General features: G+C 72.6%; 48 protein-coding genes. 23 read left to right on the forward strand and 25 right to left on the reverse strand.

All coding sequences use genetic code 11. The annotated features are described in order from the left end of the window. From E1287_RS21880 to E1287_RS21890, 3 genes are all read left to right on the forward strand, one after another. The coding region (locus E1287_RS21880; RefSeq protein ID WP_207934381.1) for a dihydrofolate reductase family protein at positions 1-460 on the forward strand (460 nt) is incomplete at its 5' end. Beyond that, a complete protein-coding gene (locus tag E1287_RS21885; protein WP_131966912.1) occupies positions 457-804 on the forward strand; it encodes a YciI family protein in 348 nt (115 codons plus the stop codon). The genes E1287_RS21880 and E1287_RS21885, both read left to right, overlap by 4 nt. Further along, the gene (locus E1287_RS21890; RefSeq protein ID WP_347813982.1) at positions 804-1,973 is read left to right on the forward strand and encodes an RNA polymerase sigma factor; all 1,170 of its coding nucleotides are present in this window, start codon (positions 804-806) and stop codon (positions 1,971-1,973) included. Before E1287_RS21885 ends, E1287_RS21890 begins: the two co-directional genes overlap by 1 nt. Here the strand turns inward: E1287_RS21890 and E1287_RS21895 are convergent. The 7 genes from E1287_RS21895 to E1287_RS21925 all read right to left on the reverse strand — a co-directional run bounded on the left by E1287_RS21895 (position 1,957) and on the right by E1287_RS21925 (position 8,826). Further along, positions 1,957-2,865, reverse strand: coding sequence for an EamA family transporter (locus tag E1287_RS21895; protein WP_243719315.1), 909 nt, complete (start codon positions 2,863-2,865; stop codon positions 1,957-1,959). The two genes, E1287_RS21890 and E1287_RS21895, sit on opposite strands and share 17 nt — an antisense overlap. A gap of 87 nt (positions 2,866-2,952) precedes the next feature. Then, a complete protein-coding gene (gene rlmB / locus E1287_RS21900; protein ID WP_131966913.1) occupies positions 2,953-3,885 on the reverse strand; it encodes a 23S rRNA (guanosine(2251)-2'-O)-methyltransferase RlmB in 933 nt (310 codons plus the stop codon). Between the two features lie 126 nt (positions 3,886-4,011). After that, positions 4,012-5,409: a cysteine--tRNA ligase gene (gene cysS / locus E1287_RS21905; RefSeq protein WP_131966914.1), complete on the reverse strand. Its 1,398-nt coding sequence runs from the start codon at positions 5,407-5,409 to the stop codon at positions 4,012-4,014. 91 nt (positions 5,410-5,500) lie between these two features. After that, a complete protein-coding gene (locus E1287_RS21910; protein ID WP_131966915.1) occupies positions 5,501-6,364 on the reverse strand; it encodes an alpha/beta hydrolase in 864 nt (287 codons plus the stop codon). Positions 6,365-6,375: 11 nt separating this feature from the next. Next, positions 6,376-7,620 (reverse strand): DUF6596 domain-containing protein, encoded by a 1,245-nt coding sequence (locus tag E1287_RS21915; RefSeq protein WP_131966916.1) that lies wholly within the window; start codon positions 7,618-7,620, stop codon positions 6,376-6,378. Continuing rightward, positions 7,617-7,973: a YciI family protein gene (locus E1287_RS21920; RefSeq protein ID WP_243719318.1), complete on the reverse strand. Its 357-nt coding sequence runs from the start codon at positions 7,971-7,973 to the stop codon at positions 7,617-7,619. The genes E1287_RS21915 and E1287_RS21920 overlap by 4 nt, the downstream gene beginning before the upstream one ends. Positions 7,974-8,085: 112 nt before the next feature. After that, entirely contained in the window at positions 8,086-8,826 is a 741-nt protein-coding gene (locus E1287_RS21925; RefSeq protein ID WP_131966918.1) for a DUF6585 family protein, read from the reverse strand. Between the two features lie 232 nt (positions 8,827-9,058). Between E1287_RS21925 and E1287_RS21930 the strand changes: the two genes are divergently transcribed. The 3 genes from E1287_RS21930 (at position 9,059) to fahA (ending at position 12,206) form a co-directional block, all read left to right on the forward strand. Further along, positions 9,059-10,036 carry a DUF2637 domain-containing protein gene (locus tag E1287_RS21930; protein ID WP_131966919.1) on the forward strand — a complete coding sequence of 326 codons (978 nt, stop codon included), beginning with the start codon at positions 9,059-9,061 and terminating at the stop codon, positions 10,034-10,036. A 63-nt stretch (positions 10,037-10,099) separates the two neighbouring features. Next, a complete protein-coding gene (locus tag E1287_RS21935) occupies positions 10,100-10,915 on the forward strand; it encodes a hypothetical protein (RefSeq protein ID WP_131966920.1) in 816 nt (271 codons plus the stop codon). Between the two features lie 73 nt (positions 10,916-10,988). Further along, positions 10,989-12,206: a fumarylacetoacetase gene (gene fahA / locus E1287_RS21940; protein WP_131966921.1), complete on the forward strand. Its 1,218-nt coding sequence runs from the start codon at positions 10,989-10,991 to the stop codon at positions 12,204-12,206. Here the strand turns inward: fahA and E1287_RS21945 are convergent. Next, the gene (locus E1287_RS21945) at positions 12,203-14,872 is read right to left on the reverse strand and encodes a LuxR C-terminal-related transcriptional regulator (RefSeq protein ID WP_165969133.1); all 2,670 of its coding nucleotides are present in this window, start codon (positions 14,870-14,872) and stop codon (positions 12,203-12,205) included. The genes fahA and E1287_RS21945 overlap by 4 nt on opposite strands. A 126-nt stretch (positions 14,873-14,998) precedes the next feature. Between E1287_RS21945 and E1287_RS21950 the strand changes: the two genes are divergently transcribed. After that, the gene (locus E1287_RS21950; protein WP_131966923.1) at positions 14,999-15,553 is read left to right on the forward strand and encodes a cysteine dioxygenase family protein; all 555 of its coding nucleotides are present in this window, start codon (positions 14,999-15,001) and stop codon (positions 15,551-15,553) included. 48 nt (positions 15,554-15,601) lie between these two features. Here E1287_RS21950 and ispF read toward each other — a convergent pair whose 3' ends face one another. Together ispF and E1287_RS21960 are read right to left on the reverse strand one after the other, a co-directional pair. Continuing rightward, entirely contained in the window at positions 15,602-16,069 is a 468-nt protein-coding gene (gene ispF, locus E1287_RS21955; protein ID WP_207934382.1) for a 2-C-methyl-D-erythritol 2,4-cyclodiphosphate synthase, read from the reverse strand. 34 nt (positions 16,070-16,103) lie between these two features. After that, positions 16,104-16,586 (reverse strand): CarD family transcriptional regulator, encoded by a 483-nt coding sequence (locus E1287_RS21960; RefSeq protein ID WP_067459337.1) that lies wholly within the window; start codon positions 16,584-16,586, stop codon positions 16,104-16,106. A gap of 414 nt (positions 16,587-17,000) precedes the next feature. Here E1287_RS21960 and E1287_RS21965 point away from each other — a divergent pair, with 414 nt between their 5' ends. Both E1287_RS21965 and E1287_RS21970 read left to right on the forward strand, forming a co-directional pair. Then, positions 17,001-17,792: a hypothetical protein gene (locus E1287_RS21965; RefSeq protein WP_131966925.1), complete on the forward strand. Its 792-nt coding sequence runs from the start codon at positions 17,001-17,003 to the stop codon at positions 17,790-17,792. Positions 17,793-17,939: 147 nt separating this feature from the next. Continuing rightward, entirely contained in the window at positions 17,940-18,911 is a 972-nt protein-coding gene (locus E1287_RS21970; RefSeq protein WP_131966926.1) for a hypothetical protein, read from the forward strand. Positions 18,912-19,029: 118 nt separating this feature from the next. Here the strand turns inward: E1287_RS21970 and E1287_RS21975 are convergent, their stop codons facing one another. Together E1287_RS21975 and E1287_RS21980 are read right to left on the reverse strand one after the other, a co-directional pair. Continuing rightward, positions 19,030-19,710 (reverse strand): response regulator transcription factor, encoded by a 681-nt coding sequence (locus E1287_RS21975; protein WP_131966927.1) that lies wholly within the window; start codon positions 19,708-19,710, stop codon positions 19,030-19,032. Beyond that, on the reverse strand, positions 19,707-21,041 hold the full coding sequence (locus E1287_RS21980) for an ATP-binding protein (protein ID WP_131966928.1): 1,335 nt from the start codon (positions 21,039-21,041) through the stop codon (positions 19,707-19,709). The genes E1287_RS21975 and E1287_RS21980 overlap by 4 nt, the downstream gene beginning before the upstream one ends. Before the next feature lie 236 nt (positions 21,042-21,277). On the opposite strand from E1287_RS21980, the gene phoU reads away from it, so the two are divergent. Then, the gene (gene phoU, locus E1287_RS21985; protein ID WP_131966929.1) at positions 21,278-21,937 is read left to right on the forward strand and encodes a phosphate signaling complex protein PhoU; all 660 of its coding nucleotides are present in this window, start codon (positions 21,278-21,280) and stop codon (positions 21,935-21,937) included. 13 nt (positions 21,938-21,950) lie between these two features. On the opposite strand, the gene E1287_RS21990 is transcribed toward phoU, so the two are convergent. Genes E1287_RS21990 through E1287_RS22000 form a run of 3 tightly spaced genes read right to left on the reverse strand, consistent with a single transcriptional unit; the run spans position 21,951 to position 23,760 of the window. Further along, positions 21,951-22,340 carry a hypothetical protein gene (locus E1287_RS21990; RefSeq protein ID WP_131966930.1) on the reverse strand — a complete coding sequence of 130 codons (390 nt, stop codon included), beginning with the start codon at positions 22,338-22,340 and terminating at the stop codon, positions 21,951-21,953. Next, positions 22,337-22,576: a ribbon-helix-helix domain-containing protein gene (locus tag E1287_RS21995; protein ID WP_131966931.1), complete on the reverse strand. Its 240-nt coding sequence runs from the start codon at positions 22,574-22,576 to the stop codon at positions 22,337-22,339. The genes E1287_RS21990 and E1287_RS21995 overlap by 4 nt, the downstream gene beginning before the upstream one ends. 5 nt (positions 22,577-22,581) lie before the next feature. Next, positions 22,582-23,760 carry a glycosyltransferase 87 family protein gene (locus tag E1287_RS22000; protein ID WP_165969134.1) on the reverse strand — a complete coding sequence of 393 codons (1,179 nt, stop codon included), beginning with the start codon at positions 23,758-23,760 and terminating at the stop codon, positions 22,582-22,584. A gap of 108 nt (positions 23,761-23,868) precedes the next feature. Here E1287_RS22000 and E1287_RS22005 point away from each other — a divergent pair, with 108 nt between their 5' ends. The 4 genes from E1287_RS22005 to E1287_RS22020 are packed head-to-tail and all read left to right on the forward strand — an operon-like array spanning position 23,869 to position 27,003. Next, the gene (locus E1287_RS22005) at positions 23,869-25,011 is read left to right on the forward strand and encodes a sensor histidine kinase (protein ID WP_131966933.1); all 1,143 of its coding nucleotides are present in this window, start codon (positions 23,869-23,871) and stop codon (positions 25,009-25,011) included. Then, positions 25,008-25,676 carry a response regulator transcription factor gene (locus tag E1287_RS22010; RefSeq protein ID WP_131966934.1) on the forward strand — a complete coding sequence of 223 codons (669 nt, stop codon included), beginning with the start codon at positions 25,008-25,010 and terminating at the stop codon, positions 25,674-25,676. Before E1287_RS22005 ends, E1287_RS22010 begins: the two co-directional genes overlap by 4 nt. Positions 25,677-25,714: 38 nt before the next feature. Beyond that, on the forward strand, positions 25,715-26,098 hold the full coding sequence (locus E1287_RS22015; RefSeq protein WP_131966935.1) for a BlaI/MecI/CopY family transcriptional regulator: 384 nt from the start codon (positions 25,715-25,717) through the stop codon (positions 26,096-26,098). After that, positions 26,095-27,003 carry a M56 family metallopeptidase gene (locus tag E1287_RS22020; protein WP_131966936.1) on the forward strand — a complete coding sequence of 303 codons (909 nt, stop codon included), beginning with the start codon at positions 26,095-26,097 and terminating at the stop codon, positions 27,001-27,003. The genes E1287_RS22015 and E1287_RS22020 overlap by 4 nt, the downstream gene beginning before the upstream one ends. 2 nt (positions 27,004-27,005) lie before the next feature. Here E1287_RS22020 and E1287_RS22025 read toward each other — a convergent pair whose 3' ends face one another. From E1287_RS22025 to E1287_RS22035, 3 genes are read right to left on the reverse strand one after another with little or no spacing between them, the layout of a single operon-like run. Next, the gene (locus E1287_RS22025; RefSeq protein ID WP_131966937.1) at positions 27,006-27,662 is read right to left on the reverse strand and encodes a maleylpyruvate isomerase N-terminal domain-containing protein; all 657 of its coding nucleotides are present in this window, start codon (positions 27,660-27,662) and stop codon (positions 27,006-27,008) included. A 43-nt stretch (positions 27,663-27,705) separates the two neighbouring features. Beyond that, positions 27,706-29,163 carry an MFS transporter gene (locus E1287_RS22030; RefSeq protein ID WP_131966938.1) on the reverse strand — a complete coding sequence of 486 codons (1,458 nt, stop codon included), beginning with the start codon at positions 29,161-29,163 and terminating at the stop codon, positions 27,706-27,708. Positions 29,164-29,211: 48 nt separating this feature from the next. Beyond that, positions 29,212-29,700 (reverse strand): MarR family winged helix-turn-helix transcriptional regulator, encoded by a 489-nt coding sequence (locus E1287_RS22035; RefSeq protein ID WP_131966939.1) that lies wholly within the window; start codon positions 29,698-29,700, stop codon positions 29,212-29,214. A gap of 222 nt (positions 29,701-29,922) precedes the next feature. On the opposite strand from E1287_RS22035, the gene trpS reads away from it, so the two are divergent. Then, positions 29,923-30,975, forward strand: a complete 1,053-nt coding sequence (gene trpS, locus E1287_RS22040) for a tryptophan--tRNA ligase (protein ID WP_131966940.1) — start codon at positions 29,923-29,925, stop codon at positions 30,973-30,975. Here the strand turns inward: trpS and E1287_RS22045 are convergent. Beyond that, positions 30,972-31,598 carry a TetR/AcrR family transcriptional regulator gene (locus E1287_RS22045; protein ID WP_131966941.1) on the reverse strand — a complete coding sequence of 209 codons (627 nt, stop codon included), beginning with the start codon at positions 31,596-31,598 and terminating at the stop codon, positions 30,972-30,974. The genes trpS and E1287_RS22045 overlap by 4 nt on opposite strands. Positions 31,599-31,632: 34 nt before the next feature. Further along, positions 31,633-32,445, reverse strand: coding sequence for a class I SAM-dependent methyltransferase (locus E1287_RS22050; protein ID WP_131966942.1), 813 nt, complete (start codon positions 32,443-32,445; stop codon positions 31,633-31,635). Positions 32,446-32,570: 125 nt separating this feature from the next. Here E1287_RS22050 and E1287_RS22055 point away from each other — a divergent pair, with 125 nt between their 5' ends. Then, the gene (locus tag E1287_RS22055) at positions 32,571-33,209 is read left to right on the forward strand and encodes a TetR/AcrR family transcriptional regulator (RefSeq protein WP_243719316.1); all 639 of its coding nucleotides are present in this window, start codon (positions 32,571-32,573) and stop codon (positions 33,207-33,209) included. Continuing rightward, on the forward strand, positions 33,199-34,323 hold the full coding sequence (locus E1287_RS22060) for a winged helix DNA-binding domain-containing protein (RefSeq protein ID WP_131966943.1): 1,125 nt from the start codon (positions 33,199-33,201) through the stop codon (positions 34,321-34,323). The genes E1287_RS22055 and E1287_RS22060 overlap by 11 nt, the downstream gene beginning before the upstream one ends. Before the next feature lie 5 nt (positions 34,324-34,328). Here E1287_RS22060 and E1287_RS22065 read toward each other — a convergent pair whose 3' ends face one another. Further along, a complete protein-coding gene (locus E1287_RS22065) occupies positions 34,329-34,817 on the reverse strand; it encodes a MarR family transcriptional regulator (RefSeq protein ID WP_131966944.1) in 489 nt (162 codons plus the stop codon). A gap of 92 nt (positions 34,818-34,909) precedes the next feature. Between E1287_RS22065 and E1287_RS22070 the strand changes: the two genes are divergently transcribed. Further along, positions 34,910-35,683 (forward strand): class III extradiol ring-cleavage dioxygenase, encoded by a 774-nt coding sequence (locus E1287_RS22070; RefSeq protein ID WP_131966945.1) that lies wholly within the window; start codon positions 34,910-34,912, stop codon positions 35,681-35,683. A gap of 40 nt (positions 35,684-35,723) precedes the next feature. Here the strand turns inward: E1287_RS22070 and E1287_RS22075 are convergent, their stop codons facing one another. Further along, entirely contained in the window at positions 35,724-36,641 is a 918-nt protein-coding gene (locus tag E1287_RS22075; RefSeq protein WP_131966946.1) for an NAD(P)-dependent oxidoreductase, read from the reverse strand. A gap of 261 nt (positions 36,642-36,902) precedes the next feature. Between E1287_RS22075 and E1287_RS22080 the strand changes: the two genes are divergently transcribed. Then, complete coding sequence (locus E1287_RS22080) at positions 36,903-37,415, forward strand: O-acetyl-ADP-ribose deacetylase (RefSeq protein WP_131966947.1); 513 nt, start codon at positions 36,903-36,905, stop codon at positions 37,413-37,415. A 7-nt stretch (positions 37,416-37,422) separates the two neighbouring features. On the opposite strand, the gene E1287_RS22085 is transcribed toward E1287_RS22080, so the two are convergent. Both E1287_RS22085 and E1287_RS22090 read right to left on the reverse strand, forming a co-directional pair. Further along, positions 37,423-37,890 carry a universal stress protein gene (locus tag E1287_RS22085; protein WP_131966948.1) on the reverse strand — a complete coding sequence of 156 codons (468 nt, stop codon included), beginning with the start codon at positions 37,888-37,890 and terminating at the stop codon, positions 37,423-37,425. Between the two features lie 50 nt (positions 37,891-37,940). Then, on the reverse strand, positions 37,941-38,726 hold the full coding sequence (locus tag E1287_RS22090; protein ID WP_131966949.1) for a TIGR03084 family metal-binding protein: 786 nt from the start codon (positions 38,724-38,726) through the stop codon (positions 37,941-37,943). A gap of 131 nt (positions 38,727-38,857) precedes the next feature. On the opposite strand from E1287_RS22090, the gene E1287_RS22095 reads away from it, so the two are divergent. After that, the gene (locus E1287_RS22095; protein WP_131966950.1) at positions 38,858-39,670 is read left to right on the forward strand and encodes a class I SAM-dependent methyltransferase; all 813 of its coding nucleotides are present in this window, start codon (positions 38,858-38,860) and stop codon (positions 39,668-39,670) included. Here E1287_RS22095 and E1287_RS22100 read toward each other — a convergent pair whose 3' ends face one another. After that, the gene (locus E1287_RS22100) at positions 39,671-40,429 is read right to left on the reverse strand and encodes an SDR family NAD(P)-dependent oxidoreductase (protein ID WP_131966951.1); all 759 of its coding nucleotides are present in this window, start codon (positions 40,427-40,429) and stop codon (positions 39,671-39,673) included. It abuts the gene before it with no gap. Between the two features lie 148 nt (positions 40,430-40,577). Here E1287_RS22100 and mshA point away from each other — a divergent pair, with 148 nt between their 5' ends. From mshA to E1287_RS22115, 3 genes are all read left to right on the forward strand, one after another. Further along, positions 40,578-41,906, forward strand: a complete 1,329-nt coding sequence (gene mshA, locus E1287_RS22105) for a D-inositol-3-phosphate glycosyltransferase (protein ID WP_131966952.1) — start codon at positions 40,578-40,580, stop codon at positions 41,904-41,906. Next, on the forward strand, positions 41,903-42,394 hold the full coding sequence (locus E1287_RS22110) for a YbjN domain-containing protein (protein WP_131966953.1): 492 nt from the start codon (positions 41,903-41,905) through the stop codon (positions 42,392-42,394). Before mshA ends, E1287_RS22110 begins: the two co-directional genes overlap by 4 nt. A gap of 29 nt (positions 42,395-42,423) precedes the next feature. Further along, a partial coding sequence (locus E1287_RS22115; RefSeq protein ID WP_131966954.1) for a phosphoglyceromutase occupies positions 42,424-43,190 on the forward strand: 767 nt, incomplete at its 3' end.

A 43,190-nucleotide genomic window follows, 5' to 3' on the forward strand; every position in this document is an offset into this window, starting at 1 on the left:
GGCGGGGAACGACGAGGTCATGCGGTCTGTGTTGGGGAAGGGCATCGGGCGCGGTGGGGCCATGCTGTTCGGGCGGTGGACGTACGAGCAGTTCTACGGGTTCTGGCCCCATCAGACCGATAATCCGTACACGGACGCGCTCAATCGGGCGCGGAAGTATGTGGTGTCCCGGACGCGGCGGGAACTGCCCTGGGAGAACTCGGTGCTGGTGACGGACGTGGGAGAGGTCGCCAATATCAAGGAGAACGAGGGGCTCACGGTGCTCGGGAGCGGGGAGCTCGCGCGGGAGCTGATGCGGCGGGGGCTTGTCGACGAATGGCTGCTGATGGTGCATCCGCTGGTGCTGGGGACGGGGCGCAGGCTGTTCGAGGGGGTCGAGGCGGAGTTGCGGCTCGTGGATTCGGTGGTGACGACGACAGGGGTCGTGATCGCGACGTATCGGGGCAGGGAGGAAGCATGAAGCTGTACGCGCTCAACATGATCCAGCCCGTGGGAGAGGTGCCGCCGCCGGAGGTTCTGGAGTCCGTCATGGCGGAGCTCGCGGAGATCCGGCGGGACCTGGAGGCGTCGGAGGAGTGGGTCTTCGGGAGGGGGTTGCACCAGCCCGAGGCGAGCACCGTGGTGCGGCTCAGGGACGAGGAGGTGATCGCGACGGACGGGCCCTGGACGGAGGGCAAGGAGTTCGTCGGCGGGATCATCATCATCGAGGTGGAGGACCTGGACGCGGCGCTCAAGGTGGCGGCGCGGTACGCGCGGGTGACGGGGCTGCCGATGGAGGTGCGGCCGTTCCAGGGCGAAGCCTGATCGAGCGGGTCTTCCGGGAGGAGCATGGGCGGGCGGTGTCCGTCCTGGTCCGGGTCTTCGGCGATGTCGACGTGGCCGAGGAGGCGGTGCAGGACGCGTTCGCCGAGGCCGTGAAGCGGTGGCCGGACGGTGGGGCGCCGCCCAGCCCGGCCGGGTGGATCATCACGACCGCGCGGAACAAGGCGATCGACCGGCTGCGGCGGGAGGCGGCGCGGGAGGGCAAGCAGGCGCAGGCGGCGCTGGTCGGCGTCGTGGAGCCGGTCGAGGAGGGGCCTGTGCGGGACGAGCGGCTGCGGCTCATGTTCACGTGCTGCCATCCGGCGCTGGCGTTGCAGGCGCGGGTGGCTCTGACGCTGCGGTTGCTGGGCGGGCTGTCGACGGCGGAGATCGCGCGGGCGTTCCTGGTGCCGGAGAAGACGATGGCGCAGCGGCTGGTGCGGGCCAAGGGGAAGATCCGGGACGCGGGGATCCCGTACCGGGTGCCGGAGGAGGCGGATCTTCCGGAGCGGCTGTCGGGGGTGCTGGCGGTCGTCTATCTGGTGTTCAACCAGGGTTACGGCGGGCGGGATGAGCTGGCGGCGGAGGCGATCAGGCTGGGGCGGGTGCTGGCGGAGCTGATGCCGGACGAGCCCGAGGTGCTGGGCTTGCTGGCGTTGATGCTGCTGATCGAGTCGCGGAAGCGTGCCCGGATGCGGGACGGCGAGCTCGTCCTGCTGGCCGATCAGGATCGCGGGTTGTGGGATCGGGGGCTCGTGGACGAGGGGCAGGCGCTCGTCCGGAAGTGTCTGCGGCGGAACCGGCCCGGGCCGTACCAGATCCAGGCGGCGATCAACGCGGTGCACAGCGACGCGGCGCGGGCGGAGGACACCGATTGGCGCCAGATCCTGGAGCTGTACGACCAGCTGATGGCGGTCGCGCCGAGTTCTGTGGTGGCGCTCAACCGGGCCGTGGCGGTGGCCGAGGTCGAGGGGGTCGTGGACGCGCTGGCGGTGGTGGACGGGCTCGACCTCGGCGATTACTACCTGTTCCATGCGATCCGTGCCGATCTGCTGCGGAGGCTCGGACGGGGCGTCGAGGCCGCGGCGGCCTATGACGAGGCCATCGAGCGGACGGAGAACGAGGCCGAGCTGGCCTTTCTCCGGGGGCGGCGGCTCAGCGTGTCCGGTTGAAGGTCTGGCCGGCGACGAGCGCGCCCAGGGCGATGGTGAAGCCGACGATCTGCCAGGGCGTGAGCGTCTGCCCGAGGATCAGCAGCCCGGCCATGGTGGCGATCATCGGGTTGGTGAGGCCGAGCAGGGACACCGAGGTGGCGGGCAGCCGGTCGATGCCGCGGAACCACAGCGCGTACGCGATGGCCGTGCCGACGAGGCCGAGGTAGGCGAAGCCGAGGACGTTCTCGCCGGTGATCGTGGCCGGGACGCCCTCGACGGCGAGGGTGAACGGGGCGAGGGCGACGCCGCCGACGGTGAGCTGCCAGCCGGTCATGACGAGCGGCGATTCGGGGCGTCCGTCCGGCGATTCGGGGCGTCCCCACTTCTTGGCCAGCACGATCGCGGTCGCCATCAGGGACGTCGCGGTGAGCATGGCGCCGATGCCGAGCGGGTCGAGGCGGGCGTCGGAGCTCAGGGTCAGCAGCGCGACGCCGCCGGTGCCGGCGAGCGCGGCGTACAGGACGGCGCGGGCGGGGCGGACCCGCAGGACGCCGAGGGACAGCAGCGCCACGACCAGCGGCTGGACGGAGCCGATGGTGGCGGCGACCCCGCCGGGCAGCCGGTACGCGGCGAAGAAGATCAGCGGGAAGAAGGCCCCGAAGTTCAGCATGCCGAGGACGATCGACTTCCACCACCACTCGCCGCGCGGGAGGCGCCGGGTGACGGCGAGCAGGATCAGTCCGGCGGGCAGCGCGCGGAGCGTGGCGGCCAGCAGCGGGCGGTCGGCGGGGAGCAGCGTCGTGGTGACCACGTAGGTGGTGCCCCAGCTCGCGGGCGCGAGCGCCGCGAGGGCCAGGTCGGTGGTGTAGCGGGTCCGTTCGGCCTGCGGCAGGGCCAAGGCGGCGGTCAACGTGATCACCTCGACGTTCGGGGAACCTGACGGCGGTTACCTGAGCGTCAAGTCTGCGAACGTTGAGATTATTCCCATTGAGGAAAACTAGGAGGCGCGGAGCCGGCTGATCTCGTACAGGGCGATCCCGGCGGCGACGCCCGCGTTGAGCGACTCGGCCCTGCCCGGCATCGGGATCGTGACCAGCAGGTCGCAGGTGTCGGCGACCAGGCGTCCGAGACCCTTGCCCTCCGAGCCCACGACCAGCACGAAAGGCCCGGACGCGACCTCCAGGTCGGCGACGGCGGTGCCGCCGCCCGCGTCCAGCCCGGCGACGAAGCAGCCCGCCTTCTGGTACGCCTTGAGCTGGCGGCTGAGGTTCGTGACCTGCGCGACGGGCACGGCGGCGAGCGTGCCCGCGGACGACTTCCACGTCCCGGCGGTGACTCCGGCGGCCCGCCGCTCCGGCACCACGACTCCGGCGGCGCCGAACGCGGCCGCGGACCGGACGATCGCGCCGAGGTTGCGCGGGTCGGTGATCCCGTCCACCGCGACGATCAGCGGCGCCGTCCCCGTGAGCAGGTCGTCGGCGTGCGCATACCGGTACGGCCTGACCTGCAGCGCGATGCCCTGGTGGACGGCGCCGTCCGTCATCCGGTCCAGCTCGTTCTTCCCGCTCTCCAGGAGCGGGATCCGCCGGTCGGCGGCGATCTGGATCGCCTCGCGGACGCGCTCATCAGTGCTGGACATCACGTACAGCGTCGTCCCCGGGACCCCGGCGCGGAGCGCCTCGACGACCGGGTTGCGTCCGGTGACCAGCTCCGGGAGCTCGCCGCTCGCGCGCCGCGCCCCGGCGGGACGGCCGGAACGCCCGGCGGCGCCGTCGCGGGTCTCGGAGGCGGGCTTCGCGCGGCCGCCCGGGCCGAGCGTCGGGGTGCCGGTCCGCTTGGCGCTCTTGACGGCGCGGGCCTTCTGGCGCTTGCCGTGCCAGTGCCGGTCCTCGGCCTTGGGAGTCGGTCCCTTGCCCTTGCTCTTGGCCATGATCGGTACGCTCCTGGCGACGGTTGCGGTTCGCCCGCCCTCGGGGCGGCTCGGTTCTCGGCGGGACGGCGGCGAACCCCCGCGAACGTCTGATTTTATCCGCCGCCCGGCACCGGCCAGGCCGCGTCAGCCGCGCTTGAGCTCCCAGCGGGCGCCCTGCGGGGTGTCCTCTACGACAATGCCCGCCTCGGACAGGCTGTCACGGATCGCGTCGGCGGCTGCGTAGTCCTTGCGCGCGCGCGCAGCCTGCCGCTGCTCCAGCGCCACCGCGACGAGCGCGTCCACGACGGGACGCAGGTCGTCCTCCCCGGCGCGGCTCCACTGCGGGGACAGCGGGTCAAGGCCGAGGACGTCCCCCATCGCCCGGACGTCCGCGAGATGGCGGCGCACCGCGTCGCGGTCACCGGACGCGAGCGCGCTGTTCCCGTCCCGGACGGCCTCGTGCAGCACCGCCAGCCCGTGCGGGACGCCCAGGTCGTCGTCCAGCGCGGCGGCGAATTCGGCCGGGACGGCGGGCGCGGGCGCGACCGCGCCGACGATCTCCGACGCGCGCGTGACGAAGCCCTCGATGCGCTGGTAGGCGGAGACGGCCTCGGCCAGGGACGCGTCGGTGTAGTCCATCAGCGACCGGTAGTGCGCCGAGACCAGGTAGTAGCGCACCTCGGCGGGACGGGCCTTGCCCAGCAGATCGGGCAGCAGCACCACGTTGCCGACGGACTTGCTCATCTTCTCGCCGTCAACGGTGAGCAGCCCGTTGTGCAGCCAGTAGCGGGCGAAGCCGTCGCCGGCCGCCCGGGACTGGGCGATCTCGTTCTCGTGGTGCGGGAAGATCAGATCGACGCCGCCGCCGTGGATGTCGAACACGGGCCCGAGGTACTTGGTCGCCATCGCCGAGCATTCCAGGTGCCAGCCGGGACGCCCGTCCCCCCACGGCGTCTCCCAGAACGGCTCGCCCGGCTTGGCGCCCTTCCACAGCGCGAAGTCGCGCGGGTCGCGTTTGAGCTGCTCGTTGGGGGTGTCGCCGGCGGACCGCATGTTCTCCAGCCGCTGGTTCGACAGCTCGCCGTACTGGTCGGCCCACGACTTGACGTCGAAGTACACGTCGCCGCCGACCGCGTAGGCGTGGCCCTTCTCGATCAGGCGGCGCATCAGCGTGATCATCTCCGGGACGTGCCCGGTGGCGCGCGGCTCGATCGTCGGGGGCAGGCAGCCGAGCAGGTCGTAGCCCTGCGTGAAGACCCGCTGGTTGCCCTCGGCGACCGCGAACCACGGCACGTTCTGGTCCGCCGCCACCGCGATGATCTTGTCGTCGATGTCGGTGACGTTGCGGGCGAACGTCACCTCGTAGCCGGACGCGCGCAGCCAGCGCAGCAGGACGTCGTAGATCACGCCCGAGCGGAGATGCCCGATGTGCGGGGACGCCTGCGGGGTGGCACCGCACACGTACATCCCCACACGGCCCTCTTCGAGAGGCTCGAACGTGCGGACGCTACGGGTGCCGGTGTCGTAGAAGCGCAGACTCACAAACCCAGGTTATTGGAATCGCGCGTACCGCGGAGCGCCTAGCGCCACACGGGCGTTATGCCAGTTGGTAATAGGGCCCCATGCCATTGAGTCAGGACGCGGAGAACACGGCGTGCAGCCTGGTGGCGAATTCCTCCGCCTCCGTCCCGAAGCCGCCGTGGTCGCCGGGGTAGGTCTCGGCCGTCGTCCCGAGCCGCTCTGCGAGCGCGTGGGCGGCCCGGTGCGGCGGCTCCCCTGCGGACTTCTCCCCCGCGACGAGGACGATCCGGGCCGTTGAGCGGCGCAGCGCTTCGATGTCGGGGACCCAGCGTCCGAACCCGGGGACCTCGTAGCCGACGAAGAAGTCGGTGTTCTTCTCGAAGCGCGCGAACATCTCCAGCATCTCCGGATCGGGCGCGCCGGCCTCATGATCGGGCGCGGCGCTCTCTTGGTCGGCCTGGCCGTCGTCGTCGTCGGACATGCCCAGCGCCGCGCCGAACGTCGCCATCGCGGGGCCTACGCCGCCGTCGCGGTAGGCCCGCTCCACGTCCGCGATGACGGACTCCCAGTGCGCGGCGTCCGGCAGCAGCCCGAGCAGCGACGGCTCGTGGGCGACCAGCGCGCGCACCTGCTCGGGGTGGCGCTGCACCAGCGCCACCGCGATCTGCCCGCCGGAGCTGTTGCCGAACACGAACGCGGGCTCGTCCGGCGACACCTCGGCGAGCAGCCGGGACGCGTCGTCGGCGTGGACCTCGACGCGCTGCGGCTCCGGCGGGCCGTCGAGCGGGCTCCGCGAGTTGCCGCGCCGGTCGTACGTGACGACCGTGTACCGGTCGGCGAGCAGCCCGGCGAGCCCGGCGTAACCGGCCGTGTCGTAGATCCCGCCGCAGATCAGCAGCAGGACGGGCCCGGAGCCGCGCACCTCGTAATGGAGGGTCGCGCCGGGGACGTCGAGCGTTCGCCCTGTCGTTTCCATCGGAATGTCCTTTAGCGAGTAAGTCGTGCGGCGCGGGATTCGAGGTAGCGCCGTTCCGGCAGGCTGGTCGTGGTGCGGGCGGCCTGCCGGTACGCCTCGCGCGCCGCGTCCGCGTCGCCCGCCATCTCCAGCAGATGCGCCCGGACGGCGGCGAGCCGGTGATGCCCGGACATGCGATCGTCGGCGTCGAGGGGGCGCAGCAGGTCGAGCCCGGCGGACGGGCCGTCCACCATCGCGACCGCGACCGCCTCGTTCAGCGTGACCATCGGGTTCGGCGACAGATGCGACAGCAGCCGGTAGAGGGCGACGATCTGCGGCCAGTCGGTGTCCTCGGGCCGCGCCGCCTCCGCGTGGACGGCGGCGATCGCGGCCTGCAGCTGGTACGGGCCGGGCGGCGACCAGGTCAGCGCGTCGGTGACCAGCGCCGTGCCCTCGTCGATGGCGTCGCGGTTCCAGAGCGTCCGGTCCTGTTCGGTGAGCGGGATCAGCAGGCCGCCGTCCCCGCTCCGGGCCGCGCGTCGCGCGTCGGTCAGCAGCATGAGGGCGAGCAGCCCGGCGGCCTCGCCGTCGTCCGGCAGCAGCCGGTGCAGCGCGCGGGCCAGCCTGATCGCCTCCGCGGTCAGGTCGGCGCGCTGCAGGTCGGGTCCGCTGGACGCGGTGTAGCCCTCGTTGAAGATCAGGTACAGGACGTGCAGGACGGCCCGCAGCCGCTCGTCCCGCTCGTCCGGCGGGGGCGGCGCGAACCGCGCGCCGCTCGCCTTGATCTTCTGCTTGGCCCGGCTGACCCGCTGCGCCATCGTGGCCTCCGGCACGAGGAACGCGCGGGCGATCTGCACCGTGGTGAGGCCGCCGACCGCGCGCAGCGTCAGCGCGACCTGCGACGGCGGCGACAGCGCCGGATGGCAGCACAGGAACAGCAGGGTCAGCGTGTCGTCGCGGTCGCCGGGACGGTCGTCCTCGTCCAGGGCCGGGCCCGCCTCGTCGCCGCGCTCCTTCGTGAACACGGCGGCCTCGCGGTCGCGGCGGGCGCGCTCGCTGCGCCACTGGTCGGTGAGCCGCCGCGTCGCGACGGTCAGCAGCCAGCCGCGCGGGTTCTCCGGGACGCCGTCCCCCGGCCACTGGACGGCCGCGGCGAGCAGCGCCTCCTGGACGGCGTCCTCGCAGGCGTCGAACGCCCCGTGCCGCCGGACGAGCGTGCCGAGGACCTGCGGCGCGAGCGTGCGCAGCAGGTCCTCGACGGCGGCCGGGACCGTCACATCTCCGTCCCGGACTCGTCCATGATCGCCCGGACCTCCATGCGCCCGCCGAACCGGACGTCCGGCCAGCGCTTGGCGATCTCCACGGCCCGCTCCTCGGACTCGCAGTCGACGGTGATGTAGCCGGCGAAGTGCTCCTTGGCCTCCAGGAACGGCCCGTCGGTCACGGCGGGCTGCCCGCCCTTCGCCGTGACGGTCTTGGTCGTGGACGGGTCGGCCAGCGCCTCCCCCGCGACGAATTCGCCGGACTCCGACAGCTCCTGCATGAGCCCGCCGACCTCGGCGAACAGCGCGTCGCGCTCCTGCTCCGCCAGCTCCTCCACGAACCCGGGCCGGTTGAAGATCAGCAGCATGTATTTCACGGTCGTGTCTCCTCGTGTCGTTGATGCGCGCGCCCTGGCGGGCCGCCCTTCACCCTTGGATCGGAGCGGCGGACGCGTTCTCGACATCCCTGCGAAAAAATCTTCAGGGAAGTTCGGTCAGGTCTCTGACCTGGTGACATAGTGCCGTGAACGCCAGCGCGTCCGGTACCTGGGCGGCCACGGTCAGCAGATCGGTCCAGCCGGCGGAGGCGTGCACCCTCACCAGGCCGTTGTCGATCTCGACCTCGCGGACGGCGGGCCAGGGCAGCCGCTCGCCGTCCTTCTCGACGCCGCCCAGGTCGACGGTGAACGGCCCCATCCGGACGGTCTCCCCCGCCTTCACCGCCGCCAGGTGGCGCGGGACGATCCGCGCCGTGACCTCCTCGGCGACGGCGATCCCGAGGTCCCGCACGTCCGGGATGTCGTCGCCGAGCCGCAGGACGGTCCCGTCCTCGGCGACGATCGTGAACGACCAGCGGGTGCGGTCGTCCGGCTCGTTCCGCACGCCGGAGACGGTGACCGACGTCAGCTCGTCCCACGTGTAGCCGGTCTCGCCGCCGGGCCCGGAGACCGACAGGCCGCCGGTGTGGAGGACGACGACCCGGCCGCGGAGGCGCGGACGGCGCCGTTCCATGATCCAGCCGACCGCGCCCGCGTATCCCATGGCGATCAGGAGCGCCGGGATGCCCACCGACCACACGCGGACGCGCAGGTAGACGATGGCGACCGGGACGAGCGACAGCACGGCCAGGCTCATCAGCGCGAGCAGGGCCCACATGCGGCGGCCGGCGGGCCGTCCGTCGAACACCCGGACCGGCTCGCCGAGGCTTTTCCCCGCGATCACGGGCCCGCCTTTCCGGGGGCGGACCCCGGACACCCGAGAAGCCGGTTCGATGATCCTCGCTTCGCCGTGGTCATCGAGCCTCCTCTCTCGGGTGTCGTCGTCCATACCGTACGTCGCCGCCCATATCGCGTGCAGCGCGATGTGATCATCGGAATGGACGAGCCGCCGCCGTCCGCGCTGGCTAATCTCGCCTGAGGACCCCTCTGGCGCCACTTCCCCCGGAACGAGAGACATGCCATCTGACCCGACCCGGCCGGCCTTCACCCCGGTGCAGCGGCGGCTGCTCACCGCGCTCGCCGGACTCATCGTCGCGGCGCTGGCGGGCGCCGCGTACGCGCTGACCTACGACGTGCTCCGCGACCTCGCCCTTTACGGCGGTGTCGGCGACCGCTGGGCGCCGCTCTACCCGGCGATCGCGGACACCCTCACCGCGCTGACGATCCTGTCCCTGGTGATCACCCGGAACTCCCGCTGGTGGACGCGGCTGCTGCGCTGGACGCTGCTGCTGCTCCTCGTCGCCGGGGGCGCGGCCGTGTCCGTCCAGGACTCTGTCTGGGGCATGGCTGAGCTGCCCCGCGAGTCGGTCCGCGCGGGCGTGGCCGTGGCGCCGCACATCATGCTGGTGCTCGCCGTGTGGCTGTGGCTGACGATGTTCAAGCAGATCCGCGTGTCCCGTCCCGCCGCCGAGGAGGCCGCGCCGATCGAGCCGCAGCGCGGCCACGTGAAGGTCCTGGAACCCGCCGCGCCCGAACCGCTGGCGCTGGAGGCGGCGGCGGAGCCGACCGGGCCCGAGCCGGAGTCGCCCTTCGCCTTCCTGGACGAGACCGAGCCGCTCATCCCCTTCGCCCCCGAAGAACCCGACGGCCGGCGGTTCGAGGACGACGGCGCCGGATCGTCCGCGCCGAGCCTGTCGTCCGAGCCGCCGCCGCTGGACACCCTCCCCGAGCCGCGCCCGCCCCTCGACGCGGCGCCGGCGCTGCTGCCCACCGACGTCGAGCTGGTCAGGAAGCGGGATCGTCCGGACGCGGAGGACCGTCCGGTCGCGTCGACCACCCGTCCCGACATCGTGATGCCCGGCGCCGCCGCCGCCCCGGACGCCGACGAGGACGACGCCCAGCCCGCCGACCGCGCCGAGGACCCCGACGCCGACGACGTGAATCCGCCGCCGTCCAGCAACTTCCGCAGCGGCCCCACCCCGCCCGCCGACTGAACGCCGCGCCGGACGGCGGGACGGACGGCGTGACGCGGCCCTGCGGCGGGGTACCTAGGCGCCATGAGCGCCCTACTCGCTCGGCTGATCGACGACGCCGCGCTCGACGCGCCTGACCCCGCCCCGCCGGACCGCGTTCCGATGGACCGCGTTCCGATGGACAGGGCGCTGGCGGCGCATCGTGAGGCCGGTCGGGACCCGGCCGCCGGACGGTTCCTGTGCCCGGCGTCGCGGTTCGCCGAGCTGCGGGCGCTTCTCGTCCCGGAAGACCTTCTCGATCTCGGCCTGATCGCCGACACCGGGATCGAGGAGCTGCCGGACGCGCTGGACGCCGTCCGCGCCGAGCCGCGCGTCCGCCCGTCGGCGGTGCGGATCGCGCTCCCCCGGGACGCCGACCAGGCGCGGGCCGTCGCCGTGACGATCGCCCGGCTCCCGTCCGACGTGCCCGCCCACATCGAGGTGCGGCGCTCGCCCGGATGGCGGGACGCGCTCGACCGCATGTCCGCCGCCCGCGACCATGGAGCCCTGCTGGGCGCCGCCTACCGCATGGACGGCCCGGATGCAGAGGTGGCGGCGTTCATCTCGGCGTGCGCCGAGCGCGGCCTGCCCTTCACGTGCACGGCCGGGGCGGATCGCGCCGTCCGGCATCAAGACCGCCACGGCTTCCTGAACGTTCTGCTCGCCACGGCCGGCGCGACGCGCGGAGACGATGTCCGGCGGACGCTCGAACGCACCGATCCGTCCGGCCTCGCCGCCGAGCTGCTGGCGCTGACCGACGACGAGGTGCGGGCGACGCGCCGCCTGCTGCTCTCCTTCGGCACGCCCGGCGTCGACGCCGCTCTGTCCGCGCTGTCCCTGATCAGACCGCCCGCCGCCTGACCGGCCGCTCGGCCGCCGCCCGACTCGGCGCGCCACCGGGTGAACGGAGACGCACCGGGGAAGATATGGCGGCATGACGACCGATTCGTGGGTTGAGGGCGATACGGACGGCGGCTTCGGCGTCGAGAACCTGCCGTACGGGGTCTTCGCGCGTCCGGGTGAGCTTCCCCGCGTCGGCGCGGCCATCGGCGATCAGGTGCTCGACCTCGCGGCGATGTCCGCGGCGGGCATGGTCGAGGACCGCCGCTACTTCGCCTCCGGTTCGCTGAACGCCTTCATGGTGGCCGGACGCGCCGCCTGGGACGCGAACCGCGCCCGGCTCGTCGAGGTGCTCACCGACGAGTCGTACCGCGACCGGGTCGAACCCCATCTGATCCCCGTCGCGGACGTGGAACTCCTGCGCCCCTTCGAGGTCGCGGACTACGTCGACTTCTACTCGTCCGAGCACCACGCCAGGAACACCGGACGGATCTTCCGCCCGCGGGACGAGCCGCTGCCGTCCAACTGGAAGCGGCTGCCGATCGGCTACCACGGGCGCGCCGGGACCGTGTACCCGTCCGGGACGCCGGTCATCCGGCCGTCCGGGCAGCGCAGGACGCCCGGCGAGCCGGAGCCGTCGTTCGGCCCGTCGCTCCGGCTGGACTTCGAGGCGGAGGTCGCGTTCGTCGCGGGCGTCCCGTCCGCCGCGGGACGCGGCGTGCCGACGGGCGCGTTCCGCGACCACGTGTTCGGGTTCGTCCTGCTGAACGACTGGAGCGCCCGCGATCTGCAGGCGTGGGAGTCGCGGCCGCTCGGCCCGTTCCTCGGCAAGTCGTTCGCGACGTCGATCTCCTGCTGGGTCGTGCCGGTCGCCGCGCTGGAGCCCGCGCGCGTGCCGCCGCCCGTCCAGGACCCGGCCCCGCTCCCCTACCTGCGCTGCGAGGAGCCGTGGGGCCTCGACCTGCGCCTGGAGGTCCTGATCAACGGCCAGGTCGTCAGCCGTCCCCCCTTCGCCTCGATGTACTGGACGCCGCCGCAGCAGCTCGCCCACGCCACGGTCAACGGCGCCCCGCTGCGCACCGGGGACCTGTTCGCGTCCGGGACGGTCTCGGGCCCCGAGCGCGACCAGCGCGGCTGCATGCTGGAGCTGAGCTGGAACGGCCAGGAGCCCCTGGACCTGGACGACGGCATCCGCCGCTCGTTCCTGGAGGACGGCGACACCGTCACGATCAGAGCGCAGGCCCCGGGCGCGTCCGGCTCCCGCATCACGTTCGGCGAGGTGACGGGCACGGTCCACCCGACTCGCGCCTAGCGCGCCCGCGCTGGCAATGCCCGCGTGCAGTCCCGTTCCGCCTGCGCGTCGAGACGCTCCCAGCCCTCAAGCGCGCGAGCGAGCTCGTCACGGTCACCGTCCAGGCGCCAGCGGGCGCGGGCGAGGCAGGCCGCCGCCCACCCGTTCTCCTCGGCGAACGGGGAAGCGGACGCCAGCAGCTCCGCCGCCTCGGGAAGCCCCGCCGCCACGGCCAGTTCCGCGCCCGCGGCCCGCGCGTACGCCAGATAGGGATCCAGTGGCGTGCCGACGGCAAGGGCTTGGCGCACGAGGGCTCCGGCATCGTCGAACCGCCCATCGTGGACGGCCAGCCGGGCGTCCACGAACACCGCGACGGCCGCCGTGGCGAGCGCGCCGCCCGCCACCTCCCCGGCCCTGGCCCGCCACAACGCGACCGGCTCGGCCTCTCCGAGCATCCCGCACGCCAGCACCGTCGTGCACACCGCGGGCAGCATCCAGAGCGGCGCGGGACGGCCCGCCCTCTCCCACTGGTCCCACATCCGCTCGGCGTTCCCGATCGCGTCGCGGAACCGTCCGGTCAGCGCGAGCGGCTGGACGAGGCGGCTCGCCGTGATGTGGGTGTCGCGCAGCAGGTCGTCGTCCATGCCCGCGCGGGCCGCCGCCATCCCACCGGGCAGATCGCCGGCCATGATCGCGTAGACGCAGGCGCGGCCGTAGGTGTTGCAGATCTCCGGCGCGCAGTACGGGTCGTCGCGGTCCATGGACGGCAGCAGTTCCAGGCGTTCCCGGGTGATCCGGTTGGCCTCCCGCAGCCGTCCGGCCCGCAGCGCCGCGGTCGCCGCCGCGCACAGCCCGGAGCTGATCAGCACCGGATCAGCGGTCGCCCGGACGGCGGCGAGGGCGGCGAGCGCCGACTCCGCGTCCGGCGCGCCCCTGTCCGGGCCGTCCAGCCAGGCCCGCGCCACGGCCAGGCACGCCGCCACCTCCGGGTCGTCCGAATGATCCCCCCGTCCGGCGGCCTCTTCCGCGTCACCGAGGAGCCCGTGCAGGCGCTCGCGCGAGACATCGGTGTCGAACGCCTCCGGGAAACGGCACGCCGTCTCCACCGCGCGCGCCAGGTCGATCGCCCGGCCGCGCTGGTCCCCGGCCCGCCGCGCCTGCTCGGCCGCTTCCAGCAGCAGCTCGAACACATGCTGGTTGGACGTGGTGCTCACATGCGCGCATCCGGCTCCCGCGCGCAGATCGACGGCCGCGGAAACCGCGTCCGGCGCGACCGCGGCGGCGGTCCGGTAGTGCGCGAACGATTCCAGCAGGTGGCGGCGGGCGAACGTCAGGCGCGCCAGCGCGCTCGCCAGCCGATGCGTCACCTCGCACGGGCTCCTCGGAGAAGCCAGCGCGGACCGCAGATCCGCGGCCATGGCGTCGAAATCGTCCCGCCACGCCGGATCGCCGAGCCGTCCCCGCAGACCGGACGCGGCGGCCGCCGCCCAGCGCAGGTGACGGGCCCCGATCTCGTCCTCCTCACCGGCGGCGGACAGCTGGGCCCGCGCGAACGCCCGTACCGTCTCCAGCAGCCGCCACCGGCCGGGCCGCCCGCGCAGATGCACCACGAGGCTCTTGTCGACGAGCCGTCCGAGCAGGTCGGCGACGCCCGCCCGGTCCCCGCCGACCGCGACGGCGGCGTCCAGGTCGAACGCCCCGGCGAACACCGCGAGCCGGCGGAACAGCGCCTTCTCCTCCTCGTCCAGCAGATCATGGCTCCAGGACAGCACCGCGCGCAGCGACCGGTGCCGCTCGTCGCCGCCGCGGCCGCCGGACAGCAGGCGCAGGGCGTCCTCAAGCGCGGCGAGCAGGCCCGTGGCGCCGAGCGACGCGCCCCGGGCGGCCGCCAGCTCGATCGCGAGCGGTACGCCATCCAGCCGCGCGCACAGGTCGGCGATCACCTCTGGGGCCGCGACGAACAGCGGATCGGCGGCGAGCGCCCTGTCGTGGAACAGCGTCTCGGCGTCCGAGCCGGGCAGCGGGGAGATCGGCACGCTGCGCTCGCCGGGGACGCCCAGCCGCTCCCGGCTGGTCACGAGCACCCGGACGCCGGGGCACGCGGCGAGGATCCGCTCGGCGAACGCTGCCGCCTCGTCGATCACGTGCTCGCAGTTGTCCAGCAGGAGCAGCGACCGCCCGGTGCCGAGCCGTGCCGCGACCGCGTCCGGCAGCGGCTGGTGCGACCCCTCGGTCACCCCGAGCGCGGTCGCGACCGCCCGCGCCACGAACCCTTCGCGCACCGGCACCAGGTCCACGAACGCCCCGCCTGACGGGAACAGCGCGCCCGCGTCCGCCGCGACCATCGCCGCGAGCCGGGTCTTGCCCACCCCGCCCGGCCCGAGCAGGGTCACGAGCCGGGCCTCCGCCAGCGCCGCCATCACCTCGGCGCGCTCGGCGCCGCGTCCGACGAACGTCGTCCCGGACGCCGGCAGCCCGACGACACGTCCCGGATCCGGCGCCTCGGAGCGGGCCAGCTCGGCCAGCGCCCACCGGTCGGGCACGCCGTACTTGCGCAGCAGCGACGACACGTGGCTCTCCACCGTCCGGACGGAGACGTGCAGCCGGTTCGCGATCTGCGCGTTGGACAGCCGCGAGCCGAGCGCGGCGAGCACCTCGGCCTCCCGCTCGGAGATCCGTTCCGCCACCGTCGGCCCCTTTCCGTGGCGGCGTCCGTGGTGCTCTGCGGGCGCCACGGATGACCGCACCGCCCCTGAGACCGGACGCTGGAGACACACCCCGAGGGCCCCGCCCCGGCACACGAGGAGGACACCATGAACACCCTAACCGCGCCCCCCACCACGGAACTGGACGAACTGGTCATCGCGGTCCGCGCGGCCGTCGCCCGTCCCGCCGACTGGCGCGGCACCGCGTCCCACGTCGCGGACGCGCTGCGCGAGCACATGCCGTCGCCCGAGCTGCTCACCCCGGAGCAGATCGCCGGTGAGCGCGGCACCTTCCACAGCCACCGCCTGCACGTGGAGCCGGACGGCTCGTTCTCGATGGTGGCGATCGTCTGGCAGCCGGGCGCGGTGACCCTCGTCCACGACCACGTGACCTGGTGCGCGTTCGGCACCGTCACCGGCGTCGAGTACGAGGACCTCTACACTCTCTCCGAGGACGGCACCGCCCTGATCGGAGTCGGCAGCAACCACGTCCCGACCGGCGAGGTCAGCGGCTTCGCCCCGCCCGGCGACATCCACCGCGTCCGCAACATCAGCGACAGCGTCGCCGTCTCGCTGCACATCTACGGCACCGACCTCAACCGCATCGGCTCCAGCGCCCGCCGCTACTACGACCTCCCGATCCGCCCCGCCGCCGAACTCTGATGCGCCCGGTCACTACTCGCGGCCTCGGACGCGCTGATCGAGAAGGCGTCAGCGGGGGACGACGAGGGCGGTGGCGATGGCGGCGAGACCTTCGCCGCGGCCGGTGAGGCCCAGGCCGTCCGTGGTGGTGGCGGAGACGCTGACGGGGGCGCCGCCGAGTGCCTCGGTGAGGGTCTTCTCGGCTTCGGTACGCCGTTTGCCGATCTTGGGACGGTTGCCGATGATCTGGATCGTGACGTTGCCAATGGTGAAGCCGGATTCGTCGACGCGGCGGGCGACCTCCCGGAGGAGGGAGATGCCGGACGCACCGGACCAGCGTGGATCGGCGGTGCCGAAGACGGCGCCGACGTCGCCGAGCCCGCAGGCCGACAGAAGCGCGTCGCAGGCGGCGTGCGCTGCGACGTCGCCGTCGGAGTGGCCGGCGAGGCCGTGGCCCTCACCGGGCCAATCGAGCCCGGCGACCCACAGCGGGCGCGGCTCGGACGAGAACGGGTGGACGTCGGTTCCGACGCCCACCCGTGGAAGCCTTGCGCTCAACCCGTCCGGCCGATCAGCTGGCCAGGACCTCGTCGAGCAGGGCCTCTGCCTTGTCCTCGTTGGTCTTCTCCGCGAGCGCGAGCTCACTGACCAGGATCTGCCGCGCCTTGGCGAGCATGCGCTTCTCGCCGGCCGACAGGCCGCGCTCCTTGTCGCGCCGCCACAGGTCGCGGACGACCTCGGCGACCTTGTTCACATCGCCGGAGGCGAGCTTCTCGAGGTTCGCCTTGTACCGGCGGGACCAGTTGGTGGGTTCTTCGGTGTAGGGCGCGCGCAGCACCTCGAACACCTTCTCCAGACCCTCCTGGCCGACGACGTCTCGGACGCCCACGTCCTCGACATTCTCGACCGGGACCTGCACTGTCAGGTCGCCCTTGTCGACCTTCAAGACCAGATAGGTCTTTTCCTCACCTTTGATGGTGCGAGTCTCGATGGCCTCGATCCGAGCAGCCCCATGGTGGGGGTAGACGACGGTGTCGCCGACCTGGAAAGTCATGTGACAAGTACCCCTTCCGCTAGAACCAGGGTACCACGGAAACGAGGGTGGCTGAACCGGCCTTCCGGACAAATGCCCAGGTCAAGCTGCATATTGGGGTATTGACAAAGCCCTTTAATGGTGCATCTTCGACCAGTTCCCCGTACTCAGGGTAGCCGACGGACCACTCTGATCCCGCCCGGCCGCCATTACCGGTAAGGGCGTCCCGGTTACAAGCATCCCCCTCCCGGCCGCCGAGATGCGTTCCATACTGGAGGTGAACATGCCGGGCGGTCCGGGTACGAAGCGCCCGGAAGGGTCCGAATAGGACCACGGCCCGGCCGGGGCCGCGCCCGCCGGACGGGGCCCGCTGAACAGGGCCGCGAGCGAACAGGGCCGGGAGCGCTCCGGCGAGGCCAGGACGGGAGGTGCGGCGTGAGGCCGGACGGCGGCGACCCGGAGCCCGACGATTACGGGCTTCCCCGCATTGACGTCGTCGTGCCCGATGACGCCCGCGAGCTGGAGCGCGACGTCGCGGCCTACCGCCGCGAGGAGCGCCGCCGCCGGCGCCGGGACCGGTTCCGCCGCGCCGGACGCCCGCTGACACGGTTCGGCGTCGCCATCCCGATCATCGCGGGCGCGCTGCTGGTCGCGCTGCTCAGCGGCGTCCTGATGACCACGTTCGGGCCGCGTCCCGCGCCGCCGCAGACGGGCGCCCGGCTCGCGCCGCGGCCGTCCGCGAGCCCCGGCGAGATCGGCGGGCTGCTGCCCGCGGGCAGCGTGGACGAGGTGACGGGCCAGCGCGCGGCCATACAGATCCGCGACCTGCGGCCGGGCGTCATCGGCATCGTCCCGCCCGCGTACGAATGCGAAGGTGTGGTCGCGGAGCTCGCGGGCAGGACGCAGGAGAACGAGCTGAAGTTCTACCTGGTCGCCGACCCCCGTCCGTCCGGCGGCAAGAAGGGGACGCCGCTGAAGGAACTGAAGGCGTGCGCGGGCACCGCCCACAACGGGGTGCCGCGGCTCCTCGAAGACCGCCAGGCCCTGCTCGCCGCGGCCTACGCGCCGCCGCCCGCCGCGCCGGGACCGGCCGCCACGCCGGGACCGCCCGCCGCCGGCCTCACCGCCGTGTTCGTCCAGCTGGACGGCGTGGTCAAGGAGGTCGTCCAGGCGCCGAAGCCCGGGCCTGAGCTCGCCGGGAAGGTCAAGGCGCTACAGACCGGCTGACGGAATCACCGCCCGCGTGACCGGACGGGCACGGGCGTGTCAGGCACCCCGGGGCGGGACTTCCGGCCGGGTGTCGCTACGCTTCCCCTGGCGTCTGCGACGCCGCTCTCACCAACGTCCGTGCCATTTCGCGAGGAGACCGACGCCGTGATCCGTAACAGCCGTCGAATGGGCGCGCTCGCCGTCGCGGGCGCCGTCGCCATCGCGCCGGTGATCTCCGGCTGCGGCGCCGGCGAGGAGCCTCAGTCCGCCGCTCCGACGCAGCTGACCGACGGCGTCAACGTCTCGGTCCCGCTGGACAAGCCGGCGGAGCCGCAGATCGCCCTGCGCAACGTGTTCGTGCTGGGCCCGCGTCCCGGCCAGCCGATCGCCCCCGGATCGTCGCTGGCGCTGTACGGCGTGATGATCAACCAGGTCAAGGAGAGGCAGGACCGGCTGGTCTCGGTCAGCTCCCCGCTCTTCGACAGCCCCGCCAAGATCGACGGCGGCGGGCTGGTGCTGCCGGCCGCCGCGCCGGACGGGATGGGCAGCCCGGTGAAGCTGCTGGGCAAGCCGTCCAAGCCGTCCACCCCGCCCGCCGCACCGCCTGCGGGCAACCAGACCAAGCGGCCGGGGACGACGCCGTCCGGGCAGCCGCAGGACGGCGCCACCCCGCGCGGCGACGCGACCCCGCAACCCACCCGCGGCGGCGCTACGCCCGAGCCGACCGGCGCGGGCGCGACGCCCGAGCCCACGGGTGCGGGCGCGACGCCCCAGCCCAACACCGGCCCGGCGCAGCAGAACGCTCCTCAGGCCACCACCCCGAGCGGCGAGCAGCCGCTCGTCGTCCTGACGGGCCTCAAGCAGGAGCTGCTCGCCAGCTCCAGGGTGCCCGTGCAGATGCAGTTCGAGAAGGCGGGCGCCGTCCAGTTCCAGGTGCCGATCGTGCCGCAGCAGGGCGAGTACATGACCTACCCGCTGGCGGGCCCGGCCGGGCAGGCGCCCGGATCGCCGAACCCCGGCGGCACTCAGCCGTCCGCGCCGGCGCAGCCCGGTTCGCCCGGACACGGCTCGCCCCAGCCGGGTGCGACGCAGCCGCCCGCGGGCGGCGGCGCGTCCCCGGGAGGCTCCGGCCACTGAGCCCCGGCCCTGAGCAAAAAAAACGGCCCGTCCCAGCAGCAGGGACGGACCGTCCTCCAGCCCCCACCCGCCGCCATTCAACGGACGAGCTCCGCTCGACGGGCCGTTTTTCATGTCATCAGGGCTCGAACTTGTAGCCCAGGCCGCGGACGGTGACGATGTACCGCGGCGAGGACGGCACCTCTTCGATCTTGGCGCGCAGGCGCTTGATGTGGACGTCCAGCGTCTTGGTGTCCCCGACGTAGTCGGCGCCCCAGACGCGGTCGATCAGCTGCATCCGGGTCAGGACGCGGCCCGCGTTGCGCAGCAGCACCTCCAGCAGCTCGAACTCCTTGAGCGGCAGCTGGACGGGTTCGCCGCCGACGCTGACGACGTGCCGTTCCACGTCCATCCGGACGGGCCCGGCCTCCAGCGTCGCGGGGGCCAGCTCCTCGACCTCGCCCTGGCGGCGCAGGACGGCCCGCATCCGGGCGATCAGCTCGCGGGTGGAGAACGGCTTGGTGACGTAGTCGTCGGCGCCGAGCTCCAGCCCGACGACCTTGTCGACCTCGCTGTCCTTGGCGGTCAGCATGATGACGGGGACGCTCGACTTGGCGCGCAGCTCCCGGCACACCTCGGTGCCGGGAAGCCCGGGGAGCATCAGGTCGAGCAGCACGAGGTCGGCACCGTTGCGCTCGAAAATGTCCAGCGCGTCGGGGCCGGTGGCGGCCACGGCCACCTCGAAGCCCTCCTTGCGGAGGTTGTAGGACAGTGCGTCGCTGAACGACTCCTCGTCTTCCACGACGAGCACGCGGGTCACGGTGTTGCCTCCTGGGCGGTGTTATCTGTGGTATTCCCCGCGTCCGCGTCTTTGCCCGCGTCCGCGCCGGTCTCTTCTGCTGCCTTTCTGCTCGCGTTCGCGCCGGCCCTCGCGTCCGCGTCGGCCTGGTCGGCGGGGGCCCGCTTGCCGGCGTTCGCGATCCTGCTGACGGTCGCGCCGGACGGACGGGGCGGTGCGTCGAGCAGCGGCAGCCGGATCGTGAACGTCGACCCGTGGCCCTCCTTGCTCCACACGGTCACGTCGCCGCCGTGCTTGCTGGTGACGTGCTTGACGATGGCGAGGCCGAGCCCGGTGCCGCCGGTCTGGCGGGACCGGGCCGGGTCGACCCGGTAGAAGCGCTCGAAGATCCGCTCGATCTCGCCGTCCGGGATGCCGATGCCCTGGTCGGTGACGTTGACCTCGACGTGCCCGTCGTCGCGCCGCCGGGTGGCGACGACGACGCGGGTGTTCTCGGGGCTGTAGGCGACGGCGTTGTCGACCAGGTTGCGCAGCGCGGTGACCAGCAGCTCCTGGTCGCCCCGCACCCGCAGGCCCTCCTCGCCGCCGGAGGTCAGCTCGATGTCCCTGCCGGACGCCTTGGTCTGGCAGCGTTCCAGCGCCTCCGCGGTGACCTCGTCGAGCATGACGGGGCGCAGCGCGGGCAGCGGCTCGTCGCCCTGGACGCGCGACAGCGTCATCAGGTCCTGGACGAGGTTGGTCAGGCGCACCGACTCGTACTGCATCCGTCCCGCGAACCGCCGGACGGCCTCGGGGTCCTCGGCGGCGACCTCGACGGTCTCGGCCAGCAGCGACAGCGCGCCGACGGGCGTCTTCAGCTCGTGGCTGACATTGGCCACGAAGTCGCGGCGGATCGCCTCCGTGCGGTGCATGTCGGTGAGGTCCTCGGCGAGGACGAGGACGAGCCCGTGCGAGCCGAGCGGCGCCACGCGGACCGCGAACCAGCGCCCGTCGGCCCGGCTCCGCACGCTCTGCGGCCCGACCTGGATCTCGGTCTCGCGGATCTCCCCGTCCCGCCGGACGAGCCGGGCCATCGCGAGCACCTCGTCCACGACGAGGCGGTCGCCGCTGACGATGCCGAAGGCCCGCGCGGCGGAACTGGCGCGCAGCACGCGGTCCTCGGCGTCCACCACGACGGCCGACGACCGCAGGACGCTGAGCACGGACGCGACGCCGGGCGGCAGGCCGCCCACCGGCGCCGCCGGAACCGCAGCCTGCTGGGCACGCTCGCTCACCCGCACCGCCAATCCAGTCGCGAGCCCGATCGCGAGCCCGGCAAGCCCGGTCAGGCTCGCGACAAGTTCGACCTCCACACCACGGATCGTAAGCGGCGCGCGGCGCAGGTCCACCCGGAGGCCCTGGTCATCGCGGTCGCGTTCCCCGAAAGTTCACCTCATTTCCCGGACGCGTTCATGGCGTCACGGCATGCTGTGGCGTGGGCGAGTCCGCCCGGACACCATAAATCTCGCCCGTTTCGCCCCTATTTGCACTATCTCCGGCATCGGCTGCCTCCCCGGACGCCGTGTCCTCAGCACAGAAGGAACCCGAATTGCGCGACGCCTACCACGAGGAGCTCGACTCCCTCTCCGACAGGCTGGTGGAGATGACCCGCCTCGTCCGCTCCGCGATGTCCCGCGCGGTCACCGCGCTCCTGGACGCCGACCTGCGCCTGTCCGAGGAGGTCATCAGCGGCGACGAGCTGGTCAACAAGATCGACACGGAGATCGAGGAGACCGTGTTCGACCTGATGGCCCGCCAGCAGCCCGTCGCGGGCGATCTGCGCACCCTCATCACCGCGCTCCGGATGAGCGGCGACCTCGAGCGCATGGGGGACCTCGCCGTCCACATCGCCAAGACCGCGCGGCGTCGGCACCCCGACTCCGCCGTGCCGCCGGAGCTGCAGGCCACCGTCCTGGAGATGGGCCAGATCGCCGAGCGCATGATCGCCAAGACGGGCAGCGTGATCGCGTCCCAGGACGTCGAGATGGGCCTCGAGCTGGACGCCGACGACGACCAGATGGACCGCCTCCACCGCCGCCTCTTCGACATGATGCTCTCCCCCAAGTGGAGGCACGGCGTGGAGCCGGCCGTGGACATCTCCCTCGCCGGGCGCTACTTCGAGCGGTTCGCCGACCATGCCGTCCACGTGGCGGAGAACGTCGTCTACCTCGTCACGGGCCAGCGCCCAGAAGAGATCAACGACGCCTGAGCAGGGCTGGGGCTTACGGGATCTGCTCGACGCGGACGCCGGGGACGTCCTCGTAGACGCCCGGCTCCGCGGTGATCAGCGGCCAGCGCCGCCAGCGCGCCGACCAGGCGGCCTGCGCCGCGTCCATGCCGAGGGACGGGTTCGCGGTGACGAGCAGGCCGGTCTGCTGGGCGATCACGTCGTCCAGGTCGTCCACGTGCACGACCTGCATGCCGGGCAGGCGCTCCAGCACGGCGCGCCCGTGGTCGGGGACGAGCTGCCAGGCGCGGGCGAGCGCGGTGGCGGGGATGACGATCGTGGCGTGCTGGGCGATCGAGGCGCGCAGCCGGGCGCGGACGTAGATCGTCTTGCCGGTGGCGAGGTCGAGGAGTGCGGTCGCGTCGAAGACGTGACCGGTGATCACGCGACGTCCCGGCGGTTGGGGGTGCCGCCTTCGACGAGCCGGTCGACCATGGCCTGCTCGTCCGGGCTCGGCGGGCCGAACAGGTCGTCGATCGTGGACGCGTCCCGCAGGAACGCCAGCTTGAGCCGCGCCCCGTCCGCGAGGAACCCGGACACCGAGGCGATCTTCTTCTCCTCGGCGAGCCCCTGCAACGTGGCGGCGAGCTCGTCCGGGAGCGTGATGTTGATTCTCGCCATGCCCCTCACGATACACACTCCAGACCCCTCCAGTGTGTACTCGGCCCGTCCGGGCCGGGCTCGGGCGGCTCGCGGCGGACGCGGAGGCGGACGGCCATGTGGGCCAAGAAGAACAGGCCCGCCAGCAGGTAGCAGTTGGCGACGGGCGTGATGAGCGGGTGGAAGCCGTATTGGAGCGGGTGGCCGTTGTGGGGCGTCCACCACATGGGGGCTAGGGCGAAGAGCGTGTAGGCGCACGCTGCGATGACCCGGTCGTTCTCGCGGATCAGTACCGCCAAGGCCGGGACGATCCAGACCCAGTGGTGGGCCCAGGAAATGGGAGAGACCAGGAGGCCGGTCACGCCTGTCACGGCAATGGCTGCGAGCCAGTCGCCGCGCCTCGCCCATAGGGCTGCGAGCGCCAGGCCGAGAATGCCGATGGTGAGCGGGATGGCGTTGTACCAGTCGCCGACTTCCGCGGTTCCTCTCAGGAGGCGGTTGAGCATGCCGTACGGGGACTGGTTGCTGATGTACGGGACGCCGACGCGGGACGTGTCGTAGAAGGTGTGCAGCCAGTAGAGCCGGGACGCGTCGGGTGCGATGACGTACGCGAGGACGGTGCAGGCGGCGAAGGCTCCGGCGGCTGTGAAAGCGTCCTTGGTCCGTCTCGTCACGAGGAGGAGGACGATGAAGATGGCCGGGGTCAGCTTGATCGCGGTCGCGATGCCGATGCCGATTCCGGCGGGACGTCCCTGGGCCACGCGGTGCATATCGGCGACGATGAGAGCCAGCAGGAACAGGTTGACCTGGCCTTGGAAAAAGGTGTGCCAGACCGGTGCCAGGAGAAGGCCGCCGGCTACCACGGCTTTCAGGGACGCATGGTGGCCACTCAGTTTCAACGTTGTCGCGCACGCCCAGATGAATACCGCGAGCGAGGCCAGTTGCCAGAGGAGCCGGGCGAGGGTCAGCGGCAGCGCAGCCAATGGCATGAACAGCGCGGCCATGAACGGTGTGTTGGTGTACCAGTGCTCGGCCAGCTGTTCGTCGTAGAGGCTCGTGCCGTCCGTTATGGCGTGGCCGCCCAGGTGGTAGATGCGGAAGTCCAGCGAGTCGTAGGTGAGCGTGAAGGCCACAATTCCTAGGACTTCGATTGCCAGGATCAACGTCAGCCAGCGCTTCATGCGGACAACGGTCGCGGCGGTCATGCATGAAAGGCATCGGGCCTCCGAATACATTCACGAAAGGCGTGTTAGCCCGCAGGATTAGGCCCGCGGGCTAATGTGCGCGGAAGGGGCGGCGGTTACGATCGGCGCATGTCCGCCCTGACGCTGAGCCGCGTACACCGGGTGCGCCGCGTCGCCTGGACGGTCCTGCTCTGGTCCGCGACCGTCCTGTACCCCTTCGTCCTGATCGCCACGGTGATGAACGGCACGAACGGCTTCGCCGGCGTGGAAGTCTTCGTGTCGGCCCTGTTCACGGTGCTGGTGGCGGCCTTGCTGCAGCGCCATCCGCTGCCGGGCCAGGGAGTCCTGCTGCTGGCCTGGACCTGGGCCCTTCTGCAGATGCCCAACGGAGGGATGGCCGCGCTGCAGATAGTGATCACCGCCGTCGGCGTCGGCTACATCGCGGCCACCCGCCGGCGCAGGGTGTCGCTTCCGGTCGCCGCCGGGACGCTCACCGTCCAGGCCCTGTCCGCCGTGGTGCTCCTGCACGCCGACGAGGTCGTGCTCATGACCGTCGTCCTGGCGGTCGCCGTCACCTGGCTGGCGGGGAACTCGGTCCGGGTGCGGCGGGCGAACGCCGAGATGATGCGCGTCCAGGCGACGGCGCAGGCGGTGGCGGCCGAGCGGCTGCGGATCGCGCGCGAGCTGCACGACATGGTCGCGCACAGCATCGGCATCATCGCGATCCAGGCGGGCGTGGGCGGACGGGTGATCGACACGCAGCCGGCGGAGGCCCGCAACGCGCTGGACGCCATCGAGGCCACCAGCCGCGACGTCCTGTCCGGCCTGCGGAGGATGCTCACCGCGCTCCGCAAGGACGACCCGGGCGCCGCGCCGCTCGGGCCGTCCCCGGGCCTGGGCGAGCTGGACCGGCTGGCGGACGCGGCCAAGGACGCGGGCGTGCGGGTCGACGTCCGCTGGAAGGGCGAGCGGAGGCCGCTGCCGCCGGACGTCGACCTGTCCGCGTACAGGATCGTCCAGGAGGCGGTCACGAACGTGGTGCGTCACGCGGGCACGACCGACTGCCGGGTGACCGTCGGGTACGGGGACGGGGAGCTGTCCATCGAGGTCGACGACGACGGGCGCGGCGGCGTGGTCGGCACCGGGTACGGCATCGTCGGCATGCGGGAGCGGGTCGGCCTGCTGGGCGGCGAGTTCACGGCGGGGCCGCGTCCGGGCGGCGGGTTCCGGGTGGCGGCGCGGATCCCCGCGCCGGTGGCGGCGGTGGCATGACCGTCCGCGTCGTGCTGGCCGACGACCAGCCGCTGATCCGGGCCGGGCTGCGCGTGCTGGCCGCCGACACCCCCGACCTGGAGATCGTCGGGGAGGCGGGGACGGGCGCCGAGGCGGTCCGGCTGGTCGAGGAGGTCCGCCCGGACGTGGTCGTGATGGACATCCGCATGCCCGACATGGACGGCATCGAGGCGACCCGGCGGATCACCGCGGCCCGCGTGCTGATGCTGACGACGTTCGACGACGACGAGTACGTGTACGGCTCGCTCCGGGCGGGCGCGAGCGGGTTCCTCGTCAAGGACATGGCGCTGGAGGAGATCCTCTCGGCGATCCGCGTCGTGGCCGGCGGGGACGCCCTGATCGCGCCGAGCGTCACCAAGCGGCTGATCGAGGAGTTCGCCGCCGGGCCCGGGCCGAGGGCCGCGCCCAGGCCGCCGCGTCCGGCGGACGGCGTCACGGAGCGGGAGCGGGAGGTGCTGACGCTGGTCGGGCGCGGCATGTCCAACCAGGAGATCGCCAAGGAGCTGTTCATCAGCGTGGCGACCGCGAAGGCGCACGTGGCCCGGCTGCTCGCCAAGCTGGACGCCCGCGACCGGGTCCAGCTCGTCATCATCGCCTACGAGATGGGCCTCGTCACGCCCTCTACCGGCGGTAGTACTACCTGACGTGGTCAGCGTCCAGGGCGTCGGATAATCTGGCTGGCGTGAAGGGTCTGGGAGAGCTTGAACGCACGGTCATGGAGGTCCTGTGGGCGCGGGAGGACGCCGGCCACGACGCGGCGACGGCCCGTGACGTGAGCCGCGCGCTCGCCAACGACCGCGACCTGGCGCACACTACGATCATGACCGTGCTGGACAGGCTCGCCAAGAAGGGCTTCCTCGCGCGCGAGCGCGACGGCCGCGCGTGGCGGTACCGCCCGGTCGCGAGCCGGGAGGGCTACGTCACCGAGCTGATGCTCGGCGCGCTGAACGAGACGGGCGACCGCGACGCGGCGCTCGTCCACTTCGTCCAGTCGGTGTCGGAGGACGAGATCGACGTGATCCGGCAGGCCCTCGCCGGCCTCACAGGCAAGGAACCTCCGGCATGACCGGCACCGCCCTGCTCGCATTGATCTCACTGGGGACCGTCGGCGGGGCGCACTGGCTGGCCCAGGCCCGGTGGACATGGCGCACCCCGCGCCTCGGAATCGCGCTCTGGCAGGCCCTCGGGCTCTGCTGGGGCGTCGCGACGATCGGCGCGCTGCTCGGGCTCGCGCTGCTGCCGTACGGGAGGGGCGTCCTCGGCGGGCTGCCCGGCCTGTACGACGACCAGGCCGCCCGGCTGAACGCCGTGCAGGTCGCGGCGCTGCTCGCCGCCGTCAGCCTCACCGGCGTGCTGCTGGTCATGCTGATGTACGCGGTGGTGCGGGTCGTCCGGGCCCGGCGGCGGCACCGGGCGCTGCTGGCGCTGGTGTCGCGCTACGACTCGGCCGTCCCCGGCACCCTCGTCCTCGATCATCCCGGTGCGGCGGCGTACTGCGTGCCGGGCGTGCGCTCGTCCAAGGTCGTGGTCAGCGCCGGGACGATGGCGCTCCTCGACCGCGGCGAGCTGGCCGCGGTCCTCGCGCACGAGCGGGCCCACGCGCGCGAGCGGCACGATCTCGTGCTGCTGCCGTTCGCGTCGCTGCGCCAGGTGTTCCCGCAGTTCCGGCTGGTCGCACGGTGCCTGGACGCGGTGGAGCTGCTGATCGAGATGGCCGCCGACGACCGGGCCCGGCACGGCCGCCCGCCGCGCGAGCTGGCGACCGCGCTGCTGCGGTTCGCCGCCGCCCGTCCGGCCGCCGCGCCGTCCGGCACGCTCGGCGTCGCGTCCAGCGGCGACATTCCGGTGATGGCGCGGGTGAACCGGCTGCTGGAGCCGCAGCAGCTGCCCCGCATGTCCCGGTTCGCCGCGACGGTCGCCGTCCCCGTCATCGCCGGGGTTCCGCTGCTCCTCGTCGTCCTGCCCCATTAGGTTCAGCCGAGCACGAGCGGGAGCTTGGCGGCCAGGTCGCCGTCCAGCGCGGCCTTCTCGGCGTCCGTGGCGGCGCGGCGGCCGGTGCCGATCAGGAGCGCGTCCGTGTCGGAGAACGGCGCGGGGAACCGCGCGCCTGCGATCTTCTCCAGGGACGCGCGGGCTGCCGCGAGGGTCTCGGCGGGCGGTCCGGCGGCTCCGGGCAGGTGTGCGATGAGGTCGAGGTGGTGGAGCGTCCATTCCATGTTGTAGGCGGACAGGTAGTCGCCCGCCGTCAGCACCTTGTCCTGGGTGCTGACGCGGGCGGACGGGTCGGCGAGCTCGGCGGCCCGCCCCGCGGCCGACCCGACGTCATCGAAATGGAACTTCAGCAGCCTGGGCTCGCCGTACGCGGCGGCCAGCCTGGGGATCAGCGCGTCGAGCGGGTCGTCGCCGGTCGGGGGCTCGACCAGGTCCCAGTAGGTGACCGAGTCCGCGGTGGGTTCGGTGTCGGCGGGCGTGACCAGCGTGATCAGGACGTCCTGGGCGTCGATGATCAGGTGGCAGACCAGGTCCCGGACGAGCCAGCCGGTGCAGCCGGACGGACGTTCCATGTCCTGGCCGGAGAGGTCGCCGACCGCCGCGCGGAGCGCCGTCCAGGAGCGCGAGAAGAGATCCACTTCGGCACCGTAATGCCGCGCCGGAACGGCGGACAAACCCATTTCACGCCTTCACGATCGTCGTGGACGGCTCGGCGGCGGCGTCGGCGGGCGGTGCCGCCGGCGGGCGGCGCAGGACGAGGGCCGAGACGGCGAGAGCGGCGACCAGCAGGCCCGCGGAGACACCGAACGCCAGGTGGTAGCCGCCGGTGAGCGCGGTGGCGGCGTCCCGCCCGTCCAGCCGGAGGGTCTCGGTGCGGGACGCGGCGAGCGTGGTCAGGACCGCGACGCCGAGCGCCATCCCGACCTGCTGGACGGTGGTGAACAGCCCGGAGGCGACGCCCGCGTCGTCCGGGCGGGCGCTGGACATGCCGAGCCCGGTCAGCGACGGCAGGACGAGCCCTCCCCCGGCGATCAGCACGAACACGGGAAGCAGGTCGGTGACGTAGTCGGCGTCCACCGGGACGGTCGTGAGCCAGACCATCGCGCCGATGAGCAGCACGAGGCCCGCCATCAGCACGGCGCGCTCGCCGAAGCGGTTCGACAGCCGCGCGGAGGCGAACAGCGACACCGCGCCGATCAGCACGGCCGCCGGGAGCATCGCCAAGCCGGTGCCGAGCGCGCCGTAGCCGAGGACCTGCTGCATGTAGAGGGCGACGACGACCTGGAACGCGAACATCGCCGACAGGGTCAGCAGCTGCACGGCGTAGGCGCCGGACACGTTGCGGGAGCGCAGGATCCGCAGCGGCATCAGCGGGGTCGCGGCGCGGGCCTGGCGGGCGACGAACCCGGCGAGGAGGGCGAGCGACACGGCGCCGAGGCCGAGGGTGTGCGTGGAGATCCATCCGTGGCTCTCCACCTTGACGATCGTGTAGATCCCGAGCATCAGCCCGGACGTGACGAGCAGCGCGCCCGCGAGGTCGGCGCCCGCGGCCAGCCCGAGGCCGCGGTCGCGCGGGAGCGCCGGGAGCGCGAGCAGGATCGTGGCGATGCCGATCGGGAGGTTGATGAGGAAGATCCAGTGCCAGTTCAGCGCGTCGGTGAGCACGCCGCCGAGCACCTGCCCGATGGACGCCCCTGCGGCGCCGGTGAAGCTGAAGACGCCGATGGCCTTCGTCCGCTCGCGGGCGTCGGTGAAGAGCGTGACGAGGATGCCGAGGACGACGGCGGACGCGAGCGCGCTGCCGACGCCCTGCAGGAACCGCGCGGCGATCAGCAGCCCGGACGTCGTCGCGGCGCCCGCGAGCACGGACGCGGCGGTGAACAGGGCGTTCCCGGCGAGGAAGAGCGTGCGGCGGCCGATGAGGTCGCCGAGGCGTCCGGCCAGGAGGAGCAGGCCGCCGAGCGGGATCAGGTAGGCGTTCATCGTCCAGCTGAGGCCGGCGGGCGTGAAGCCGAGGTCGTCCTGGATGGCGGGCATGGCGACGGTGACGATCGAGCCGTCCAGGATCGTCATCAGCATCGTGGCGGACAGCACGCCGAGCGCGGCCCAGCGGGAACGGAGCGGTGAAGGCACGGTCATAGGAGAGACCGTAGCAGATAGTTTTGTTACAGACGATCCTTGTCGGACCTACTTTGTGCGCTCGCGGGCCCGGCGCACCGGCTTCGGGCCCTCGGACGGAGTCGCCAGATGCCCGCTGACCAGCGCGTTCAACGCTCGCAGCAGCACCTCCCGATCCTCGCGCGGGAGCGAGCCGAGGGCCGCCTCATGGACGCCGTCCACGATCTCCTGGCTGCGCGCGGCGACCCGGGCGCCCTCGTCGGTGACCGCGATGACCCGGGCCCGCCGGTCCCTGGACGACGGGCGCCGCTCCGCGAGCCCGGCCTTCTCCAGGGCGTCCACGGTGACGACCATCGTGGTCTTGTCCATGTCGCCGATCTCGGCCAGCTGGATCTGGGTGCGCTCCTCCTCCAGCGCGTGCACCAGGACGCAGTGCATCCGCGGCGTCAGCCCGATCTCGGCGAGCGCCGCCGTCATGCGGCTGCGCAGCACGAGGCTGGTCCGGTCGAGGAGGAACGACAGGTCGGGGCTGGTGCGGGCGGGGGCCATCGACGTCATGCCGCCAGCCTACCCAATGGTTTCGTTCTGGATTATCTGCGACCAGTCGCATCTGATGGTCTACCCTGGAGGGCATGAACCGCACCGCGTGTCAGGGCTGGTGGCCGTCCTAGGACGGCCGACACCCACGCACGCCATCGGGCCGTCCACCGGACGGCCCTTTCGCTTTCCTCGGTGACGCGGCCAGGTCCGGCGGACGGCCGGACCAACCGAGGAGAAACCATGGAAACCACCCCCGACGGCGGCCTGCGCGCCGCCGAAGACCGGGCCCGCGAGCTTGAGGAGCGCATCGCCGCCGAGCCCGGCGCGTTCCGCATCCTGACCGGCGACCGTCCCACCGGGCCGCTGCACCTCGGCCACTACTTCGGCACCCTCGCGAACCGGGTGCGGCTCCAGCGCGCGGGCGTGGAGCTGTTCGTGCTGGTCGCCGACTACCAGGTCCTCACCGACCGGGACGTCGCCGAGCGCCTGGACGAGCACGTCGAGGGGCTCGTCGCCGACTACCTCGCGGCGGGGATCGACCCGTCCACGGCGACGATCTTCCGGCACAGCGCCGTGCCCGCGCTGAACCAGCTCATGCTGCCGTTCCTGTCGCTGGTCTCGATCGCCGAGCTGAACCGCAACCCCACCGTGAAGGACGAGATCGCGTCGTCGCGGCAGGCGTCGGTCAGCGGGCTGATGTTCACCTATCCCGTCCACCAGGCCGCCGACATCCTGTTCTGCAAGGCGAACCTCGTCCCCGTCGGCAAGGACCAGCTCCCCCACCAGGAGATCACCCGGACGATCGCGCGCCGCTTCAACGAGCGGTACGCGCCCGTCTTCCCCGTCCCCGACGCGCTGCTGTCCGCCGCGCCGAGCCTCCTCGGGACGGACGGCCAGAAGATGAGCAAGAGCCGCGGCAACGCCATCGCGCTGTCCGCCGGACCGGACGAGACCGCCCGGCTCATCAGGCGCGCGGTGACCGACGACGACCGGCACATCACGTACGCGCCGGACACGCGTCCCCAGGTGTCCACGCTCGTGCGGATCGCCGCGCTGTGCCAGGACCGCGACCCGCACGCCGTCGCCGCCGAGATCGCGGACGGCGGGGCCGCCGCGCTCAAGAAGGTCGTGACCGACTCCGTCAACGAGTTCCTCCGCCCGATCCGCGCCCGCCGCGCCGAGCTCACCGCCGACCGGACGCACCTGCGCCGCGTCCTCGCCGAGGGCGAAAAGCGCGCCAACGCCATCGCGGACCGCACCCTGGAGGAGGTCAGAGCAGCAATGGCCTCCTAATGGTTCTGGCGCGGGGCCAGGCCGTGGACGACGGCCGCCACGAGGTCGTCCACGACGTCCACGGAGACCTCACGTGCGATCCCCCGGCCCTGGAACAGGACCGACAGCACCGATTCGTGGCAGGCTCCGACGATCATGGAGGTGGCGGCGTCGACGCGGGCGTCGGCGGCGAGGCGGCCGAGGTCGCGCTCGGCCCGCAGGTAGGCGGCGAGGCGGCGGTTCCAGTCCTCCTCGCCGCCGCTCAGCTCGGCGAACCGGGCGAGGACGTCCGGCCGGGCGAGCAGGCCGGCCAGCGCGGGCAGCAGCGCGTTGTGCACGATCAGCCCGTGCCGGACGTAGGCGCGCAGGTTCTCCTCGACCGTCCCGGCGCCGGGCTCGGGCAGCGGGCCGAGCCCGGCCCCGACCGACTCCGCGCGGGCGCGCAGCGCGTGCGCCAGCAGTTCCTCCTTGCCGGCGAAGTGGTTGTAGAGGACGCCGTCGGCGACGCCGGCCGCGCGGGCGATCTCCCGGACGGTCGGCACCGCCGCCCCGCGCTCGGCGAGCATCCGCTCGGCGGTGGCGATCAGGTGCTGGCGCAGGGTGCGGTCTCCGGCGCGCAGCGCGGCCGCTTTTCGAGGTGACATCACGCCGAATCGTAATGAGACCGCTCGGCCGGTCTCATCGGCGCGCTGTGACCAGCAGGGACCTGCCGTGCAGCCGGACGGCGCCGTCCCGCTCGAAGGGGCGCATCGCGTCCGCCACGGCGTCCACGATCGCCTCGCTCTCGCCGTAGTTGTAGCGGATGGGGCCCCAGGCGGCGAAGAACTCGGCGGCGTCCCTGGCGTCCCGTCCCCAGACCTGCTCGGCCTCGACGCGGCGGCTGGTGACGTCGCCGAAACCGGCCCCCTCCAGGATCTCGCGCACCCGGTCGGGATCGGACAGCGACAGCGGCCCGTCATGCCCGACCGGGGGTTCTTCGCGTTGGGGAAGCGCGGCGAGGACCGTCCCGAGGTCGGTCTCGCCGAGCGGCGCCATCGACAGGAACGCCAGCCGTCCGCCCTCGCGCAGCGCCCTGCGGACGTTGGCGAACGCGGCCACCGGATCGGCGAAGAACATGACCCCGGCCCGGCTCACCGCCACGTCGAAGGCCCCCTCGGTGAACGGGTGCACCTGGACGTCGCCCTGCTCGAACGTCACGTTCCGGACGCCCTCCTCCTCGGCGAGGGCCCGGGCGCGGGCGAGCATCGGCCCGGACAGGTCCACGCCCGTCGCGCCGCCGAGCCGGGCCCGGCGCGCGGCGAGGCGGGTGACCTGCCCGTTCCCGCAGCCGATGTCGAGGACGCGGTCGCGCGGCCCGATCGCGGCCCCGTCCAGCAGGGCCTCGTTGCCGCCGCTGTTGACGGCGTCGTACCGGTCGTGGTGATCGGCCCAGTGCCGTCCCTCGTACCCGTTCCACGCCTCCGCCTGATGGACATTGACGATCTCCGCCATCTCACCCTCCCCGGTTGTGAACGTACGTTCATGAACGTATGTTCATTGCGGGCGGCGAGTCAAGAGCGGACACCGGAGGCGAGGCGGGGATAGAACGGAATTGTTCGTTCCCTTAGACTGGCGGTATGGAGACCACGGCACCGGCGCCCATGAGCGGGCGCAAAGCGCAGGCGGCACGCAACGACGAGCTGATCCGGGAGGCGGCGCGGGCGGTGTTCACCGCCGACCCCGGCGCGCCGATCTCCGCGGTCGCCGAGCACGCCGGGGTGGGGATCAGCGCGCTGTACCGCCGCTACAAGAGCAAGGAGGACCTGCTCCAGAAGCTCGCCGACGACGGGATGGACCGCTACCTCGCCCAGGTGGAGGCCGCGCTGGCCGAGGACGGCGACCCCTGGGACGCGTTCGCCGGCTTCATGCGCCGCTGCCTGGACATCGGCGCCGGATCGCTCACGATGCGGCTCGCGGGCAGCTTCGAGGTCACCGAGGAGATGAGCCGCAAGGGGCAGGAGATCCACCTCGCGACGAAGCGGCTGCTGGAGCGCACGCAGGAGGCGGGGGCGCTGCGTCCCGAGATCGAGGTCGGGGACGTCTCGGTGATGCTGGAGTACCTGCACTCCATCCGGATCGGCGACGATGAGCGCATGAACCGGCTCCAGCACCGCTATCTGGCGCTCATGCTCGACGCCCTGCACCTGACCGGTAAGGAGGAGCTTCCGGGCCCTCCTCCCACGTGGCAGGAGCTGCGGGGGCGCTATGACGGCTGACCCGGGCGTGCTGGGGCGGCGGGCGCTGAACCGGGCGCTACTGGCTCGGCAGCTGCTGCTCGAACGGCACGCGATGCCCGCGCTGGACGCGATCGAGCATCTCGTCGGCATGCAGTCGCAGGCGCCGAACCCGCCGTACATCGGGCTGTGGAGCCGGCTCGCGGACTTCGACTTCGCCGAGGTCGGCGAGCTGATGACGGCCCGCCGCGCGCTCCGGATCGTCCTGATGCGCGGGACGCTGCACCTGGTCAGCGCCCGCGACGCCCGCGCGCTGCGGACGCACACGCAGGTCATCCTGGACAACTACGTCAAGACCAGGGCCGGTGACCTCGACGGCGTCGATCTGGACGCGGTCGTCGCCGAGGCGCGACGGCTGCTCGCGGACGAGCCGCGCACCGACAAGGAGCTGCGGGCGCTGCTGGCCGAGCGCTGGCCGGACGACGACGCCGCGCTGCTCGGCTGGGCCGTCCGGTGCCGGCTGCCGCTCGTCCAGGTTCCGCCGCGCGGTATCTGGGGCGCGTCGGGCATGGCCAGGCACACCACGCTCGAGACGTGGCTGAACAGCGACACCGCGCCTGGCCTCTCCCTGGACGATCTCGTGCTGCGCTACCTGGGGGCGTTCGGGCCTGCGAGCGTGCAGGACGTCCAGCAGTGGTCGGGCATGACCCGGCTCGGCGAGGTGGTCGAGCGGCTCCTCCCCCGGCTGCTCGTGTTCCAGGACGAGAACGGCCGCACGCTGTACGACCTGCCCGGCGCGCCGCGTCCGGATCCGGACGTCCCGGCGCCCGTGCGGTTCGTCCCGGACTTCGACAACCTGCTGCTCTCCCACGCCGACCGGGCCCGGATCGTCACCGAGGAGCACCGCAAGCGGATCTTCACCGTCAACGGCATCATCCGGGCGACGTTCCTCGTGGACGGCTTCGTCCACGGCATGTGGAAGATCGAGAAGAAGCGGGGCGAGGCGGCGCTGCGCGTCGACCCGTTCGACCCCGTCCCGGAGCGGGACCGCGCCGCGCTGGAGGAGGAAGGCCTGCGGCTGCTCGCCGCCGCGCACCCCGAAGCGAAGACGCACCGCGTCGAGTTCACCAGGAATAGAGCAGCGGTCCCGGGATAGAGCGGTCAGCCCTCGCCTCGGGCGCAGGGGGCCTCCCGGTCCGGGTCGAGGGAGGCGAGGAGGGCGTGGAGCGTCTCGCGGAACTCCAGCATCTGCTCGCGGGTCAGCGGGTCGAACAGGTGCCGCCTGACCTCGGCGACATGGCCGGGAGCGGCCTCGGCGAGGACGGCGAAGCCCGCGTCGGTGAGCTCGGCGACGGTGGTGCGGCGGTCGGCGCCGTTCTTGGTCCGCCGCACCCAGCCCGCCTCCTCCAGCCGGTTCACGGCGTGCGAGAGGCGGCTCGGCGACGAGTGGACGATCTCGGCCAGCTCGGTCATGGTGCGGGCGCGTCCCGGCGACTCCGACAGCATCGCCAGGATCATGTAGTAGGTGTGCGGCATGCCGGAGTCGCGCTGGAGCTGGCGGTCGAGGGCCTCGTTGAGCAGACGCGACGTCCACAGGAAGGCGCGCCAGGTCTCCTGCTCGTCGGCGTCGAGCCACCTCGGATCCGTCATACCGGACACTCTACCCAAATAATTGAACCCTCAAGACTTGAACCTTCAACTATGATCGAATATGGTTCAAATGTGAAATAAGAGGGGGGCACATGTCCAGGATGCCCGTGCTCTATCTCAGCCACGGGGCCCCGCCGTTGGCCGACGACCCCGTCTGGACGGACGAGCTCGCGCGCTGGGCGGCGAAACTGCCGGAACCGGAGGCGATCCTGATCGTGTCGGCGCACTGGGAGGAGGCGCCGCTGAGCATCGGCGCCACCCGCCGGACGCCGCTGCTGCATGACTTCTGGGGCTTCCCCGAGCGCTACTACCGCGTCCGCTACGACGCGCCCGGCGCCCCCGAACTGGCCGATGACGTGGGCAAACTCATACCCGGCGTGCATCGGGACGAGACGCGCGGCCTGGACCACGGCGCCTACGTGCCGCTCGTGGAGATGTATCCGGACGCCGGCGTCCCCGTGCTGCAGATGTCGATGCCGACGCTGGAGCCCGCGCGGCTCTTCGAGATCGGACGGGCCCTCGCGCCATTGCGCGACCAGGGCGTCCTCATCATCGGGAGCGGTTTCACTACGCACAACCTGCGCGAGCTGCCGCGCGGAGCGGACGCCGCGCCGCCCGCCTGGTCGGCGGAATTCGACGCCTGGACGGACGACGCCGTGAAGAGCGGCGACGTCGACGCCCTTCTCGACTTCCGCGCCAAGGCCCCGGCGGCCCGCATCGCCCACCCGCGGACGGAGCACTTCGCGCCCCTGTTCATGGCGCTCGGCGCCGGTGTGGAAAGCCACACGGGCGATCCGTCGGAACGGCGGTCCGTCATCGACGGCTACTGGTTCGGGCTCGCGAAGCGCTCGTTCCAGTTCGGTTGACGGTTGTCACGTTCCGTCCGGAAGCATCCGGTTCGTCGGGTCAGCGCGTCCGGGTGGCGCCGTTCACGCGCGAACCGTCCGACCCCGTGCCGCCGGCCTTCGCGCCGGAGCCGTTCGCGACGGCGCTGCTCTGCGAGAAGCCGGTGCGCCACGACGCGACCTGCGGCTTCCAGCCGAGGCCCAGCGCCTTCGCGTTCGACACCGGACGGCCCATCGTGGCCGCGTGCTTCCCGGCGTTGCCCGGGTCGGGCGCGCCGATCGCCGCGCTGTAGACGGGCAGCCAGTCGGCCGTGGTCGCGGGCTCGTCGTCCACGACGTTGACCGCGCCGGCGGGCCAGTCGAGCGCCGCGAGCGCGGCGGACGCCGCGTCGTCGGCGTGCACGAACGACGTCCACGACGGCGCAGGACGCATGGTGCCCGCGCGCACCCGCTCGGCGATCGCGCCGTCGGGGGCGTACCACGTGCCCGGCCCGTACAGGGCGCCGTAGCGCAGGACGACGCCGCGCGGCATCTCGCCGACCGCCGCCTCCAGCGCCGCGACGCCCGCGTACGGCGGCAGCGACGCGTCCAGCGGGTCGGTCTCGACGGCCGGGGCGTCCCCGGCGACGTACAGCCACGCGATGCTCTGCGCGATCATCGTCTCGACGCCCTGCGCCTTGGCGGCGTCGACCAGGTTCCGGGTGCCCTCGATGCGCAGCTGCGAGTTGGCCTCGAAGTCCTCGTCGCTGAGATCGGTGAGCTGGTGGATCACGGCGTCCGGACGTTCGGCGGCGACGACCTCGCGCACGGCGGCGGCGTCGAGCACGTCCACGACGACCGGCGCGGCGCCGAGGTCGCGGAGCAGACCGGCGCGCTCGGTTCGGCGTGTCGTCCCTGCGACCTCGTGGCCCGCCTGGACGAGCAGCGGGATCAGCCGGCGACCGACGACTCCGGTCGCTCCGGCGAGGAGAATCTTCAAGGGGGTACCTCCACGACTTGCACGCCTTTGTGGTCGTCTCGACGGCAGGATAGGCAGTCACTCATTCGGCGGTCACGCCCGGCCCTCCCGTTCGGGCGCCCCCCACGGCATCAGCCGGACGAATCGGACGGGCATGCCCGCCCCGGTAGTCCCGTCCGCCATGAGCGTACCGCCGGGAAGCAACCGAACGCGTTTCGCGCACGGCGCGGGTGAGAATTCTTCTTCTCTGACGGGTTCGGCCACAGCGGAGGAACGGCGGACATGAAGATCACTCTCGTCCGGGGCGACATCACCGAGCAGAAGGTGGACGCGGTGGTCAACGCGGCCAACTCCTCGCTCCTCGGCGGCGGCGGGGTGGACGGCGCCATCCACCGCAAGGGCGGCCCGGAGATCCTGGACGACTGCCGCAAGCTGCGCGCGGCCCAGTACGGCGGCGGCCTCCCGACCGGGCAGGCCGTCGCGACGACCGCCGGGCGGCTGCCCGCGGAATGGGTGATCCATACCGTCGGCCCCGTCTACTCGGCCTCCGACGACCGCTCCGACCAGCTCGCCTCCTGCTACCGGGAGGCGCTGCGGGTGGCGGACGAGCTGGGCGTCGAGTCGATCGCCTTCCCCGCGGTGTCGGCGGGCATCTACGGCTGGCCCATGGACGACGCCGCCCGTATCGCCGTCGGCACGGTCCGCTCGACGCCGACCAAGGTCACCGATGCGCGGTTCGTCCTGTTCTCGCCGGACGCCTACGCCGCCTTCGAGCGCGCCGTCGGCACGGCCTGACGGCCGGTCAGTCCTTGCCCTTCGGGGGCGGGACGACGAGGACCGGGCGGCCCGCGTGATGAAGAACACGGGTCGAGACGCTCCCCAGGATCACGGAGCGGGCGCCCGCGAGGCCGCGGGAACCGGTGACGACGAGGGACGCGTCCAGCTCGTCGGCGACGTCCACGATGGCGGCCCAGACGGGTCCGCCGCCGCGTTCGGCGCGGGTGGTCACGTCCGCCAGCCCGCCCGCGGCGGCCAGGTCGGCGCCCTGCCGGGCCAGGCGCTCCGCCTGTCGCTCCTCCTCGAACGTGTCGCCGGGCTCCGGCTCGGCGATCGCCGGCGCCGCGGCCGCCAGCGGCGCCCAGCTGATCTGCGTCAGCAGCGGCTCCAACACCGTCATGACCACGGCCGGCTCGGGCCTGACATGCCGCGCGGCGTATTCGATCGCGGCCCGCGCGTCGTCGGACCCGTCATAGGCGATGAGAATCGTCATACCGGGGATGTGTCCGTGAGCGAGCCGCCTGAACGTGACCGGATGCGCTCTTAGGTCGCGGGGGTGCGGCCGGGGCCGGGCGGGCCCGCGAAGGCCTGGGCCACGTCCAGCCAGCGGTCGGCGTCCGCGCCGACGGCGGTGAGGGCGAGGTCGTCGCGATGCCGCCGCTGGGTCGCCAGAAGGCAGAAGTCGAGTGCGGGGCCGGTGACCGACTGCGCCGCGTCCGCCGGGCCCCACGTCCACTCGTCGCCGTCCGGGCCTTCCAGGACGACGTGGAACGCATCGGCAGGAGGTTCGAGGCCGCGGTTTTGGAACGCGAAGTCGCGCGTCCGGACGCCGATGTGCGCGACGTGCCGGAGGCGGTGCGTGGGCCTGCGCCGCTCGCCCAGGGCGTCGGCGACGTCCTCGCCGTGCGCCCATGTCTCCATGAGCCGCGCCGTAGCCATCGACGCGGCGCTCATCGGCGGCCCGAACCACGGCAGCCGCTGCCCGAACGGGACGGCGGCAAGCGCGTCCACGATGCGGCGGCGTCCGTCCTGCCAGCGGGCTAGGAGGCGGGCCGGGTCTTCGGCCGCGCTCTCCCGAGCGCCCGCCTCGACGTAGTCATCAGGGGCGGCCAGGGCCTGCTCGACGAGCTCGGCGAACGCGGCGGGGTCGGTGGCGGCGATGACGGCCTGCGCGTCCGTCCAGGCGAGGTGGGCGATCTGGTGCGCGATCGTCCAGCCTTCCGCCGGGGTCGCGTCCGCCCAGCGCGCGGCGGGCAGCGGCGCGACCAGGGCGTCCAGGGAGTCGCCCTCGGCGGCCAGGTCGGCGAGGAGGGCGTGCATGTCCGGCATTTCGCCAGGATCCCCCGTCGCGCCGGGTCGCGTACAGGCCCGAACAGAATTTCGTTCAGGCAGGCGGACAGGGGCGGACGGTGGCGTTCCGGGCATGACGGGAGGCAAGGAACAATTGGCCGGTGCCCCCCATGCAGCGGCCGCGGGGGGAGGTGACCCGCGGCACCACCGCCCCCAACCGGCTGCGCCGCGTGGACCGCTGGATCGCCGCCACCCAGACCCGCCCCCTGCGCTCGGGCCCGCGCCCGCTTGCCGTCGATCTCGGGTACGGCGCGTCGCCGGTCACGACGGTCGAGCTCTACACCCGGCTGCGCGCCGTGTCGCCGCGCCTGGAGGTCGTCGGCATCGAGATCGACCCCGACCGCGTGGCCGCCGGGCTCGCCCTTCTCGCCCGGAGCGGCCCCCTCGACGGGCTGTCGTTCCGGCGCGGCGGTTTCGAGCTGCCGGTCGCGCGGCCGCCCGTCCTGATCAGGGCGTTCAACGTGCTGCGGCAGTACGACGAGGCGGCGGCCCGGCGCGCCTGGGACGAGCTCGCCGCGCGCCTCGCCCCGTCCGGCGTCCTCGTCGAGGGGACGTGCGACGAGATCGGCCGCCGCGCGGTCTGGGCGACGCTCACCCGCGACGGCCCGCGGACGATCACGTTCGCGGCTCATCTGCCCACGCTGGAACGCCCGTCCGACCTGGCCGAACGGCTGCCGAAGACGCTGATCCACCGGAACGTGCCGGGCGAGCCCGTGCACGCCCTGTTGACCGCGTTCGACCGCTGCTGGGCGACGGCCGCGCCGCATTCCGCGTTCGGCCCGCGCGCCCGCTGGGTCGAAGCGGTCGCCTTCCTCGCCCGGACCCATCCCGTCGTCACCCGTCCGCCCCACGGCGGCAGAAACCGCTGGCGTCTCGGTGAGGTCACCCTATCCTGGACGGCGGTCGCCCCCGGCTCCCGGTGATCACTCGCGATGGAGCTTGTGCGGCGCGGCCTGGACGCGCGGCTGGACGTCGATGCGATCGATGTTCACATGCGGCGGGCGCGTCACCGCCCACGCGACGCAGTCGGCGACGTCATCGGCGACCAGGGGCTCCGGGACGCCCTCGTACGGCTTGGCGGCCTTCTCCTCGTCGCCGTGGAACCGGACCAGCGAGAACTCCTCCGTCTTCACCAGCCCCGGCGCGATCTCGGTGACGCGGACGGGCTCGGCGACCAGTTCGAGCCGCAGCACGTCGTTCACCGCGTAGGCGGCGAACTTGGCCGCGTTGTACCCGCCGCCGCCCTCGTACGGGACGTGCCCCGCCAGCGAGGTGATGTTGACGACGTGGCCGTCGCCGCTCTCGATCAGCTTGGGCAGCAGCGCCTGCGTCACCCGGACGAGCCCGAGGACGTTGCTGTCGTACATCGCCTGCCACTCGCGCAGATCGGCGGTCGCGACGGGGTCGAGGCCGAGCGCGCCGCCGGCGTTGTTGACCAGCACGTGGCAGCCGGCGACGGCCTCCGCGAGCGCGTCCACCGATTCCTGCGACGTCACGTCCAGGGTGAGGGGCGCGATCTTCCCGGCGCCCGGCACGGTCTCGGCGATCTCCCTGGCGAGGGCGTCCAGGCGGTCTCGGCGCCGCGCGGCTAGGACGACGTTGAACCCCTCTGCCGCCAGGCGCCTAGCCGTGGCCGCTCCGATCCCGCTGCTCGCTCCGGTCACTATCGCGGTCTTGCGCATGCTCCAAGCCTCCCAGGTACCGGCGTTCCAGGCGGGCGGCGGGGGGCGCCGGTGAGGTCCGTCACTGTGGCGAGAAGTCACGATTGTCACCCAAGTTCAGGGAACAGGTAACGCGGTCGATAGGTTGCACTACCGGAGGTGGTGTCCGGTGTCGCGTCGTATCAGCCGAGTTGCGACGGTCAGTGTTCATACATCCCCCCTCGATCAACCGGGTACCGGCGACGCGGGCGGCATGAACGTCTACATCGTCGAGGTGGCCAAGCGCCTCGCGGCCAGGGGCGTCGAGGTCGACATCTTCACCCGCGCCACCTGCCGCGCGATGCCGCCCGTCGTCGAGCTGGCGCCGGGCGTCCTCGTCCGCAACGTCGTCGCCGGGCCGTTCGAGGAGCTCGACAAGACGGAGCTGCCCCGGCACCTGTGCGGCTTCACGTCCGGCATCCTGCGCGCCGAGGCGGTCCACGAGCCCGGCCACTACGACCTCCTCCACACGCACTACTGGCTGTCGGGTCAGGCCGGGTGGGCGGCGAAGCAGCGGTGGGGCGTCCCGCTCGTCCACTCCATGCACACCATGGCGAAGGTGAAGAACGCGGCCCTCGCGGACGGCGACAAACCCGAACCGGCAGAGCGCGTCCTAGGCGAGGAGCAGGTCGTGGCGTCGTCCGACCAGCTCGTCGCCAACACCGCCGAGGAAGCCCGCCAGCTCGTCGACCTGTACGACGCCGATCCCTCGCGCGTCGCGACCGTCAGCCCCGGCGTGGACCTGTCGATGTTCCATCCCGAGTCGTCCCTGGCCCGCAGCACCGGCCTCCTCCCGCACCGCACCGGCCCGGCCCGGCGCCGCCTCGGGCTCCCCCGCGACGCGTACGTGCTGCTGTTCGTCGGCCGCATCCAGCCGCTCAAGGCCCCCGACGTCCTCCTGCGCGCCGTCGCCCGCATGCTCGCGGACGACCCGTCCCTGCGCCGCAGGCTCGTCGTCGCCGTCGTCGGCGGCCCCAGCGGATCCGGACGCTGCCGCCCCGAGGGCCTGCAGAACCTCGCCGCCGACCTCGGCATCTCCGATGTGATGCGCTTCGAGCCCCCGAGCCCGCAGGCCGAGCTCGCCGACTGGTACCGCGCCGCGGACGTGACCGTCGTCCCGTCCCACAGCGAGTCGTTCGGGCTCGTCGCCGTCGAGTCCCAGGCCTGCGGGACGCCCGTCGTCGCGTCCCGCGTCGGCGGGCTCCGCACCGCCGTCGCCGACGGCGAGTCCGGCCTCCTGATCTCCGGCCACGACCCGGCCGGCTACGCCGCCGTCCTGCGCCGCCTCCACGCCGAACCCGGCCTGCACGCCCGCCTCGCCCGCGGCGCCGTCCGCCACGCCCACACCTTCGGCTGGGACGCCACGGTCGACAACCTCCTGGACGTGTATACCGGAGCCGTGGACATCCGCACCTCGCCGATCCCGGCCGCCCGTAGCGCCGCGCAGGTCACCGCATGAGCGCCGCCGACATCATCAGGACGACCCTGCAGGCCGCCGACCTGGAGTTCGACGAGCCCCGCCCGGACGCGTTCTTCGTCAAGCTCCCCGGCCAGCACAAGCTCGCCACCATGACCTGGCTGATCGTCGGCGAGCACAGCCTGCACGTCGAGGCGTTCTTCTGCCGCCGTCCCGACGAGAACCACGCCGGCTTCTACCGCTTCCTCCTGGAGAAGAACGGCCGCATGTACGGGGTCGCGTTCGCGCTCGACGACGTCGGCGACGTCCACCTCGTCGGCAGGCTCGCCCTCGCGTCGGTATCGCCGGACGAGATCGACCGCCTCCTCGGCTGCGTCCTCACCTACTCCGACGAGAACTTCGACAAGGCGCTGGAACGCGGGTTCAAATCGTCCATCCAGCGCGAATGGGACTGGCGCGTCAAGCGCGGCGAGAGCCTCGCCAACCTCCAGGCCTTCGCCTCCTTCGCCGACCCGGCCAACCGCGGCTGACCATCGCCATGCCGCTAGGCTCTGATCCCATGGCGACCCTGGTATTGCTCCGGCACGGCGAAAGCGTCTGGAACGCGGAAGGACTGTTCACCGGATGGGTGGACGTCGACCTGTCCGCGAAGGGCGAGAGCGAGGCGACCAAAGGCGGCGACCTGCTCCTGGACGCCGACATCACCCCCGACGTGGTGCACACCTCCCTGCTGAAGCGGGCCATCCGCACCGCCAACATCGCCTTGGACGTCGCCGACCTTCTCTGGATCCCCGTCCGCCGTTCCTGGCGCCTCAACGAGCGCCACTACGGCGCTCTCCAGGGCAAGAACAAGGCCCAGACCCGCGAGGAATTCGGCGAGCAGCAATTCATGACCTGGCGCCGTTCCTACGACACCCCGCCGCCGCCCATCAAGGACGACGACCCCCTCTCCCAGGTCAACGACCTCCGCTACGCCGAACTCCCGTCCGAGCTCATCCCCCGGACCGAATGCCTCGCCGACGTCGTCGACCGCATGCTGCCCTACTGGTACGACTCGGTCGTCCCCGACCTGGCCGCCGGAAAGACCGTCCTCGTCGCCGCGCACGGCAACTCCCTCCGCGGCCTCGTCAAGCACCTGGACGACGTCTCCGACGAGCAGATCGTCGGCCTGAACATCCCCACCGGCATCCCCCTCGTCTACGAACTCGACGACGACTTCGCCCCCCTCAAACGCGGCGGCGAGTACCTGGACCCGGCCGCCGCCAAGGCCGCGATAGAGGCCGTGAGAAACCAGGGCGCGGCTCCCACTCCCCCACTCCCCAAGCC

It is taken from the genome of Actinomadura sp. KC06, from assembly GCF_004348735.1.
In the GTDB taxonomy this organism is placed as follows: domain Bacteria; phylum Actinomycetota; class Actinomycetes; order Streptosporangiales; family Streptosporangiaceae; genus Spirillospora.

Excerpts from the sequence above, each read along its gene's own strand:
- E1287_RS22000 (WP_165969134.1), bottom strand. The coding sequence starts at position 23,760 with ATGACCGCCGCGACCGTTGTCCGCATGAAGCGCTGGCTGACGTTGATC.
- E1287_RS21960 (WP_067459337.1), bottom strand. The coding sequence starts at position 16,586 with ATGACTTTCCAGGTCGGCGACACCGTCGTCTACCCCCACCATGGGGCT.
- E1287_RS21910 (WP_131966915.1), bottom strand. The coding sequence starts at position 6,364 with ATGGAAACGACAGGGCGAACGCTCGACGTCCCCGGCGCGACCCTCCAT.
- E1287_RS22090 (WP_131966949.1), bottom strand. The coding sequence starts at position 38,726 with ATGCCGGACATGCACGCCCTCCTCGCCGACCTGGCCGCCGAGGGCGAC.
- rlmB (WP_131966913.1), bottom strand. The coding sequence starts at position 3,885 with ATGGCCAAGAGCAAGGGCAAGGGACCGACTCCCAAGGCCGAGGACCGG.
- trpS (WP_131966940.1), top strand. The coding sequence starts at position 29,923 with ATGGAAACCACCCCCGACGGCGGCCTGCGCGCCGCCGAAGACCGGGCC.
- E1287_RS22085 (WP_131966948.1), bottom strand. The coding sequence starts at position 37,890 with ATGACGATTCTCATCGCCTATGACGGGTCCGACGACGCGCGGGCCGCG.
- E1287_RS22060 (WP_131966943.1), top strand. The coding sequence starts at position 33,199 with ATGACGGCTGACCCGGGCGTGCTGGGGCGGCGGGCGCTGAACCGGGCG.
- E1287_RS21930 (WP_131966919.1), top strand. The coding sequence starts at position 9,059 with ATGCCATCTGACCCGACCCGGCCGGCCTTCACCCCGGTGCAGCGGCGG.
- E1287_RS21920 (WP_243719318.1), bottom strand. The coding sequence starts at position 7,973 with ATGCTGCTGATCTTCAACCGGCCCGGGTTCGTGGAGGAGCTGGCGGAG.
- E1287_RS22035 (WP_131966939.1), bottom strand. The coding sequence starts at position 29,700 with ATGACGTCGATGGCCCCCGCCCGCACCAGCCCCGACCTGTCGTTCCTC.
- E1287_RS22100 (WP_131966951.1), bottom strand. The coding sequence starts at position 40,429 with ATGCGCAAGACCGCGATAGTGACCGGAGCGAGCAGCGGGATCGGAGCG.
- E1287_RS22110 (WP_131966953.1), top strand. The coding sequence starts at position 41,903 with ATGAGCGCCGCCGACATCATCAGGACGACCCTGCAGGCCGCCGACCTG.
- E1287_RS22055 (WP_243719316.1), top strand. The coding sequence starts at position 32,571 with ATGGAGACCACGGCACCGGCGCCCATGAGCGGGCGCAAAGCGCAGGCG.
- E1287_RS22045 (WP_131966941.1), bottom strand. The coding sequence starts at position 31,598 with ATGTCACCTCGAAAAGCGGCCGCGCTGCGCGCCGGAGACCGCACCCTG.
- E1287_RS22065 (WP_131966944.1), bottom strand. The coding sequence starts at position 34,817 with ATGACGGATCCGAGGTGGCTCGACGCCGACGAGCAGGAGACCTGGCGC.
- E1287_RS22010 (WP_131966934.1), top strand. The coding sequence starts at position 25,008 with ATGACCGTCCGCGTCGTGCTGGCCGACGACCAGCCGCTGATCCGGGCC.
- E1287_RS22080 (WP_131966947.1), top strand. The coding sequence starts at position 36,903 with ATGAAGATCACTCTCGTCCGGGGCGACATCACCGAGCAGAAGGTGGAC.
- E1287_RS21995 (WP_131966931.1), bottom strand. The coding sequence starts at position 22,576 with ATGGCGAGAATCAACATCACGCTCCCGGACGAGCTCGCCGCCACGTTG.
- E1287_RS22050 (WP_131966942.1), bottom strand. The coding sequence starts at position 32,445 with ATGGCGGAGATCGTCAATGTCCATCAGGCGGAGGCGTGGAACGGGTAC.
- E1287_RS21950 (WP_131966923.1), top strand. The coding sequence starts at position 14,999 with ATGAACACCCTAACCGCGCCCCCCACCACGGAACTGGACGAACTGGTC.
- E1287_RS21935 (WP_131966920.1), top strand. The coding sequence starts at position 10,100 with ATGAGCGCCCTACTCGCTCGGCTGATCGACGACGCCGCGCTCGACGCG.
- E1287_RS22030 (WP_131966938.1), bottom strand. The coding sequence starts at position 29,163 with ATGACCGTGCCTTCACCGCTCCGTTCCCGCTGGGCCGCGCTCGGCGTG.
- fahA (WP_131966921.1), top strand. The coding sequence starts at position 10,989 with ATGACGACCGATTCGTGGGTTGAGGGCGATACGGACGGCGGCTTCGGC.
- E1287_RS22020 (WP_131966936.1), top strand. The coding sequence starts at position 26,095 with ATGACCGGCACCGCCCTGCTCGCATTGATCTCACTGGGGACCGTCGGC.
- E1287_RS22095 (WP_131966950.1), top strand. The coding sequence starts at position 38,858 with ATGCAGCGGCCGCGGGGGGAGGTGACCCGCGGCACCACCGCCCCCAAC.
- E1287_RS22005 (WP_131966933.1), top strand. The coding sequence starts at position 23,869 with ATGTCCGCCCTGACGCTGAGCCGCGTACACCGGGTGCGCCGCGTCGCC.
- E1287_RS21885 (WP_131966912.1), top strand. The coding sequence starts at position 457 with ATGAAGCTGTACGCGCTCAACATGATCCAGCCCGTGGGAGAGGTGCCG.
- E1287_RS22070 (WP_131966945.1), top strand. The coding sequence starts at position 34,910 with ATGTCCAGGATGCCCGTGCTCTATCTCAGCCACGGGGCCCCGCCGTTG.